The sequence below is a fragment of the Tenacibaculum agarivorans genome (genome assembly GCF_001936575.1).
In the GTDB taxonomy this organism is placed as follows: Bacteria; Bacteroidota; Bacteroidia; order Flavobacteriales; family Flavobacteriaceae; genus Polaribacter; species Polaribacter agarivorans.
Map to the genome: position 1 here is coordinate 173014 of NZ_MSMP01000005.1, position 45932 is coordinate 218945.

General features: G+C 30.6%; 44 protein-coding genes (1 of these 44 running past the window's edge). 20 read left to right on the top strand and 24 right to left on the bottom strand.

All coding sequences use genetic code 11. From position 1 onward, the window contains the following. The 3 genes from BVC87_RS05580 to prfB form a co-directional block, all read right to left on the bottom strand. On the bottom strand, positions 1–1048 hold the 5' portion of the coding sequence (locus BVC87_RS05580) for a YncE family protein (protein ID WP_075341371.1). Its footprint begins 146 nt before the window's first position; 1048 of the gene's 1194 nt are visible here — the first part of the coding sequence; it begins with the start codon at positions 1046–1048; the stop codon falls past the left edge of the window. A gap of 186 nt (positions 1049–1234) precedes the next feature. Further along, positions 1235–1576, bottom strand: a complete 342-nt coding sequence (arsC, locus tag BVC87_RS05585; RefSeq protein WP_075341372.1) for an arsenate reductase (glutaredoxin) — start codon at positions 1574–1576, stop codon at positions 1235–1237. A gap of 146 nt (positions 1577–1722) precedes the next feature. Beyond that, positions 1723–2817 carry a peptide chain release factor 2 gene (gene prfB / locus BVC87_RS05590; protein ID WP_075341373.1) on the bottom strand — a complete coding sequence of 365 codons (1095 nt, stop codon included), beginning with the start codon at positions 2815–2817 and terminating at the stop codon, positions 1723–1725. A gap of 71 nt (positions 2818–2888) precedes the next feature. Between prfB and BVC87_RS05595 the strand changes: the two genes are divergently transcribed. Next, positions 2889–5264 (top strand): zinc-dependent metalloprotease, encoded by a 2376-nt coding sequence (locus BVC87_RS05595; protein ID WP_075341374.1) that lies wholly within the window; start codon positions 2889–2891, stop codon positions 5262–5264. 31 nt (positions 5265–5295) lie between these two features. After that, a complete protein-coding gene (locus BVC87_RS05600) occupies positions 5296–6330 on the top strand; it encodes a threonine aldolase family protein (RefSeq protein WP_075341375.1) in 1035 nt (344 codons plus the stop codon). Here BVC87_RS05600 and BVC87_RS05605 read toward each other — a convergent pair. From BVC87_RS05605 to BVC87_RS05615, 3 genes are read right to left on the bottom strand one after another with little or no spacing between them, the layout of a single operon-like run. Beyond that, a complete protein-coding gene (locus BVC87_RS05605; RefSeq protein ID WP_143569721.1) occupies positions 6327–6818 on the bottom strand; it encodes a hypothetical protein in 492 nt (163 codons plus the stop codon). The two genes, BVC87_RS05600 and BVC87_RS05605, sit on opposite strands and share 4 nt — an antisense overlap. A gap of 13 nt (positions 6819–6831) precedes the next feature. Next, the gene (locus tag BVC87_RS05610; RefSeq protein WP_075341377.1) at positions 6832–7440 is read right to left on the bottom strand and encodes a hypothetical protein; all 609 of its coding nucleotides are present in this window, start codon (positions 7438–7440) and stop codon (positions 6832–6834) included. Positions 7441–7449: 9 nt separating this feature from the next. Further along, positions 7450–7944, bottom strand: a complete 495-nt coding sequence (locus BVC87_RS05615; protein WP_075341378.1) for an RNA polymerase sigma factor — start codon at positions 7942–7944, stop codon at positions 7450–7452. A gap of 122 nt (positions 7945–8066) precedes the next feature. On the opposite strand from BVC87_RS05615, the gene BVC87_RS05620 reads away from it, so the two are divergent. The 4 genes from BVC87_RS05620 to BVC87_RS05635 all read left to right on the top strand — a co-directional run bounded on the left by BVC87_RS05620 (position 8067) and on the right by BVC87_RS05635 (position 11849). After that, complete coding sequence (locus tag BVC87_RS05620; RefSeq protein WP_083629303.1) at positions 8067–8960, top strand: MerR family transcriptional regulator; 894 nt, start codon at positions 8067–8069, stop codon at positions 8958–8960. An 82-nt stretch (positions 8961–9042) separates the two neighbouring features. Further along, on the top strand, positions 9043–10503 hold the full coding sequence (locus tag BVC87_RS05625) for a phytoene desaturase family protein (protein WP_075341380.1): 1461 nt from the start codon (positions 9043–9045) through the stop codon (positions 10501–10503). A gap of 6 nt (positions 10504–10509) precedes the next feature. After that, positions 10510–11352: a phytoene/squalene synthase family protein gene (locus BVC87_RS05630; protein ID WP_075341381.1), complete on the top strand. Its 843-nt coding sequence runs from the start codon at positions 10510–10512 to the stop codon at positions 11350–11352. 44 nt (positions 11353–11396) lie between these two features. Then, positions 11397–11849 (top strand): sterol desaturase family protein, encoded by a 453-nt coding sequence (locus BVC87_RS05635; RefSeq protein ID WP_234974639.1) that lies wholly within the window; start codon positions 11397–11399, stop codon positions 11847–11849. Positions 11850–11851: 2 nt separating this feature from the next. On the opposite strand, the gene BVC87_RS05640 is transcribed toward BVC87_RS05635, so the two are convergent. The 11 genes from BVC87_RS05640 to BVC87_RS05690 all read right to left on the bottom strand — a co-directional run bounded on the left by BVC87_RS05640 (position 11852) and on the right by BVC87_RS05690 (position 22981). After that, positions 11852–12787 (bottom strand): PD40 domain-containing protein, encoded by a 936-nt coding sequence (locus BVC87_RS05640; protein ID WP_075341382.1) that lies wholly within the window; start codon positions 12785–12787, stop codon positions 11852–11854. A gap of 159 nt (positions 12788–12946) precedes the next feature. Beyond that, on the bottom strand, positions 12947–13681 hold the full coding sequence (locus tag BVC87_RS05645) for a hypothetical protein (protein ID WP_143569722.1): 735 nt from the start codon (positions 13679–13681) through the stop codon (positions 12947–12949). A gap of 189 nt (positions 13682–13870) precedes the next feature. Further along, positions 13871–15142 (bottom strand): argininosuccinate lyase, encoded by a 1272-nt coding sequence (gene argH / locus BVC87_RS05650; RefSeq protein ID WP_075341384.1) that lies wholly within the window; start codon positions 15140–15142, stop codon positions 13871–13873. Between the two features lie 32 nt (positions 15143–15174). Further along, complete coding sequence (locus BVC87_RS05655) at positions 15175–16266, bottom strand: M20 family metallo-hydrolase (protein ID WP_234974640.1); 1092 nt, start codon at positions 16264–16266, stop codon at positions 15175–15177. Continuing rightward, a complete protein-coding gene (gene argB / locus BVC87_RS05660; RefSeq protein ID WP_200799163.1) occupies positions 16245–17021 on the bottom strand; it encodes an acetylglutamate kinase in 777 nt (258 codons plus the stop codon). Before argB ends, BVC87_RS05655 begins: the two co-directional genes overlap by 22 nt. An 88-nt stretch (positions 17022–17109) precedes the next feature. Next, entirely contained in the window at positions 17110–18051 is a 942-nt protein-coding gene (locus BVC87_RS05665; RefSeq protein WP_075341387.1) for a Rossmann-fold NAD(P)-binding domain-containing protein, read from the bottom strand. A gap of 100 nt (positions 18052–18151) precedes the next feature. Continuing rightward, entirely contained in the window at positions 18152–19300 is a 1149-nt protein-coding gene (locus BVC87_RS05670; protein ID WP_075341388.1) for an aspartate aminotransferase family protein, read from the bottom strand. Continuing rightward, positions 19297–20097, bottom strand: coding sequence for a pyrroline-5-carboxylate reductase (gene proC / locus BVC87_RS05675; protein ID WP_075341389.1), 801 nt, complete (start codon positions 20095–20097; stop codon positions 19297–19299). The genes BVC87_RS05670 and proC overlap by 4 nt, the downstream gene beginning before the upstream one ends. Positions 20098–20111: 14 nt before the next feature. Continuing rightward, positions 20112–21089, bottom strand: coding sequence for an N-acetyl-gamma-glutamyl-phosphate reductase (gene argC, locus BVC87_RS05680; RefSeq protein WP_075341390.1), 978 nt, complete (start codon positions 21087–21089; stop codon positions 20112–20114). After that, complete coding sequence (gene argG, locus BVC87_RS05685) at positions 21082–22269, bottom strand: argininosuccinate synthase (protein WP_075341391.1); 1188 nt, start codon at positions 22267–22269, stop codon at positions 21082–21084. Before argG ends, argC begins: the two co-directional genes overlap by 8 nt. A 91-nt stretch (positions 22270–22360) precedes the next feature. Continuing rightward, positions 22361–22981, bottom strand: a complete 621-nt coding sequence (locus tag BVC87_RS05690) for a GNAT family N-acetyltransferase (protein WP_075341392.1) — start codon at positions 22979–22981, stop codon at positions 22361–22363. 720 nt (positions 22982–23701) lie between these two features. On the opposite strand from BVC87_RS05690, the gene BVC87_RS05695 reads away from it, so the two are divergent. From BVC87_RS05695 to BVC87_RS05730, 8 genes are read left to right on the top strand one after another with little or no spacing between them, the layout of a single operon-like run. Further along, on the top strand, positions 23702–24118 hold the full coding sequence (locus tag BVC87_RS05695; protein ID WP_075341393.1) for a DUF2141 domain-containing protein: 417 nt from the start codon (positions 23702–23704) through the stop codon (positions 24116–24118). Between the two features lie 47 nt (positions 24119–24165). Next, a complete protein-coding gene (locus BVC87_RS05700; RefSeq protein ID WP_075341394.1) occupies positions 24166–25521 on the top strand; it encodes a 2TM domain-containing protein in 1356 nt (451 codons plus the stop codon). Between the two features lie 5 nt (positions 25522–25526). Beyond that, positions 25527–25823, top strand: coding sequence for a 2TM domain-containing protein (locus tag BVC87_RS05705; RefSeq protein ID WP_075341395.1), 297 nt, complete (start codon positions 25527–25529; stop codon positions 25821–25823). Beyond that, complete coding sequence (locus BVC87_RS05710) at positions 25813–26091, top strand: 2TM domain-containing protein (RefSeq protein WP_075341396.1); 279 nt, start codon at positions 25813–25815, stop codon at positions 26089–26091. The genes BVC87_RS05705 and BVC87_RS05710 overlap by 11 nt, the downstream gene beginning before the upstream one ends. A gap of 5 nt (positions 26092–26096) precedes the next feature. Beyond that, positions 26097–26441, top strand: a complete 345-nt coding sequence (locus BVC87_RS05715) for a 2TM domain-containing protein (RefSeq protein WP_075341397.1) — start codon at positions 26097–26099, stop codon at positions 26439–26441. Positions 26442–26445: 4 nt separating this feature from the next. After that, positions 26446–26796, top strand: a complete 351-nt coding sequence (locus BVC87_RS05720; RefSeq protein WP_075341398.1) for a 2TM domain-containing protein — start codon at positions 26446–26448, stop codon at positions 26794–26796. A gap of 8 nt (positions 26797–26804) precedes the next feature. Then, positions 26805–27161 carry a 2TM domain-containing protein gene (locus tag BVC87_RS05725; protein ID WP_075341399.1) on the top strand — a complete coding sequence of 119 codons (357 nt, stop codon included), beginning with the start codon at positions 26805–26807 and terminating at the stop codon, positions 27159–27161. A 26-nt stretch (positions 27162–27187) separates the two neighbouring features. Next, positions 27188–27943 (top strand): LytR/AlgR family response regulator transcription factor, encoded by a 756-nt coding sequence (locus tag BVC87_RS05730; RefSeq protein WP_075341400.1) that lies wholly within the window; start codon positions 27188–27190, stop codon positions 27941–27943. Here the strand turns inward: BVC87_RS05730 and BVC87_RS05735 are convergent. Next, positions 27924–29102 carry an MFS transporter gene (locus tag BVC87_RS05735; protein WP_075341401.1) on the bottom strand — a complete coding sequence of 393 codons (1179 nt, stop codon included), beginning with the start codon at positions 29100–29102 and terminating at the stop codon, positions 27924–27926. The two genes, BVC87_RS05730 and BVC87_RS05735, sit on opposite strands and share 20 nt — an antisense overlap. Positions 29103–29112: 10 nt before the next feature. Then, a complete protein-coding gene (gene hutI, locus BVC87_RS05740; RefSeq protein ID WP_075341402.1) occupies positions 29113–30357 on the bottom strand; it encodes an imidazolonepropionase in 1245 nt (414 codons plus the stop codon). 45 nt (positions 30358–30402) lie between these two features. Between hutI and BVC87_RS05745 the strand changes: the two genes are divergently transcribed. The 3 genes from BVC87_RS05745 to BVC87_RS05755 all read left to right on the top strand — a co-directional run bounded on the left by BVC87_RS05745 (position 30403) and on the right by BVC87_RS05755 (position 32254). Then, on the top strand, positions 30403–30834 hold the full coding sequence (locus BVC87_RS05745; protein ID WP_075341403.1) for a DUF3995 domain-containing protein: 432 nt from the start codon (positions 30403–30405) through the stop codon (positions 30832–30834). Positions 30835–30867: 33 nt separating this feature from the next. Then, positions 30868–31377, top strand: coding sequence for a DinB family protein (locus BVC87_RS05750; protein WP_075341404.1), 510 nt, complete (start codon positions 30868–30870; stop codon positions 31375–31377). 481 nt (positions 31378–31858) lie between these two features. Continuing rightward, on the top strand, positions 31859–32254 hold the full coding sequence (locus BVC87_RS05755) for a hypothetical protein (RefSeq protein ID WP_075341405.1): 396 nt from the start codon (positions 31859–31861) through the stop codon (positions 32252–32254). A 6-nt stretch (positions 32255–32260) separates the two neighbouring features. Here BVC87_RS05755 and BVC87_RS05760 read toward each other — a convergent pair whose 3' ends face one another. The 3 genes from BVC87_RS05760 to BVC87_RS05770 all read right to left on the bottom strand — a co-directional run bounded on the left by BVC87_RS05760 (position 32261) and on the right by BVC87_RS05770 (position 37296). Next, positions 32261–32734, bottom strand: a complete 474-nt coding sequence (locus BVC87_RS05760) for a nucleoside deaminase (RefSeq protein ID WP_075341406.1) — start codon at positions 32732–32734, stop codon at positions 32261–32263. A 46-nt stretch (positions 32735–32780) separates the two neighbouring features. Continuing rightward, a complete protein-coding gene (locus BVC87_RS05765) occupies positions 32781–33920 on the bottom strand; it encodes a tryptophan 7-halogenase (protein WP_075341407.1) in 1140 nt (379 codons plus the stop codon). A gap of 190 nt (positions 33921–34110) precedes the next feature. Continuing rightward, a complete protein-coding gene (locus BVC87_RS05770; RefSeq protein WP_075341408.1) occupies positions 34111–37296 on the bottom strand; it encodes a LodA/GoxA family CTQ-dependent oxidase in 3186 nt (1061 codons plus the stop codon). 362 nt (positions 37297–37658) lie between these two features. Between BVC87_RS05770 and BVC87_RS05775 the strand changes: the two genes are divergently transcribed. After that, positions 37659–39878: a TonB-dependent receptor gene (locus tag BVC87_RS05775; RefSeq protein ID WP_075341409.1), complete on the top strand. Its 2220-nt coding sequence runs from the start codon at positions 37659–37661 to the stop codon at positions 39876–39878. A gap of 104 nt (positions 39879–39982) precedes the next feature. On the opposite strand, the gene BVC87_RS05780 is transcribed toward BVC87_RS05775, so the two are convergent. Together BVC87_RS05780 and fumC are read right to left on the bottom strand one after the other, a co-directional pair. Continuing rightward, entirely contained in the window at positions 39983–40999 is a 1017-nt protein-coding gene (locus tag BVC87_RS05780; RefSeq protein ID WP_075341410.1) for a DUF4476 domain-containing protein, read from the bottom strand. A gap of 173 nt (positions 41000–41172) precedes the next feature. Beyond that, positions 41173–42570: a class II fumarate hydratase gene (fumC, locus tag BVC87_RS05785; RefSeq protein ID WP_075341411.1), complete on the bottom strand. Its 1398-nt coding sequence runs from the start codon at positions 42568–42570 to the stop codon at positions 41173–41175. A 137-nt stretch (positions 42571–42707) separates the two neighbouring features. On the opposite strand from fumC, the gene BVC87_RS23665 reads away from it, so the two are divergent. Further along, a complete protein-coding gene (locus BVC87_RS23665; RefSeq protein ID WP_200799164.1) occupies positions 42708–42881 on the top strand; it encodes a hypothetical protein in 174 nt (57 codons plus the stop codon). Between the two features lie 162 nt (positions 42882–43043). Next, positions 43044–45932 (top strand): BspA family leucine-rich repeat surface protein (locus BVC87_RS05790; protein WP_143569723.1); only part of this gene is annotated, 2889 nt, incomplete at its 3' end.

Genomic DNA, 45932 nt, shown 5'->3' on the forward strand with positions numbered 1-45932 from the left:
CTAGTGGTTTTTTGATGTTTGAAATTTGAATAAATTCTCGCGATGGATTTGGATATAGTTTAAAATTAGTCCCGATTTTATCATAATCAGTAGTAGATAAAACAGAAGTGTCAAGTTTTGCAACTTTACCTTTTAATGTATCCGTAATATCTATAGTTACTCCATTTTTAAATGTTTTTTTTGTGATGTCATAGTATAAAATATGAATGCCACTTTTATGAGGTATAATAGCATTAATTTCTCTAAATGTTCCTCTATTTATATCGGTTGCTATTACAGTTTTTGTTGTAATATCTGCTTTAGCTATTCTTTCATATTTATCTGAGGCGTCGTCTGTATCAAAACCAATGTATAATTCATTACCCTGAAATGCTAAAGCATTTGGATGTTTTATTCCAGTTAAGACATCAGTTATACTTGGAGTTGCTGCTTTAATATCTACTTTAACTATTCTATTAGATCTAAAAAGTGATACATATACATATGTCCCATCAGATACCATACTTCTTCCTTGATCTCTACTATTTTTAGCTAATTCAATTACATCAGTCAAAACAGGCTTTGTATCAGTAACATTAATTTTAGAAATTACGGTATTTCCTTGTGGATTTCTTAACACGTAAAGTTCATTACCAAAAAACGTAAGTGAATTAGGTCGATTTACGTTCTTTACAACATTTATGAACTGAGGTGTTTTTGCTGTAACATCTATTTTAACTATTTCACTTTTTATATCAAATCTACCATCTGACAAAGACATGTAAAGTTCGTTGCCTTTAAAAGCAAGGGCACTGACTCCGAATTTTATACCAGAAATAACTGTTTTGGGTGGTTGATCTTTTTGTAAAAGATCTATTTTAATAAGGCTATAGGGACTATTAATACTATATACCCCGTTTTTATGCTCTTGTTTTACTAAGTAAAGTTCATTATCCTTTAAAGCACTAACTTCTTGTAGATATTCTATACTATTTATTAATTGGGTATTTTGTGCTGCTATAGCATTAAAAAAGAAACTAAATATTACTATGAGTAGTAAATGCTTCATAATGGAATTTTAATTGTTAGATGTATAGTTAATACAACTCACAATTAAAATTCCCTACTCTCAACAAGTAACTATAGGTAAATGTAACTGACGGTAAAATGTTAGCAAGCTCTAATAATTATGCGGAAATAGTATTATATAAAAAGGTTGAGAATAATTTAAAAAACTATTTAGATGTATATTTTATTACAATACCGTTAAAATATCTTCTGGAGGTCTTCCTATAACTGCTTTTTTACCATTAACTACAATTGGTCTTTCTATCAATTTAGGATTTTCTACCATAGCAGTAATAATTTCAGAATCATTTAAATCTTTTCCTTTATACTGCTCTTTCCAAATTTTTTCATTCTTTCGTACTAAATCTATAGGAGAAATCTGTAATAATGAAATAATTTCAGAAAGCTCAATTTCATTTAAATTTTCATCTAAATATTTAATTACGGTGAACTCTTTTTTACTTTCTTCTAAAATTGCCAATCCTTGTCTAGATTTAGAACATCTTGGATTGTGATATATTTTTATCATATTTTTTAGTCAATTATGAATTGAGAATTACGATTTTTAACTTCGATTTCGACAAGCTCAATCTCCATTTTATTTTTTAAATAAATTAAGAACGTTGTATAGCTTTCGAGTTTTTAATTTTACTTCTAACTTCTAACTTCTAACTTCTAACTCTCTTTCTGTCCCATCATCATTAAATAGGCCTTTAAAAAAGGACTAATATTTCCATCCATTACAGCATCAACATTACCAGTTTCATGAGCAGTTCGTACATCCTTAACTAACTTATACGGATGCATTACATAATTACGAATCTGACTTCCCCATTCATTTTTGAGTTTATTAGCTTCGATATCAGCTCTTGCAGCTTGTCTTTTCTGTAATTCAATTTCATATAACTGAGATTTCAACATTTGCATAGCTGTAGCTCTGTTGTCATGTTGAGAACGTGAATTAGAACACTGAATCTGAATTCCTGTAGGTTTATGGTGTAATTGTACTTTGGTCTCTACTTTATTCACATTTTGCCCACCCGCACCACTAGAACGTGCTGTGGTGATTTCAATATCAGCAGGGTTAATTTCTATTTCAATAGAGTCATCAGCTACAGGATATACATAAACAGATGAAAATGAAGTATGTCGTTTAGCATTACTATCAAAAGGAGAAATACGAACCAGTCTATGTACACCATTTTCACCTTTTAACCAACCAAAAGCATAATCACCATCTACCTCAATAGTAACCGTTTTTACACCTGCTGTATCACCACTTTGATAGTTTAAAGTTTTGAGTTTAAAACCTTGTTTTTCCGCCCACATGGTGTACATGCGTAGTAGCATTTCAGTCCAATCGCAACTTTCAGTACCACCGGCACCAGCAGTAATTTGTATTACAGCACTTAAACTATCTCCTTCCTCAGAAAGCATATTTTTAAATTCAATGTCTTCTAAAAAAGTATTTGTTTTTTCAAACTGTTCGTTAATTTCATTTTCCTCTACATCACCTTCCTTATAAAAATCGTATAGTACATGTAAATCATCACTTAAAGACACGATTTCATTGTAATCATTAACCCATTTCTTCTTTAATCGTAACGATTTCATCAATGTTTCAGCTTCTTTTGGATTGTTCCAAAAATTTGGATCAGCTGTTTTTTCTTCTTCATTAGAAATTTCAATCAATTTCTTATCAATATCCAAATAGCCTTTTAATTTGGTTACGCGTTCTGCAATATCTTTTAGCTGTTCGTATGTAATCATAAGGGCAAAAATAAGGTAAAAAAAAGATTTAGTATTTTTAACAGCCTTTTAAATCTAAACCAAATAATTACATGAAAAAGATCGTATTTTTCCTATGCTATTTTTTTACTATTTCTTCTTTTTCTCAATTCTTTGAAGGAAAAAAAAATATAACAAAATATGAGGGTTTTATTCCTTTTTATTATGATGTAAATTCTGATGAAATTTTTCTTGAAGTCTCAAAATTAAATACAGAATTTTTATACGTAAACGCTTTGTCAGAGGGTATTGGATCTAATGATATTGGTTTAGATAGAGGACAGTTAGGTAATGGAGTAGTAGTTAAGTTTGTAAGAGCAGGAAATAAATTGTTACTGATACAACCGAATCAAAATTACAGAGCGGTAACTGATAATTTTGAAGAACAACAATCTGTAAAAGAGGCTTTTGCAAAATCAGTATTACATGGTTTTAAAATTGAGAAAGAAAATAATAATAAGTTCTTAGTGAATGCGACTAGTTTTTTCATTAGAGACGCGCATGGAGTATCGGAAAGATTAGTCAACAACAAACAAGGAAATTATAAATTAGATAAGACCAAAAGTGCTTTTTATTTAGAAAGAACTAAGGCTTTTCCTAAAAATGTAGAGTTTGATGTAATGCTCACTTTTTCAGGAAAACCTAAAGGTAATACTATTAAAAGTGTAACACCCAATCCTTCTTTAGTTACTGTACATCAACATCATTCTTTTGTTGAATTGCCAGATGATCAATATAAACCCAGAGTTTATGATCCTCGTTGTGGTTCTTGGCAAATGACGTATTTAGATTATGCGACACCTGTAGATCAACCAATTAAAAAACGTTTTATTTATAGACATCGATTGGAAAAGAAGAATCCTATTGCAAAAATTAGTGAAGCCATTGAACCTATTATTTATTATTTGGATAGAGGCACACCAGAACCTATACGTTCTGCATTATTAGAAGGAGGAAGATGGTGGAATCAAGCTTTTGAAGCTATTGGATATAAAAATGCATTTCAATTAAAAATATTGCCTAAAGATGCTGATCCTTTAGATATAAGATATAACGTAATACAATGGGTACACCGTTCAACTCGTGGATGGAGTTATGGAGGTAATATTTCTGACCCAAGAACTGGAGAAATTTTAAAAGGTCATGTAAGTTTAGGATCATTACGAATACGTCAAGATTTTTTGATCGCTCAGGCTTTGCAAGCTCCATATGCAATTGGAAATTCAAATGACAAGTTTGCGTTAGATATGGCTTTAGCTAGAATCAGGCAACTGTCAGCTCATGAAATAGGACATACTTTAGGGTTTGCGCATAATTTTGCAGCTAGTACAAATGATAGATCGTCAGTAATGGATTATCCTCATCCTAAATTGACAATTAAAAATGGAAAGATTGATTTTTCCGATGCTTACGATACTAAAATCGGAGTATGGGATAAAGTTACTGTGGCTTATGCCTACCAAGATTTTCCAAACAATGAGAAAGAAGGTTTACTTAAAATTTTAGAAGAGGCATCTAATCAAGGTTTACGATTCATTTCAGATGCAGATGCTAGACCTAAAGGAAGTGCTCATGCTTATGCACATCTTTGGGATAATGGAGAAGATGCTGCTGAAGAGTTAAAGAATGTATTGGATATTAGAAAAAAAGCAATTGATAATTTTTCAATAGATAATATTAAATCGAACCAACCTTATTCGGTTTTGGAAGATGTATTTGTACCCTTATATTTTTTTCACAGATATCAAACTGATGCAGCTTCTAAGTTGATAGGGGGACTTGATTATACCTATGCAATTAAAGGGCAAAAAGATATTATAATGCAAAGAGTTGATGGAAATACTGAACGAAAAGCTTTACAGCAATTGTTAAGAACTATTGATGTAAAGGAAATAGCGATTCCAAAACGATTATTACGAATTTTTCCGCCTAGAGCATATGGCTATAGTAGAACACGAGAGAGTTTTAAAAGTAAACTAGGAGTAGTTTTTGATTCGTACGGAGCGGTACAAACAAATGTAGAATTTACCTTAAGTTATATATTACATCCTGAACGAGTGAATCGTTTACTACAACAGCATAGCATTGATAATACCCAACTTAGTTTGGTAGAAATGTTAGAGGCAATTATAGCTAAATCATTCAAAAAAGAATTTAAAGATTCTTATTACAGAGGATTACATACAGTAGTAAAAAAAGAAATTTTATCTAATTTATTTTATTTGTATAATAGCCCAATTTATTTTGAAGGAAAGGCGATAGTTAACAAAAAAATAAATAGTATTGCATCGTATTTAAAAAACAGCACGAAGGCAGTTGATGAAGAATTTCTTTTGTTGATTAATGATTTCAAAAAAAATCCTTCAAAGTATAGTAAAAAAACAAAAGCGTTAAAAATTCCTGATGGATCTCCTATAGGAACTAAATAAGGATAATACAATATAAAAAGAATATCTCGGCATGGAAATAAACTTAATAAGTGATACAGTTACAAAACCTACGGAAGGAATGTTAAAAGCTATGATGACAACAAATGTGGGAGATGATGTTTTTAAAGGTGACCCAACTGTAAATTTATTACAAGAAAAAGTAGCAGATATGTTTGGTATGGAGGATGCTTTATTTTTTCCTTCTGGAACTATGGCAAATCAAACTGCTATTAAATTACATACGCAACCTGGAGATAAATTGTTTTGTGATAAGTGGGCTCACGTATATAATTACGAAGGAGGAGGTGCAGCTTTTAATGCGGGAGTATCTTGTAAATTAATAGACGGAGATAGAGGAATGTTTACTGCGGAACAATTACAATATGCTGCTGAGGGGAGATCAGACATTCATGTACCGTATTCTAGATTAGTATGTGTTGAAAATACTACAAATAAAGGAGGTGGAGCATGTTGGGATTTTAGTGAATTAGAAGAAATAAAAAAAGTAGCAGATACGTTTAACTTATCGTATCATTTAGATGGGGCTAGATTGTTTAATGCTTTAGTAGCTAAAGGAGAAACTCCAAAACAATATGGAGCATTATTTGATACAATCTCTATTTGTTTATCTAAAGGATTGGGAGCACCAATCGGTTCAGTTTTAGTTGGAAGTAAAGAACATATTGCTAAAGCACTTCGTATTAGAAAATTATTTGGAGGAGCAATGCGACAAGTTGGATATTTAGCAGCAGCTGGAATTTATGCTTTAGATCATCATATAGAAAGATTAGAAGAGGATCATCAAAAAGCTAAAGAAATAGGAGCAATTTTAGAGAAAGCAAACTATGTGAAAAGAGTAGAGCCTATAGAAACTAATATCATTATTTTTTACGTAACAAATGATTTGAATCCTGCTGATTTTATAGATACGATGAAAGATAAAGGAATCCTGTTAACGCCTATGGGAGAAGGAAAAATTAGAATTGTTACGCATTTAGATTATACAGATAAAATGCATAAAACATTACTAAAAGAATTACAAGCATATCAAATGCTTAAATTTTAAAAGAATACTCGTACAATAGGTGAAATAGCTGATGTGTAAATACTTTGTTCATTATCAAATAAAACATCATATCTAAAACCTAAAGAAACATAGCTACTTACCCTGTATGCAGCACCTAAATATAATGCAGGGTAACTAAAGCTATCTGAAAAGTCATCCAACCTTTGATTTACAAATAATTGTTCAAATTCAGTGGAAATTTGTACTCCTTCGAAAGGATTATAAAGTGATAAAACTCCTGTGCTAAAAACATTAGAAACAAAATCGTTAGCACTGGCATATTGATATCCTAAGCTAACACCTGCCGAAAACTTATCATTGAAATCATAAATAGCAGTAGGGGTAATAGCAAAGTTAGTAGAACTTCCTAAAGCTAGTCCTATTCCGCCTCCAAAACGAACATTATCCCAAAAGTTAGATTCTACAGACTGTTGAGTATGGATTAAAATTGATGAAAGAATAAAGAATAAGAATGAAATTTTTCTCATGCTAAAATTGAAATTATTCATCATCTAATTTAGCTAAATCCTTATAATTTCTATATAATTTTCTTAATAAAATACCATAAATCAATTGATAAAACAACCAAGTTAATCCCAGAATAACAGCAAGAAAAAATACCATTCCAATTATGGCTCCAATAGTTTGCATGTTGCTGAAGTCATCGAATTTTTTAAAAGACATAGTTGTAATCACTGAGAACATGATTGCTAAATAACCTAAATTAATGAATACATAATTCTTAACTGTTCTACGTGTAGTTACAATTTGATTCATTAAACTCTTGGTGTTTTCTGTTACAGAAATACTTCTATAATTAATGTAAAATTTATACAAATAATATATCACAATTGCTCCTAAAACAACTTGAGAATACACTACAAAATTTTTAATTCCTAAATCATCATAAATTTTATTAGATTCTTCAAAATCTATAAATAGATAAGAACAACCTAATAAAATGAATTCTATCATCCCAATAATAAAAATCCACTTCACAATAGATGAGGATTTAGATTTCATCATTTTATAAATTTCAACTTGACTTACTTTTTTAGTATCATTATCTTGGTTATCCCAAGCTTCTTTATATTTTTCTAATACATCCATATCTTATTCTTATGGGTTTAGTATTTTTTTTAGTTTATCCTTAGCTCTATTCATTTTTACACGTGCATTAACATTACTAATACCTAATGTATCAGAAATTTCGTCGTAAGATTTGTCTTCTAAATACAAAAATACTAGAGCTTTATCTATATCATTTAATTGTTGAATAGCGGTATACAAAGATTTCAATTGTCTTTCTTCTGTATCATCATATTCAACAGCCTTTATTTTATAAGTAACATCTGAAATATCTTGCGTCTTTATATTCTTAGTTGATTTTCGATATAAAGAAATAGCTGTATTTAATGCCACTCTGTATAACCATGTACTAAATTTAGCATCACCTCTAAACTTTCCATAGTTTTTCCAGACTTGTATTGTTATTTCTTGAAACAAATCATTATGATCACTTTGGTTTGTAGTATAAATCCTACAAATTTTATGAACAATATTTTGGTTGGCTTCAAAATCGTCTAAAAAATTCTTTTCTAGGTTTTTACGCACAATTATTGTTGGTTAGTTAATCTATTAGTAGGAGTAATATATGAAATGTTACATCTTTATAATTAAAAAATTCACTTTTACTTTTATTATTTGTATCTTTGTTTAATAAAACAAGAGCAAGGTTGAACAATATAAAGACAGTTTTTACTATTAAAGACTTGGAAAATATTTCAGGTATTAAAGCGCATACTATACGTATATGGGAAAAGCGTTATAATTTGCTGCAGCCTAATAGAACTGAAACAAACATAAGGTATTATTCTGCAGAAAGCTTACTTAAGCTATTGAATGTAGCGTTACTAAATAAGCATAGTTTTAAAATTTCTAAAATTGCTCAAATGTCTGAAGAGCAAATTACTACTAGTGCCAGAGAGTTAGCGTTTAAATATGCAGTTAATGATGAGGCTGTGAATGCTTTCAAGATGTCTATGTTTCAATTCGATAAAGTTTTATTTAACAATACTTACAATAAATTACTTCATAAAAAAACATTCAGACAAATCTTTAAAGAAGTATTTATTCCGTTCTTGAATCATATAGGTTTATTATGGCAAACCAATACGTTGATGCCTGCGCATGAGCACTTTATATCAAATCTGATTATTCAAAAAATTCAGTTGAATACAGAAAAGCTAGAGTATGCAGCTACTAATACAGATTATACTTATGTACTTTTCCTACCAGATGGAGAAATACATGAGATTGGCTTGATGTATTTAAATTTTGAGTTAGTACTTAGAGGTTGTCAAACAATTTATTTAGGACAAAGCTTACCGTTAAATAATTTAGATTATTTCTTTGAAGGTGAACTCAAAGTTTGTTTCATTACCTCAATGACTGTTCAACCATATGATGATAAGGTTCTGGAATATTTTAATGAAATAGAGTCTATTTTAAAAGATACAGATCACAAATTAATAGCTATAGGAAAGAAAACTTCAATTGTATCTGAAGAATCATTCAGTTCAAATATCGAATTTTATCCTACACTTATCGAGGTTCTTGATACATTATAAAATTTTTTGTTTAAAATTTAGTTAATTTAATTAAACAAAATGTTTTTTTCCATATCTTTAGGATGTAAATAAGAATAAAACTTTGAAAAAAAATATATCAATTATTGGTTCAGGATTCTCTTCTTTGTCTGCAGCTTGCTATTTAGCAAAAGCAGGTTATGAAGTAATTGTGTACGAGAAAAATAATACTCTTGGTGGAAGAGCCAGACAATATCTAAATAATGGTTTCACTTTTGATATTGGTCCTACTTGGTATTGGATGCCAGATGTTTTTGAAAAATTCTTCGCAGATTTTGGTAAAAAACCTTCAGACTATTATCAATTAGAAAAATTAGATCCTGCATATCAGGTTTATTTTGGAGAGAATGATAGTATAACAATCCCTGGTAACTTTGATGAGATTTGCGATATTTTTGAAGAGGAAGAGCAGGGGAGTTCTGTACATTTGAAGAAATTTATCTCTGCGGCAAAAGAAAATTATGATATTGCAGTAAAAGATATAGTATACAGACCAGGTGTTTCCCCTTTAGAGTTGGTTACTCCAAAAACAGCAGTAAGAGTTGGTCAATTTTTTTCTACTATACGAAAACAAGTCCGTAAGAATATTAAAAGTGATAGATTAATCCAAATATTGGAATTTCCTGTATTGTTTTTAGGAGCGAAACCTAGCAATACCCCAGCATTTTATAACTTTATGAATTATGCCGACTTTGGTTTAGGAACATGGCACCCAAAAGGAGGTATGTATAAAGTAATTGAAGGAATAGTAACTCTAGCAAAGCAGTTAGGGGTAGAGTTTAGAACTAATGCCAATATAGATGAAATAAAAGTAGATGCCAATAATACAGTTTCTACTATAGTTGTAAATAATGAAGAAATTCCTACCAATTTAGTGTTAAGCGGAGCAGATTATCACCATACAGAAACGTTGTTACCATCACATTTGAAACAGTATTCAGATAATTATTGGAATAACAGAACTTTTGCACCATCTTCACTGTTATTTTATGTTGGTTTTGACAAGAAATTAGAAAACGTTGAACACCATACCTTGTTTTTTGATACAAGTTTTGATGTTCATGCAAAAGATATTTACGATACACCTAGTTGGCCGAAAGATCCTCTTTTTTATGCCAGTTTTCCTAGTATTACTGATGATTCTTTTGCACCTACAGGAAAAGAGGCTGGAACTTTTTTAATTCCTTTGGCTCCTGGAATAGAAGATACTGATGAAATTAGAGAGAAATATTTTACTATTATAATCGAAAGATTAGAAAAATTAACGAATCAAAACGTAAAAGAAAGTATTATATTTAAAGAAAGTTATTGTGTAAACGATTTTATTAAAGATTATAATTCTTACAAAGGAAATGCTTATGGTTTAGCCAATATTTTAACCCAAACAGCGTTTTTAAGACCAAAGATTAAAAGTAAAAAAGTTAAGAATTTATATTTCACAGGACAATTAACTGTTCCAGGGCCAGGAGTGCCGCCATCATTAATTTCAGGCAAAATAGCTTCAGATTTAATCCTTAAAAACTAACCTCTTATGAAAACTATTTTTGATGATGTTTCTTACAAGTGTAGTAAAATTGTAACAAACAAATACAGCACATCTTTTTCTTTAGCAACAAAGATGCTATCAAAAAATATCCGTTCACATATTTATAATATTTATGGCTTTGTACGTTTTGCCGATGAAATAGTTGATACCTTTCATGAATATGATAAGGAGGGGTTATTGAATAGATTTGAGAAGGAATATTATTTGTCTAAGCACCTTGGTATTAGTATGAATCCTATATTAAACTCTTTTATTCATACTGTAAATACCTATGGAATAACTGATGATTTAGTACAGGCTTTTTTAAAGAGTATGAGAGCCGATCTACACAAAGAAGAATATAAAACTCAAAAAGAATATGAAGAGTACATATACGGATCTGCAGACGTTGTAGGTTTAATGTGTTTGAAGGTTTTTGTAAAAGGAGATCAAGAAAAATATGAAGCCCTTAAAGATCCAGCAAAACGATTAGGTTCTGCATTTCAAAAGGTGAATTTTTTACGTGATTTAAAAGATGATATTGAATTATTAAATCGTTCGTATTTCCCCAATGTTGATCTAAAGCAGTTAGATGCAACATCTAAAAAAGAAATAATTAAGGAGATAGAAGCCGATTTCGAATATGCATTTAATAATGGTATTTTACAATTACCTGTAGAAGCTAAGTTTGGAGTGTATATGGCTTATCGTTATTATAGAAAGTTACTTAAAAAATTAAAAGCAACTCCTTCTTCTAAAATAATGGATACTAGAATTAGGATTTCTAATCCGATGAAGATAAATTTGTTGGCTAGAAGTTATGTGAAATATAAATTAAACATGATTTAATTTTAATTAAGCTTAGTTACGCTATTTGATCAATAAAATATAATATGATAGTATTCATTTTAGTTACGTTAGGAACTTTTTTAACCATGGAAGGCATTACTTGGTTAACTCATAAGTATGTGATGCATGGATTTGGGTGGTACTTGCATGAAGATCATCACCAGCCAGGATACCCTCATGTTTTTGAAAAAAATGATGCCTTTTTTGTAGTTTTTGCTATTCCAAGTATGCTGTTATTTTTCTTTGGAATTCGTCCATCATTGAATCCTTTATTTTTTATAGGACTAGGTATTTTATTATATGGAATAGCATACTTTTTGGTACATGATGTATTAATACATCGTAGATTCAAATGGTTTGATAAAACAGATAATTGGTATTTAAAGGCACTACGAAAAGCACATAAAATACATCATAAAAATATGGGCAAAGAAGAAAGCCAATGTTTTGGAATGTTATATGTTCCTATGAAATATTTTAAAGAGTATTTAAAATAATTTTATTTGTTTTTTAACGTATTAATATCCATAGTTACTCTGTAAATCCTACTTTGTCCATTTGCATAATTTTCAATCATTTGAGTAAAATCTTTAAGGGTATTTACTTCTGATTGTGGAATTTCGTCGCGTTTACTAGTAAAGTATAATATCTTATTTTTTTGATCATAATATGGACAGTAATCCATAAATTTTGAATTGACAGATTTTCCTAAATTTTTTCTTTTTTCAAATTGACCAGACTCATTTTTAAAACTAATATATAGATCACCACTTCCTAATCCATCTTTAGCTCTGTAAATTGAGTATAATAAGAAATCTTCCTGAGGAGAGATATAAGCATTAAACTCGTATCCGATACCATTTATATTTTCGTCAAACCTTAGTGGTGTGTCATAGTTTTTACCATTCCATTTAGCAAAAAGAATATCATCTTTACTCGTTTTAGCATGTTGGTCTGAAGTATAATAGATATTGTTATTCGTACTTAGAGAAGGGTAGAACTCATTAAAGTCAGTATTTACAGGGGCTCCAATATTTTTAGGTTCTGACCACTTTGAGTTAGTGTTTTTACGTTCTACATACCAAATATCATAATCATTTGTTTTATCACCTTGGTTTGGTCTATTAGAAGAAAAATATAACTTCAGGTTATTAGGACTTAAAAAAGGTTCGATGTCTCTATATACTCCTGAAAATTTTACAATTTCAAAAGAACCCCATTTTTTACCTTTCCTTAGTGTTTTTACAATGATTGATTTATTTTCATTTAAATTTTGAACAGTAAAATACCCTTCATTTCCGTCAGCTGACATTGTGAAGTCTCTACAATTTAAAAATTGCTTAAAAGAGAGGTCTATAGGCATTACTGATTTTAAATTTTGACTGAAACAAACTATGGAGAATAACAATAAAATTGGAGTAAATATAGTTTTCATTTCTAAAGGTTTTCCAGCAAATTACGTTTTATAATCTTATAGCTAATACATTGAAATTAATTTTAACTATTATTTAGGAGCTTAATGTATTCTTGATATTTTCAAGAGACTCAAAAGATTTAATTTAAACTTTACTTGTTAATGTTCTAGATTTAATTATTAGTTATAATAGACATATTTGCGTTCAATAATAGTTTTTGGAAATATACCTTGATCGAATTCGGTTTTTTTTATCCAGTTTCCTTTATCATCAAATTTATATGTATACACCCATTTACTACTTAGTTTTCCGTTCGGTTCATGTATGTTTTCTTCGATTTTATTTCCCTTAGTATCATAAACAAATTCATAATAACTAGTTAAGTTTTTACCAAAAGGGTCATAGGTGTTTATTCGAATATTTTTTCCTGAGGCATCATACTCAAATGTTCTTTTACTAACAGCTTCCTTAGGATTATATGCATATTTTTCAGTACGTTCAATTTTATTTCCTTTTTCATCGTATTTAAAAAAACGCTCCAGTGTTAGTTTATCAGAAGAGTTATAAATTTCATCTTTAGTTTTATTCCCTTTTTCATCATAAAAATATATCCATTTATAAAGTAAACGATCACTATTATTTACATAACAGTACATTTGAGTTTTCTGACCTTCTTCATTATATTCTGGTATAAATTTGTTCCCGGCCCCATCAAACTTATAAAGAAATTCGTTTATAATTTTTCCTTTTCTATCGTAATTTTTTATTATTTTTTGATAATGATTTTCTTGCTTTTTTTCTTCTATAATTTCATAAGATAACTCTGTGAAAGATTTTACTTGTCCTTTTAAATTTTCTAAATCCCAGTCATTTTTCTCTGTGTTATTAACACAGCTACTGTAAGTAATTATCATAAAAAAAACTAAGGTAAATAATATTAACTTACTCTTAGTTTGTTTGAATTTCTCAAATGTATACATAGTTTTATGTTATAGTTATTGAACTCAAACATATATAACTATTTTTCTAAAATAGAATGCGACTTAATATTCGAAAGGATTGACTATATATTAGTGCTTAGTGTATGAAAATACTATAAATAATTAGCTAATTTTCCTTTTGATTTCTTCTAAAGACAGATTATGTATACTTCCAATGTGACTATGTTTTTTGCTAGTATCAGGAATGTAAGTTCCTTGTTCCACTTCACTACTAATTTTCTGGTAAGCTTCTCTAAAAGGCATTCCATCAGTCACCAAAGTATTAATATTATCAACTGTAAAGAGATATTTATATTTTTCATCGTTAATATCTATATCCTTTACAATAATTTGTTGGATAGCATAGGTGAAAATATCTACAATGGTTTTTGTGTTTTCAATAGCTTTTATACTATTTTCTTTTAATAATTGATAATCTCGGTGGTATCCACTAGGTAGATTATTGGTTAATAATAGCATTTCTGTTTGTATAGCTTGAATTTGATTACATTTCCCTCTAATAAGTTCAAAAACATCAGGGTTCTTCTTATGCGGCATTATACTACTTCCTGTAGTTAATTCATCAGGAAAAGAAATGAACCCAAAGTTTTGACTCATATATAAACAGATGTCCATTGAAAATTTACTCAAAGTATTGGCCAAGTTTCCTAAAGAACTTGAAATGATTCGTTCGTTTTTACCTCTAGCCATTTGCGCTGCAACTACATTATACTTCAAGGTTGAAAAATTCAGTTCTTTGGTAGTAAAATCTCTATCAATAGGAAAAGAACTTCCATACCCAGCGGCAGAACCTAAAGGATTTTGATCTACAATTTTTAACGAAGCAGCTAATACGTCAATATCATCAACTAAACTTTCAGCATAGGCGGAAAACCACAAACCAAAAGATGAAGGCATAGCAACTTGTAAATGTGTATATCCAGGCAATAACTGTTCTTTATATTGTTCTGCAAGTGCCATAAGTGTATGAAAAAGTGCTTTCACTTTTTCAATGATAACTTGTAATTCGTTTTTATAATACAATTGTAAAGCCACTAAAACTTGATCATTTCTAGATCTTGCTGTATGAATCTTTTTTCCTGTATCACCTAATTTTTTAGTAAGCTCATATTCTATTTTAGAATGCACATCTTCAAAATCATTTTCAATTTCAAAGTTTCCGGTTATAACATGTTCTAATAATTCATCTAAAGCAGCTACTAAAGTTTCTGCCTCTTTTGTTGAGATGATACCAACTGAAGCCAGCATTTTTGCATGAGCTTTAGAGGCTAATATATCGTATTTGGCAATATGAAGATCAATTTCTCTATCATTTCCAACAGTGAAATTTTCTATGGTTTTATCTAATGTAAAATCTTTTTTCCAGAGTTTCATAATTTCAATTATCAATTATAAATGTTCATTGATCAGTGTTCACTGATCACAGTAGTTAGTATTTTAATATAAATATCGATTCCTTCTTTAATTTCATCAATATAAATGTATTCGTCTGCTGTATGTGAACGTTTACTATCTCCAGGTCCTAGTTTTACAGATTGACAACTCAATACCGATTGATCTGATAAGGTAGGAGAACCATAGGTTTCTCTTCCTAAAGTAATTCCAGCTTTAACAATTTCATGATTCTTATTTATAGATGAAGAATTTAATCGGAGACTTCTTGGTATCATTTCACAAGGCGCTTCTTTTGCTAGAATAGTTGCTATTTCTTGATTGGTGTATTTATCATTTACTCGAACATCAACCACTAAATCAACGGCAGAAGGTACGGCGTTATGTTGTTTTCCTGCGTTAATTTGTGTGACAGTCATTTTTACATCACCCAAAACTTCTGAAGTTTTATTGAACGTATAATTTTTAAACCATTCTAATACTTCTATAGTGTTATAAATTGGATTATCGTCATTTGGATGTGCAGCATGACTAGGTGTTCCTTTTACTTTACCATCGAAAACAATTAAACCTTTTTCGGCTATAGCTAATTGCATTTGTGTAGGTTCACCAACAATAGCCACATCAATTTTAGGTATTATGGAAAGCATACTATTTAAACCATTAGGCCCGCTACTTTCTTCTTCGGCAGAACCTACAAAGACTAAATTATATTTTAAGTTTTTTTGATGATAGAAGTAACTAAACGTAGCTAGTAAAGAAACTAAACAACCTCCAGCATCATTACTTCCTAAGCCATATAATTTTCCATCTTCAACTATGGCTTTATGTGGATCTTTAGTATACCCATTATTAGGATATACAGTATCATGATGAGAGTTCAATAAAATAGTGGGTTTACTTTCGTCAAAATATTTATTTACTGCCCATACATTATTGTTATTTCTTTTATAATCTATATTATGAATTTCACACCAATATGCTAATAAATCTCCTGTTTTGTCTTCTTCGGAAGAAAAAGAAGGAGTTTCAATCAGTTTTTTGAGTAAATCTATAGCACTATACGTAAGTTCTTGTTGTGTCATTATAGTTGAAATGTTGTACATTTTATATGGTTATTAAAAGGCATTTTGTTGTTTCCTATATGAACACTTGTCACGCCTTTTTGAATAGCTTGTAAACAATTATGTATTTTAGGTAGCATGCCTTCATGAATTATATTTTGTTCTTTAAGGTCTTCATAAATTGAAGTATTTATGGTTTCTATTACAGAGTCATCATCTTCAATATGTTTCAATACTCCATTTTTTTCGAAACAATAATAAAGTGATACATTATAATTTTTAGACAAACCAATAGCTAGTTCAGCAGCAATAGTATCTGCATTGGTATTTAATAATTGCCCATTTTCATCATGTGTAATTGCGCAAAAAATAGGTGTAATTTCATGTTGTAGCAAAACATCTATAGCTCTTGTGTTTACTTGAACAATATCACCAGCAAAACCATAATCAATTTCTTTTACAGGACGCTTAACAGCAACAATACTATTACCATCTGCTCCAGAAAAGCCAATTGAATTACAATTTCTCGCTTGTAATTGTGCGACAATATTTTTATTGATTTTACCACTGTATACCATAGTTACAATATCTAGAGTTTGTGCATCTGTAATTCGCCTTCCATTAATCATTTTAGGGGCTATACCCATTTGTTTGGAAAGTTCAGAAGCAGATCTACCACCACCATGGACTAAAATTTTAGGAACTGCTAATTGTGCAAAATCGTCTAAAAACCCATTCAGAAGTTTTTTGTTATTGATTACGTTTCCGCCAATTTTTATGATTTTTAAATTCGTCATTGAAATATATACTATTTGATTACCTTTCGACTGCGCTCAAGGAGACATTTGTCAGGTCGAGTATAGTCGAGACCTTAAATCATATAAGTTAAGAATCTATTTGCTCTAAAATTTGTTTTAATACTATTTGTGCAGCAAAAGTTCTATTATTAGCTTGATCAATAACTAATGAATTTTCTGAATCTAATACAGCATCTTCTACAACTACGTTTCTTCTTACAGGCAAGCAATGCATAAATTTGGCTGTATTCAATTTATCTTGTGTGATCATCCAATCAGCATCTTGATGTAAAATTTCACCATAGTTAGTATATGAACTCCAATTTTTAACATATACAAAGTCTGCATCTTTACAAGCTTCTTCTTGATTATAATTTATGTGAACATCACCAGTAATATCAGTGTTTAATTCATATCCTTTGGGATGTGTAATCGTAAAATCTACAGGTAATTCTTGCATCATAGTCACAAATGAATTGGCTACGGATTGTGGTAATGCTTTAGGGTGTGGTGCCCAAGATAATACTACTTTAGGTTTTTTAGTAGCTGCAAATTCATTAATAGTTATAGCATCTGCTAAGGCTTGTAATGGATGTGCTGTTGAGCTTTCTAAATTTACTACAGGAACATTAGCATACTTTGTAAAGCTATTCATGATGATTTCTGCATAATCTTTTTCTCTATCTTTTAAAGTAGGAAAAGCTCTTACTGCAATAATATCAGCATATTGTGCAATTACTTTTGCAGCTTCTTTAATGTGTTCTGAAGTGGATAGATTCATAATAGTACCATCTTCAAATTCTAAATTCCAAGAGTTACTAATTTGTAGACAAATAACATCCATACCCAAGTTTTTAGCTGCTTTTTCTGTGCTTAACCTAGTTCTTAGACTTGCATTAAAAAACAGCATGACTAAGGTTTTATTAGTTCCTAAAGTTTTATGTTTAAAAGGAGAAGCTTTTAATGCAATAGCTTCTGTTATAGTTTGAGATAAATTTTTAATATCATGTATATCTGTATATTTTTTCATGGTAATACGTTTTGTCAGGTCGAGCAAAGACCTAATTATTAATTTGCTCTTTTACTTCTCGCTTGTTACACAAGATACTTTCAAACAAAAATTTTTGTTTTCAAGTAGTGCTCGAAGTGACATTCTCTAATACTTTTTTCAATGCATCAATAAAAATAGCTACGTGTTCTTTTTGAACGGTAAGAGAAGGGAGAATCCGTAATAGATTTGGATTTTTAGAGCTTCCAGTGAAAATTTTATGATTGTAAATCAATTCTTTTCGTAATTCAGCTATTGGAAAGTCAAACTCTAATCCAAGCATTAATCCACGACCTTTTATGGTTTTAATTTCAGGGATTTCTGCTACTTTATCTATGAAATAAGCAGAAACGTTTTTAGCATTTGTTAATAAATCTTCTTGTGCTATGGTTTCTAAAACAGCTAATGAGGCTGTACAGGCTAAGTGATTTCCTCCAAAAGTGGTTCCAAGTAAGCCAAAAGAAGCTTTAATATTTGGATGAATTAAAATTCCACCTACAGGAAAACCATTTCCCATACCTTTAGCCATAGAAATAATATCTGGTTCAATTCCATGTTTTTGAAAAGCGAAAAAATCACCTGTTCTACCAAATCCTGATTGTACTTCGTCTGCAATAAATAAAGTATTATATTTTTTACACAAGTCGCTTACCTTTTGGTAGAATTCAGTAGTAGCTTCATCTAATCCACCTACACCTTGAATAATTTCTGTAATTACTGCACAAACATCTCCATTAGCTAAGCTTTTTTCAACACTTACCAAATCACCATATTCAATAAAATCAACATCTTGTTGTGCATTTATTGGAGCTACAATTTTTGCATTATCGGTAGCAACTACTGCGGCAGAAGTTCTCCCATGAAAACTATTTTTAAACGCAATAACCTTTGCTTTTCCAGTATGAAACGAAGCTAATTTTAATGCATTTTCATTAGCTTCAGCACCAGAATTACATAAAAACAATTGGTAGTTATTACAATTTGACATTTCGCATAACTTTTCAGCTAATTGTACTTGTAAAGGATTCTGAATAGAATTACTATAGAATCCTATATTAGTCAATTGTTCCTGTAATTTATTGACATAAGTTGGATGCGAATGTCCAATAGAAATTACTGCATGACCTCCGTATAAATCTAAATATCGAGTATTATTTTCATCATATACATAAACATCTTTAGCTTTTACTGGAGTAATGTCGAATAACGGATATACATTAAATAAACTCATATTTGTTCTTTTTTTATCGTATTAATTTTATTGAATGAAGCTACCATACCTTGAATAAGAGAGGAACTTAATCCTTTATGTTCCATTTCATTCAAACCTTCAATAGTGCAGCCTTTAGGAGTTGTTACTCTATCTATTTCTTCTTCTGGATGATTTCCAGATTCAATTAATAAGTTAGCAGCACCTTCACTAGTATACATGGCTAATTCTTGTGCTTCTTTAGCATCAAATCCTAATTGAATAGCGGCTTGTGTAGTTGCCCTAATCAATCGCATCCAAAACGCAATTCCACTAGCACACACTACGGTTGCAGATTGCATTAAATTTTCAGAAATAGCCATGGAATTTCCTAAACGATTAAAAATGGCTTTGGCAACTTCAATACGTTCGTTTCCTTTTGTATTAGCACATAAACAAGTCATCGATTTACCGACAGCAATAGCAGTATTTGGCATGGCTCTTATGATAAATTGATTGGCACCAACAATAGCTTCAATTTTTTCAATAGAAAAACCAGTGATGGTTGAAATTAATATATGCTTGTCTGTTAGTAAGTGCTTTATTTGTTCTAGAATTTGTTCAAAATGTCTAGGTTGAACAGCAAAAATTAGAATATCAGAATTTTGAACTGCTTCAATATTGTCAGTAGTTAGTGTTACTTTACCATATCCTTCGAATTCTTGTATTTCAGAAAGATTTCTTTTCGTAAGATATAATGTAGTAATGGCATTGTTTATAATGAGTCCTTTAGCGATAGACTTACCTAAATTTCCTGTTCCTATAATGGCTATTTTCATGAGAGTGTTTGTTTTTAAAAATAGTTAGCTTTTAATTGAAGACCTTCTGTTTCTTCAAATCCAAACTGTAAATTCATATTCTGAACAGCTTGTCCTGATGCTCCTTTCAATAAGTTGTCAATACAACTTGTAATTAAGAGTTGATTTTCATGTTTATGGATATGAATTAAGCACTTATTTGTGTTTACAACTTGTTTTAAATGTAAGGGTTGATCACTGATAAAAGTAAAGGCAGTATTTTTATAAAAACTTGTATAAATATCTTTAGCTTCTTTTTCAGTTCCTTCAAACTCTGTATATACGGTAGCAAATATTCCTCTAGAGAAGTTTCCTCTATTTGGTAAAAAATGTACATTATGTTCATTTTTTCCTTGAAGTTTATTAATAGTCTGATGTATTTCACCTAAATGTTGGTGTACAAAAGGTTTATAATAAGAAAAGTTATTATCTCTCCAAGTAAAATGTGTAGTTTTAGATAAACTAGTTCCAGCACCTGTAGCTCCGGTTACTGCATTAACATGAATATCATTTTTGATTAACTTATGCTTAGCCAGAGGAATGATAGCCAATTGAATTGCAGTTGCAAAACAACCAGGATTAGCAATATAGCTAGTATTTTGAATTTGTTTTGTATTGATTTCAGGTAAACCATATACAAATTCCTTTCTTTGGAAAACAGCATCATCAGTTAATCGGAATTCATTGCTTAGATCAATGATTTTGGTATGGTTATAGAATTGATGTTCAGAAAGAAATTTACCTGAGTTTCCATGACCTAAACATAAAAATAATACATCTATATTTGGATTCACTGTACTGGTAAAACTTTGTTCTGTAGCGCCTACTAAATCTTGATGTATTGCACTGATTTTATTTCCAGCATTAGAAGTACTATATACAAAATCTATAGTAACTTCTTTGTGATGAAGTAATAATCTAATTAATTCACCAGCAGTATATCCTGCACCACCTATAATTCCAGCTTTAATCATAACCGTTTGTATTTTGATAGATTTTTGTTTGATTTCCGTATATGTTTATAAAACCTTTAGCGTCTTCAGCTGTCCAAGCATTATTCATCTCTCCATAGCTTCCAAATTTTGATTGCAGCAAATCATGCTCAGATTCAATACCATTTAATATGAAATGATAGGGTTTTAAGGTTATAAATACATCGCCACTCACTTTTTTCTGACTACTACTTAACATGGCTTCAAGGTCTCTCATTACAGGATCCAAATACAATCCTTCATGCAAATGGGTACCATACCAATTAGAGATATAATCTTTATGTTGTAGTTGCCATTTAGTTAATGTGTATTTTTCTAATAAATGGTGTGCTTTAATTAGTATTAAGGCTGCCGCAGCTTCAAAACCAACTCTACCTTTAATGCCTAAAATAGTATCACCTACATGAATATCTCTTCCAATAGCGTATTTAGAAGCCATAGTATTCAATTTCTCTATAACAACTTCAGAAGTATATACTGTATCGTTTAGAGCAATAGGTTCTCCATTTTCAAAAGTAATTTTGAGCGTAGACTCTGAGGTTTCTTCTAACTGTGAAGGATAAGCTTCTTCTGGTAAGGCTAGGTGAGAGGTTAGTGTTTCATCTCCACCAACGCTTGTGCCCCATAAACCTTTATTAATAGAATATTTGGCCTTTTCCCAAGCTAAATCTACACCATAACTTTGTAAATATTCAATTTCCGCTTGTCTGCTTAATTTTTGATCTCTAATAGGTGTAATGATTTTAATCTCAGGCGCAAGTGTGTTAAATATCAAATCAAAACGTACTTGATCATTACCAGCACCCGTACTACCATGGGCAATATATTCTGCATCAATTGACTTGGCGTAATTGATAATTTCTATGGCTTGTACAATTCTTTCTGCACTAACAGATAGAGGATAGGTGTTATTTTTTAATACATTACCGAAAATTAAAAACTTAATTACTTTTTGATAGTAATTACTAACAGCATCAATATTTTTGTAAGTTTTTACTCCTAATTGATATGCCTTTTCTTCAATAGATTTTATTTCGTTAGTTGTAAATCCACCAGTGTTTACACTAACAGCGTGTACTTCAAAATTTTTATCTTTTGTTAAATGTACTGCGCAATATGAGGTATCTAACCCGCCACTGTAGGCTAAGACTAATTTTTTCATCTTTTTGTTTTAATTAACTCTATTATGTCACCCTGAATTCATTTCAGGATCTCATTAAGAGATACTGAAACAAGTTCAGCATGACGAACTGTCATTTTTTCTCTTTTTTTAAGAATAAATGTTGCTTTATGCTTTTTAGCCTAGTAAAGGTTTTTTCCCTTATTTTTTTCTTAGGCTGATTGTTTTTCTCCGTTGTTGGGTCGTATAACATTCCAGTGCATAAACACATTTGTTGACTTGTCCTTTGTAAAACATCATAATTCACACAGGTTTTACATCCATTCCAAAAGGTTTGGTCGGTTGTTAATTCAGAGAAAGTAACAGGTTTATAACCTAAATTACTATTCAATTTCATCACCGCTAATCCAGTAGTAATACTGAATATTTTAGCGTTTGGAAATTTTGTTCTTGAATGATCAAAAATTTTCTGTTTTATTTTTTTTGATAATCCTTTACCTCTATAATCTGGATGTACAATTAAACCTGAATTAGCCACAAATTTTCCGTGACTCCACGATTCGATATAACAAAATCCAGCGAATTTTCCATTTTCCAATGCTATTACTGCATTACCTTCTTTCATTTTAGAAATAACATATTCAGGTTTTCTTTTGGCAATACCAGTACCTCTAATTTTAGCGGCATTTTCTATGGTAGTACAAATTTGTTCTGCGTAAATACTATGTGATATATCAGCAATAATGATGTCCATTATTTCTTAGATGTTTTATTATTTTGTTTGTCTTGTTAGTTTGAAAAGAGAACCGGACTCACCTAAGTTCTGTAAAGTATAATAGCCCCTTACGGGCGCGGGAAAAAGCGGCGTACAAAATCTCTTCTATCAGTTTCGATAGACTTTGTTTTAGATAAGAAAGATGTATTGATAGTTTGCATTATGAGTTAAAATAAGATTCAAATTTCATTTCATTCTTGGGTACGTGGACTAGCGACGTCGAATGGGACGCGGTCGTCGTACAGAAATTTGATTTGTCTTATTGTTATGCATGCTGCTAATGTATAAAAAAAATAAAAACAAAAAACATTTCTTTAAAAAATAACTTAGAATTAATATTTGAATCTTACAATACTGAATGGTTAAGTGTTGATTTTCAATCGAAAATTAAGTTTTGAAATGGATATTTAGCTTGTTGAAATCGAATTAGGAAATTCGTGCTTCACTAAATGGAGTTACCCAATTTATCTATTATTTCTCTATGGTAAGAATAATATAAGTATTACTTAATACATCATTTATTTTATATATATAAACTTAATTCGCTAGTATAAATTAGAACTATTTATGAAGTGATAGTTACAGAAGCGGATTAAAATAACAGTTCGTCATACAAATTTTACAGTTCGGTAATTATTAGTTTAAAAAACGAGAATCTAGTCGCAATTTTGACTTGTAATTAATTTTAAAACAAATAAAATGAAAACTTTAGCCACAATTTTAATCTCGATGTTAATAGTAACGAGCATATCAGCTCAAGAAACAAAACAAACTATAACTGTAACTGTTGTCAATGCCACTTCTGATAAGGGTACCATTAAATTTGCGTTGTTTACTAAAGCTACCTTCTTGGTAAAAGAACCACTACAAGCTAAAGAGGGTAAAATAAAGGATGGTAAAACAACTATTGTATTTGAAAATGTACCTACAGGAGAATACGCAGTAACTTGTTACCATGATAAAAATGGAAATAATAAGATGGATTTTGAACCTAATGGTATGCCAATGGAAGCTTACGGAGCTTCTAATAATGTAATGAATTTTGAGCCTCCAAGATATGATGATGCGAAATTTACTATTTTAGATAAAGACGTATCTTTAGATATTAAGTTATAACTAATAGTTTTACTTAACTAAATATTATATAATTCATATCCACTAAAATGAAGTCAAAAGAAAAGCTTTTCTCAGTAAAATATTTTAAAAAAGAATTAACGCATACTTTAAAACTAACCTTTGTTTTTGGTTTCTTCTTTTGGCTAGTAGGTGGACATTATACAGCTAGATTATTATGGATCTCTATAGGAGTGTCTGCTATGTATTCATTTGTATTAGCACTAATTCAAGGAGTTGTAAACGATTACTTAAGTTATAAATGGGATTGGATTAAAGAAACGAATCAAAGAATATGGTCAGGGATTTTATTTACTGTTTTATATACTGTTCCCACAATACTGGCCATAAATTATATCCTTTTTGTAAAAATACAAGGTATGCCTCCAGAGGATTTTTTTAAAAAGGGAATGATATGGACACATTTATTTTGGATCCAGTTTTCTTTTGGGGTGTCAGCTTTTCTACATGCCCGTGATTTTATGTTGAACTGGAAAAAAGCAGCAACTCAAGAGACTAAACAACAACAAATTGTAGCAAAAACAGAAACGGCAAAGTTTGAAACTTTAAAGAGTCAGATAGATCCACATTTTTTATTCAATAGTTTAAATGTATTAACGTCGTTAATAGGGGAGAATCCAAATCAAGCAGAAAAGTTTACAACAAAACTATCTAAGGTATATAGATATGTTTTAGAGCAAAGAAATAAAGAATTAATACCAATTACTGAAGAACTACAATTTGCTAAAACCTATATGGAATTATTGCAAATGCGTTTTGAAGATGCTTTAGAGTTTGAAATACCAACAGAAGTAAGTAATACAGACTTAAAAATAGTACCATTATCATTACAATTACTTTTGGAGAATGCTGTAAAACACAACGTAGTTTCTAGTTCTAGGCCTTTAAAAATTTCAATTTTTGAAGAGAGAGGATTTTTAAAAATTCAAAATAATGTGAATCCAAAAGAGGCAATTGGTAAAAAAAGTACTAAAGTAGGGCTGCAAAATATTGCAGATAGGTATGGACTCATATCTAATGAGGAAGTACTTGTAGAAAATAATAATAAAACATTTACAGTGAGTTTACCACTGTTATCTAAAACAAAAGACATGATGAAAATAACAGATAATTTTGAAAATAATAGCTACATAAAGGCAGTAGAGAAAGTAGAAAAAATGAAAGAGTTTTATCAAAACTTGGTAACATATTTAATTTTTGTTCCTGTATTTATATTTATAAATCTTCGTTTTTCACCACAATTTCACTGGTTTTACTTTCCAATTATAGGTTGGGGTATAGGCGTATTATTTCACGGGTTAGAAGCATATAACTACAATATTTTCTTAGGAAAAGATTGGGAAGAACGTAAGATTAGAGAATTAATGGATAAAGATAAATTTTAAGAACTATGAGAAACGATAGAGAAGAATTGAGGTATTTAAGAGCTCAAAAAAAAGTAAAACAGATAAAAGAATTTTATGGACATTTATTAGTCTATTGTATTGTAGTACCAACATTAATATTTGTAAATCTAAAATTTACACCACAATTTCATTGGTTTTGGTTTTCAATGTTAGGTTGGGGGATAGGTTTAGCCTCTCATGGACTTCAAACTTTTGGAGGATATAAACTTTTCCTAGGAGAAGATTGGGAAGAACGTAAAATTAAAGAACTAATGGAAAAAGAGTATAGAAATGGAAAATAATTATATAGAGGAACAACGTTATCTAAAAGCAAAGAAAAAAGTAAAAGAAATTAAAGGATTTTACATACATCTTGCACTTTACATATTAAATACACCAATTATAGTAGCTACTAATTTAATATTTGTACCACAGTTTCATTGGTTTTGGTTTTCTGTATTAGGTTGGGGAGTAGCTATCGGAATTCATGCATTTGTTACGTTTAGTGACAGACTTTTTGGTAAAGATTGGGAGGAGCGTAAAATCCAAGAATTAATGAGTAAAAAGTAAGTAAGATGGAAAATAATTTTATAGAAGAACAACGATACATAAAGGCAAAAAAAAGAGTTAAAGACATTAAAGGATTTTATTCACACTTTGTAGCATATATATTAGTAAATATCTTTTTAAGTGCAGTGATTATAGTTGGATTAACAGCTGATGAAGGAGATTCATTGGGTGAAGCATTAAGTAATTTTGGAGTGTACTCTACTTGGTTATTTTGGGGAATTGGTGTTTTCTTTCACTGGTTAGGTGTATTTGGGTTTGGTAACTTAATGTCTAAAAATTGGGAAGAACGCAAGATTCAAGAATTAATGCAAAAGGATAAACAAAGAAGTCAAATAAGATTAAATAAATAAGAATATGTTTACAGAAAATTATAATAAAGAACACGCATACGAATACGCTAGAGCAAAGAAAAAAGTAGATGAGTTAAAGCACTTTTATATACATCTAGTCATGTATTTTGTCATTAATATTTTTATTTCTACCATGAAAATAAGAAGGAATATACTAAATGGAGAGTCTTTTGAAGAAGCTTTTTTTGATTTTGGAACTTTTGCTGTTTGGTTTTTCTGGGGAATTGGTTTAGCAATATTAGCTTTACGAATATTCGGACCTAACTTGTTCCTAGGTAAAGATTGGGAAGAAAGACAAACTAAAAAAATCTTAGAAAGCGAGCAAAAAAGGAAAGAATTATTACAGATTAAATAATTACTATTATGACGTTACATTTAGAAGAAAAAAAGAAAAAAAGAATTCAAAATAAGGTAAGTACATTAAAAAAATTTTATGATCATCTAACTGCTTTTATAATAGTGAATATTGTGTTCGCGTTAACGTCTAACATTTCAGAGATAAATATTCATATTTTCAGAGGATATAAAATTAGTAATTTATGGAGTAACTTTGATCATCCTAAAATTTTTCCATTATGGTTAGTTTGGGGAATTTTCTTATTACTTAATGCTATTCATGTATTTTCAGTTCCATTACTTTTTGGTGAGCGATGGGAAAATAAAAAAATTGAGCGTATAATGAAAGAGGATAAAAAACAAGCGAAAAAATATTTGAGTTAACTAATTTTACCAATACAGTATACAAAATGAATGTACTTATTATAGAGGATGAAAAACCAGCAGCTAGACGACTCAATAGGATGTTAGCAGCACTAGATATTGAAGTAAATACAATGTTACATTCGGTAGAAGAAGCGCTAAATTGGTTTCAAGCTAACGAACATCCTGATTTAATCTTTTTAGATATTCAATTATCGGATGGTTTATCCTTTGAAATATTTGAAGAGATTCCTGTAAAGTCAGCTATTATTTTTACTACGGCTTATGATGAGTACGCGCTAAAGGCATTTAAATTGAATTCAATAGATTATCTTTTAAAACCTATTGATGATGAAGAATTAAAAGTTGCAGTTGACAAATACAAAGAGCAACAACCTGAACAGAGTACTTTACAAGTAAATATTGATGAAATTAGAAAACTATTGATTAATCCAATTGATAGGAAGTACAAAAAACGTTTTACAATAAAGATTGGTCAGCATATTAAGATTATACATACAGATAATATAGAATGTTTGTATTCAGAAAATAAAGCGACATATATCCATACAAATGAAAATAGAAATTATTTAATAGATCACTCTTTAGAGCATTGGTTAGATCATTTAAATCCAGAACAATTCTTCAGAGTAAATAGAACTTATATCGTTCATATCAACGCTATTAAAGATATTATTTCATATACCAATTCAAGATTAAAATTGATATTACATTCATATAATGAACAGGAAATCATTGTAAGTAGAGAACGGGTAAAGGATTTTAAGAACTGGATTGATTAGTAAATTTTTTGTGTAAAGCGAGTAATCCTAATATAGGACCAATTGCTAAAAAAATAAATAAATATTGGTGGCTAGTATAATTAGATAGTAAACTAATAGTTTGAATACTTAAAATTGTTAATGAATAGCCTATGCAATTAACTATCGTTAACGCAGTTCCTTTAATTTGAGGATTTGCATTTTTTGCAACTAGAGTAGAGAAGAGGGGTGAGTCCATAATTACTGTACTACCCCATATTAATAAAAAAAGTAGAAAGGTAATTTCATTTAATTGAAAAGCCATAGGAGAAAGTACACAGCATAATCCAGAAATAGATAAAGCCAGTGTTGCTATTTTTTTTTCTGCCCGTCGTAAAGATAAATATCCACCCAAAATACACGCCAAACCTCCAATGGCTATGATAATGAAAGACCAAAGAGAGATGTTTACATCTGATTGATGTGATTCAGTATATAATTTTAGAATAACTGGTACAAATGCCCAAAATGTGTACAATTCCCACATATGTCCAAAGTATCCAAAAGCAACAGAACGAAATTTGTTATTTTTAAAGACATTGACTACAGCTGAAAGTTGCATAGTAGTACTTTTTTTTCTGTACGGTCCATCTGGTACATAAAATAAAATGATGAAGCCACCTAAAATTGCTAGAGTAGAAGTACTGTAGATAACAGATCTCCAAGGAAAAGAAGCAGTAAATATTGAAAGTAAATGAGGAAAAGCAGTACCAAGAACCAATGCGCCTACTAAATAACCTAAGGATTTACCTAACTTTTGATCAAAATGATCCGCAGCAATTTTCATTCCTACAGGATAAATTCCTGCCAAAAAAACACCTGTAAAAAACCTTAGAATTAACAAACTAAAAAAAGTATTACCACTATGACTAATACCTAAATTGAATAGACTTCCTAAAATAGCACTAATACAGAATACTTTTGATGGAGAGAATCGGTCTGCAATATTTAGTAAAGCAAAAAGTAAAGTACCGACAATAAAACCAAATTGAACAGCAGAAGTTAAGTTAGTTAATGAATTTTTATTAAGATTGAAAACTACAATTAAGTCATCAATAACACTATTACCAGCAAACCATAATGATGTACATAAAAATTGTGCGATAATAATGCTAAATAATAAAAATCTAGAAGTTTTCAATACTTAGAAATTACGTTAGCTGCTCATGTTTCCTGCCATTTATATACACGGAATCTATTAAACTTGGTCCAAAACTGTAGGGTATATAGTCATAAGAAGGTATTTTTTTGGTAATAAAAAAATTAGCCTTTTTACCTTTAGTAATTGAACCAACTTCATCCGCTAAATTCATAGCATACGCACCATTTAATGTAGCTGCATTTATTGCTTCTTCAGGTGTCATCTTCATTTTTAAACAAGCATTTGAAATTACAAAATTCATGTTTCCAGAAGGTGTTGAATCTGCATTATAATTTGTAGCTAAAGCTAAAGGCAAATTATTATCAATTATTTCTCTAGCAGGCGTGTAAGAATGATTTAAGAAATAAGAAAAAGAAGGAAGTGCAACTGGCATGGTATTAGAACCTTGTAAAGCATGAATGTCTTCTTTAGTTAGCGTTTCTAGATGATCAACGGATATAGCATTATGTTTTACACTAGCTTGTATACCGCCAATAGATGTATATTGATTTACATGGACTTTAGTTTGTAATCCATTAATTTTAGCCGCAGTCATAATTTTTTCCGTTTCATCAACAGAAAAATGACCTTCTTCACAAACAACATCTACAAATTCAGCTAAATTTTCTTCCACAACTCTAGGAAGCATTTCATTAATTATTTCATCAACATAAGCTTCTCTATTATTTTTATACTCATTAGGTAGTACATTAGCCCCTAAAAATGTAGCTTTTATAGGAATACAATAATTCTCTCTTAATTTTTTAATGACACGTAATATTTTTAATTCAGCTTGTGCATTTAAACCATATCCTGATTTAATTTCAATAGCTCCAGTTCCTAAACCTATTACTTCATCCAATCTATCCTTAGATTGCTCATACAACATATTTTCACAGCAATCTTGAAGTTCATTAGCACAATTTAAAATAATATCACTACGGTTCATATTTTCATTATAAGAACCATTAATTCTATTTACATATTCTTGTGCTCTATGGCCAGCATAAACAATGTGAGTATGACTATCACACCAAGTTGGAAAAACAAATTTATCTTTACAATCTATCAACATGGCAGCAGAATATGAAGGTATATCATCCATAACTCCATAATTTATAATTTCACCATTATCAATAGCTAAAAAAGCATTTTTTAGTGTAGGCAATTTTTGCATTTCTTTGCCTATAACTTTTTTTACACTTTTTTCTCTGACCTGAATTAATTCTTTGATATTTATCAACAAAGTTATCATAAGGGATCTTTATCTTAGACAAACTTAAACAAAAAGAAGATCAAAATGACAATTTTTCTAGGAATCATCTCAGCTAGCATGTTAATTATTATTTCATTTTTTCATTTTTATTGGGCATATGGAGGAACTTATGGGTTAGATAGTGTTATACCTACTAAGGAAAATACGGATAAAATAATAAGACCTAAACCGTTAATAACTAGTTTTGTTGCCGTAATATTATTATGTGTAGGATTGGTTTATTTAGACGCTTTTTTTCATGGTAATTTAATACCAATAGAAAATAATGTTAAAAAATACCTATTGTTAACTTTTTCAAGTGTATTTATATTAAGGAGTATAGGAGAATTCAATTATGTTGGGTTTTTTAAACGTATAAAGAATACAAAATTTGCGCGTAAAGATTCTCAATATTTTTCTCCTTTATGTTTGTTTTTGGGATTATCAGGAATTTTACTTTTAGTCATAGAAAATTAATTACATTTAGATTTGAAAAATAATATTTAAATAATGATACCTACTACTGAATATGTTCCATATTTTAATCCATTTATTGAATTGATAGATTCTAATAAATCGGTAATTGATAATTTACAAGATGTACAAGATGATTTTGAGTCTACATTAAGACAAGTGCCTAAAGAAAAAGAAAACTTTGCTTATGCATCTGGAAAATGGACAATTAAAGAGTTGATACAGCACTTAATAGATTCTGAACGTGTGTTTTGTTATAGAGCATTATGTTTTGCAAGAAACGATAAAACAGATTTGCCTGGTTTTGATCAAGATTTGTTTGTAGAAAATTCTATAGCCCAACAAAGAGAATATTCTGATTTACTAGATGAAATGAATCTGCTTCGTAAAGGAACAATTCAATTATTCAAAAGTTTTAGTCAAGATGATCTCGTAAAAATAGGAGTTGGATCAGGAAATAAGATATCTGTAAGAGCTTTAGGTACAGTAATAGCTGGACATCAAAAGCACCATTTGCAAGTAATAAGAGATAAATATTTATGCTAAAAACTATTAAAACACCCCTGAAGTGTGAAGTGTTTTAATATTAGTAGTTAGAATTTATATAAATAGAACTAACTACTTTAAGTTTAATAAGTTTTCAATTCAAATTTGGCTAATTTTTTTAAAAAAATATAACACAAAAAAAGTTTTTGTTAACACAAAATACACATTGAAATTAAAGTTTAATTGATAATTTTGAATATGTGACACTTTAATTACTAATCAATATCGTAGTGGCTAATTTTTGATTGAAAAGAAAAAATGTACTTAAATGTTGGCCTGATTGTTTTTACGTTTTTGTTGAAAATAATATAAATTAGATTTTTGATTTGTTTTTCGATAGTGTTTTTGTGTTTTAATACAGTTTTTTTTACTTTTTTAAGAATAAGTTTTTGTTTTTGTTAAAAAAGTGTTTTACATTTGATATGTATCGTAATTACTTAGTTTTCCCCTAATTTCCTACCAAAGTTTTTACATACAGCATATGACAAGACAAATACATAAGTCTAAAGCACTTACTGTTACCATGGAAGATAATATCTTAATACATGACTGGCAGTATATGAGTGACTTTACCGTTAGAGATTACCAAACAGTTTTACCAATAGCTCTTTCTTGTATAAAGAAAGAAAAGCCTAAATCTGTGCTATGGAAGCAAACTAATTTTTCTTATCAAATACCTCCAGCAATTTATGAGTGGTTTGAAGAAATAAAAATTAAAGTACATGAAATAGGAGTAAAAAATATAGCTTTTTATGTTTCTCCTAAGCTGTTGGATCAGCTATGTATTATGTTGAGTATAGAGCAAGAAACTGACCCTACTAATTACTTTACAGACCTTCGTTTAGCTACAGATTTTGTAAAAAAACAACGAGATTGAAATTGTTTAGTATTTGATTTTATCGTCTTTTTCAGACCATTTATTAAAAGGTTCTAAGGCTATATCTCTACCTATTTGTTCAAAAGGAATACTTCTTTTATGATAAGGCAACGGGATTTCTTTGTAAATAAATTCATCATCAAAACCAATATTTGCAGCATCACTCTGACTACTACCATAATACACCTTATCAGGACGAGCCCAATAAATTGCTCCTAAACACATTGGGCAAGGTTCACAAGAAGTATAGATAATACACCCTTCTAATTGGAAAGAACCCAAATTTTTACAAGCATCTCTAATAGCAGTAACTTCAGCATGGGCTGTAGGATCATTAGTTGAGGTAACTTTATTATTGCCGCGTCCAACAATTTCTCCATCTTTAACAATAATACATCCAAACGGACCACCTTCATTGTTTTGCATTCCTCTTAAAGCAGCTTTTACTGCTTCACTCATATATTCTTCGTGTGTGCTCATGTTTTTATTTTAAAGATATAAAAAGGAGAGTAAAAATAATAGATTATTACGATAGTATAGCTTTTTGTTGTCTTCTATTCCAAAATGTAGCCTTTTTCCAACGAGATTCTGCACTATAAAATAAGTTCTTGTGTTTTATATAATGCTCCCAAATAGATTCTATTTGTGAAGTATATATATTGGAGAATTTTTCCATCTTTTCACTATTATATGACTTAGCAATATTAAATTTTCGTAATAGCTCACTTACTTGCATAGCATTAGCCATGGCATTAAACATTCCTTGTGAAGATAAAGGATCAAAACTTAAAGCTGCATCACCCAAAGCAATCCATTGTTTTCCTGAAGCTAAATTTAATTTAGTAGAATTAGCGCTAACTACTCCATGAAATTCAATCTGATTTTCTTTGTTATGTACGTATTTTCTTATAGTTGAATTTGTTTCTAGAAGCTTACAAAAAGAATGGTAATTTTTAAAGGTACTTTTATCAAATATATCAGCATCTGTTTGGTATGATATTACTCGTTTCTTATTTGGAATTACCGCACTATACCACCATCCAAATTCATCACTTATGATGGAGCTCATTGTATTTTTATCGGTATTTGGAAGTGTAATCCAGCATGAAATCAATGCATCATGAGTAGTTCTTTTAATCCCAATACTTTTTGCAAAATGAGCATTTCTTCCCGTAGCATCAATTACAAAATTTGTAGAAAAAACTATAGTTTTACGATTCTTTTTATCGTCATTTTTACAAGTTACTTCCCATGTTTTTTCTAAATACGAATTACTATACAAGCGGAAACCCCAAAAACAAGAAATACCTTTTTCCTCAGCTTTTCTTCTTAAATAACATGCTAACTTCTTACGATCAACACTTTTTGACAGTCCATCAGGGTTTCTTAAATGATCTACAATTTGTACCTGTTCACTTCCCCAATACGATTGCATACCTAGATTATCAAGATATATATTATCATATTCTAGATCTTTTAAAGACAAGCCTAAAACATTAAAAATTCGTTGTGTAGCTGGAGCTAATGATTCTCCCACTTTATCAATAGGATGCTCTAGTTTATCTACTAAAGTAACTTTATAAGTATCTGATAAAGCAATGGCGGCAATGCAACCTGCAATGCCACCACCTAAAATTAATATTTCTGTAGTATGTTTTGATATCATTTCTTGGTCTCAAGAATAGTTAAAACTATGTACTTTAATGCATTTGATTTTCAGTTTTTGCAACTATTGTCTAGTGCTATTTGCAATTAGCCCTTAGCTAATAGCCAAGAGCTAAAAGCAAAAATTGATATTAAAAAATGATTTTCAGTCGTAACAAAATTATAGTACTTTTAGTCTATGGTGGTTTATTTTATTTCGGAATGAACCTTGAGAAACGTGTCATTTTCTCTGGAATACCAACCTCTGTCTTTTTCTGAGGTAATGATTGATGAGATTTTGTTTTACTGATATTATGTAGCTTAGAAGCAATTAAATTTACTGTATTTATAACATTTGCTGTTGGAGCAAAATCTTTAGTTATTTCATCTTCAACTAATGTTAATAATTCACCTTTAGCACTTTCTAATAGTAGCTCTTCATTTAATAAATCTTTGTGCGATAACTTATCTACAGCAGTAGTTAAAATGTCTTTAGTTGCATCATTTAAAGTTCCTACATCTAAAATTTCAGCTAAATCTTCTAATGTTGCTTTCAATAAAGCTTCTTCTTGAGCTGGAGTAGGAGTGATACCAACTTGCATTTCTTTTGGGAAATTAGGATCATTTAATACACCAGGGCGTTTTTGAACTACAGCTAATTTATCAAAATACTTGACCATGCTATTAATTTGGTTGGTGTAATTTGGTGCTGCGCCATCTAAAGGAAGATCAGCTAACCAATCTGCTCTATCTGCAAAAGCTTCCATACGTGTTTCTTCTGCTAGATTTTGATCAATAGTTTGATCGTAACGTTTTTCATTTAAAATGTTATTTGGAACTCTTGCAGGCCAAAATGTAGGTAAGTATGGATCGTAAGTAGTAGTGTAACCATCTCTACAACTTGCTGTATCAGTTTGCCAAGGAATAGCCATCCAACGTGTAATTCCACCAGCTACTTGTCCGCCTAAAATAGGACCTTTCGCTAGAGTTAAGGTATCACTATTCATGGTAGGACCGTAGTAGATATTATTTACAGGAGGCGTAGCTTTTGCATGTTTTACCCTAAAAGCTTCCATATACATACCAGAAGATCGCATTGGCCAAGTCATTTCACATCCAGGATGAAAAGCATCTGCTAAACAGAAATCCATAGCAGCTTTAGTTAACATATTTGGTTGCTCATGAATAGGTAAATCATCTATTTTCTTTGGTTCAGCATGAAAAGGACAACCTTCAGTATCCATATAATCAGCATCAAAGTCTCCAGTAACCCATTGATCTAAAAACTCCAATTGTAATTCAGATAAAGTTGCATGCTGACGTACTGAACCTGTTGAGGGAATACTAATGGCATCTCCATATAACCAAGGCCATAATTGAGGCGCTTCTGCACCAGTAACATCAATTCTTCTAAAATTATTTGAAATAGTTCTTCTCATTTCAAGAAAAGCAGGAGATGGATTACCTAATTTTTTAATCCATTCTTTTGATGTATAGTTGAATTGACCACCCCAACCAAAAGCTCCAGCAAATCCAGCATTTACCCATTGTAAATCTGTCATACGTTGGAAAATTGGTAATATATCTTTAGTGAAAGATGGTCTTTGTGGTCTGGTTAACATTCCCGATTTTACAGCTACACTTCGCATTAAATCCCACATTGTTCTTACTGATTTTTGCATTGGTGCATAATCCGGTGGGGCGCATACTACCCAAGCAGGAGCTACTTTTAACTTTGTTCCGTTATATTCAACTTCAGCAGTGATTGGTCCATCAGAAGTGTCATCATACCAACCTTCATTGTTTGCAAAAGTTATGGCAATATCCCCATCTATATTTTCCGATTTTCCATGGCCTCCTAACATAATTAATCTTCCCTTTTCATCAGTTCGCATTTCACCTAAATATACTTTTTTAGATAAAAACTCACCTTCAAAGCCTGGTCCATCCTCTACATTAGTTCCAGAAATAGATTGTGCACCACCATCTATTAATAACGATTCACGATTAGGTACATTAATATTTCTTAAAAATGATGGAGGGGCATCAGCAGCTTCAGGAATATCTAAAGCTAATTGAAATTGATACCAAGAAGCTTTTTGATTTGCTAAGTGACAATGCCAAGTGATATTAGCATTTTCAGCGGTTAATTCTTTTACAGCTCTACCAGCTGCGTTAAACCCGTATATTCTAAATTGTGCAGCTTGTCTTTTTAAAGCACCAACTTCATCTCTGTATGCATAAGGATCTTCGTGTGCAATAGGCTCATCTACTAAAGGACCTACAAAATATTCATTTTGACTATTTCCGACACGCATAATTCCAATAGGTGGGTAAATGCCTGCGGTAACGATACAATCATCATCTTCATCTGTGTTTCCTTCAAACTGTGGATTTCTTTCTTTAGGCTCTTCTAGTAGTTCACCATTAGCTTGATGACGAGCTTCAGCACTAGCCGCATACACTACTTTTCTTACTTCAGCAATAGAACCCAATGGCTCATGTTCTGATAAGGTTCTCCAGATATTAAAGGCTAAATTACTTCCAAATTCTGCCTGACCTATACTTGCCACATTTTGTTGAGGTAAATGTAGTTTTGCAATACATATATACGGACTCTCTTCAGTACTCCAGACTACTTGAGCGTTGTCTATAGGCATAGTTTTTGGATTTGTACGTAACTGGATTTCAAACCTGAAAGTAGCTTCTTCTTTTAACAAACGTCTTTCAAGATCAATTTTTAAATAATCATTTTCATTAAAAGGCGTTCCTTTATACGTCTTTTCAGGGACTAAACGATATTTTACAATTTGCTCGTCTCCTAATTTAAAAGGAAGTATAGCCCAGTAGCTAGCACTTAAAACACTAGCTTCCTCTTTTGTCATAGCTTGTAAAATAGCAGCTAATTCAGGATGTTTTTCTATGTAAGAATCATAATCCCTATCGATAACACCAGCAGTAGTGAAGCTACACATTTGTTGAGCATCTCTAGCAAAAAAACGATCAATGTTTTGCATGATAAAATCAGCATTTGTCCCTCCATCTAAAATATTTTCACCATCTACACCAAAAAGTTTTAATCCAACACCTAAAGTTGAATGTAAATCAGGGGAAGTAGGAGTGGTATCACTAGAAAATCGAACAGCACATTCGTAAGAATCTCCAGCAAATATTCCTAACTTAAATCGCTCTTGAATATCCTTATTGATTACGAAATTACCATAAGCAATTCCATGTTGTTTTCTAAATACAGCTCTTTCTGCAGGTTGTTGTCCTCTTTCAATTCTAGTTTTTTGTCCCATTTCTACAAACATCTCTTTCAGACGGTTTGTAACGATTTCAATATCACCATCACAGTTCCAGCATGGTGATGACTTATCATTTTGAGGTTTTTCCATTGATTTGTTGTTTTATTTTTGAGATTAACTATGTATTAAAAATAAAAATTAACGGGGTATTTTCCTCAGGAATAATCCCCGAACGTAGTATTTTGAGTAATAAATGAGTCTTTTTTAAGTGTAAAGAGAAAATGTTAGTTAACTCTTTTAAATATCTCTTCTTAAGTATATATTATTAAGAAATTTTAACAAATTATATATTATGTAAATACTGCCTGTTTTGTAGCTTCGTCCCAGTAAAATGGCAGTTTCTTCTTTTTTTAATTATATACAAATTATGAAATTTATATTCTGAATCTGTATTGTGATTAGATGAATGAAATGATTGCTGTTTTTTTTGATAATAAGTCAATTTTTTTAACATGAAAGCTACGATATTCACAATCATCTTGTGCTTAGTTTCACTTCAACTAACAGCACAAACTTTAAAAGGAAAGGTGATAAATGGAAAGAAACACCCCCTGCAAGAAGTAAATGTTTTAAATAAAACTACTGATAAGCATACCCATTCTGATGAGTTTGGAAATTTTATCTTAGAGAATGTGTCTAGAGGAGATACTTTATATTTTTCACATATTGGATATGAAGGAATGTCTTTTGTGGTAGAAAATATAGATGAATTAGTAACTATAATTTTAAAGCCTAAATCCATAGCTTTAGAAGAGGTTGTTTTAGCTCCTAAAGTAAATACATTAAATATTATTACTGCTATAGATATTCAAACAGATCCTGTTAATTCTTCTCAAGATATTCTTAAAAAAGTACCAGGACTTTTTATTGGTCAACATGCAGGTGGAGGTAAAGCAGAACAAATATTTTTAAGAGGATTTGATATTGACCATGGTACAGATATTAACCTTATTGTAGATGGATTACCTGTAAATATGGTATCGCATGCGCATGGTCAAGGATACTCTGATTTACACTTTGTAATTCCAGAAACAATAGAGAATATAGATTTTGGTAAAGGAGCATATTATGAAGATAAAGGAAACTTTACTACTGCCGGATATGTAAATTTTGAAACGAAAGAAAGTTTAGACAGGAGTACAATTAAATTAGAAGGTGGACAATTTGATACATTTCGTTTATTAGGAATGTTTAATGTATTAGATGAAGCAAAACATAATGCTTATGTAGCTTCAGAATATATAGCAACAGATGGACCTTTTGAAAGTCCACAAAACTTTAGTAGAATTAATATATTCGGTAAATATTCAGGTTATGTTAATCCAACAGATAAAGTAGGAGTTACTTTTTCTCATTTTACAAGTAAATGGGATGCTTCTGGTCAAATTCCACAGCGTGCAGTAGATAGTGGATTAATTACTCGTTTTGGAGCTATAGATGATACAGAGGGAGGAAATACGTCACGTAGCAATGTTTTAATCAACTACGATAAAATGATTAGTGATAAAGAATCTTTAAAGAGTTCTGCATTCATCAGTAAATATGACTTTGAGTTATTCTCTAATTTTACGTTTTTTTTAGAAGATCCGGTTAATGGAGATCAGATTAAACAAAAGGAAGATCGTACTATTTTTGGTTTCAATAGTGAATATAAAAAACAATTTTACGGAGATAAAGTTGATGGATATTTTACAGCAGGTATTAGTTTACGAAATGATCGTAGTGTAGGTAATGAATTATCACGTACATTAAATCGTAAGCAGACATTACAGCAAATTCAATCAGGAGATATAAATGAAACTGATATAGGTGCATATGTTGGTACTACTTTAGAAGTAGGGAAATGGATGTTTAATCCATCAGTTCGTTTAGATTATTTTAATTTTCAATACAATGACGCGTTATTGACTCAGTATCAAACGCAAAAAGAAACGAATGCTATTGTAAGTCCAAAGTTAAATGTAATTTATAACTCATCAGATAAATTACAGTTATACCTAAAAACAGGTAAAGGATTTCATTCTAATGATACAAGAGGTGTTGTAGCAGAAGAAGGCATAGAAATTTTACCGGCAAGTTATGGTTTTGATGCAGGGTTTGTGTGGAAACCTACTTCTAAAATGCTTTTTAACCTAGCGTATTGGTATTTATATCTTGAGCAAGAGTTTGTATATGTAGGAGATGCAGGTATTGTAGAACCAAGTGGAGAAACTAGACGTCAGGGAATTGATTTAAGCTATCGTTACCAGCCTATGTCTTGGTTGTATTGGAATATAGATGCTAATTATACACATGGCCGTTCTATAAACGATCCAGATGGTCAGAATTTTATTCCATTAGCTCCAGATTTTACTTTAGTGAGTGGATTAAATGTTAATTTAGAATCAGGATTCTATGGAGGAATAAATGTTCGTTATTTAGATGATCGTCCAGCAAATGAAGATAATTCTATTGTTGCAGAAGGATATACTGTTGCGGATTTAAATATGGGATATAGATGGAAGGATGTAAGTTTGGGAGTACAAATTCAAAATTTATTTGATACTGATTGGAACGAAACTCAATTTGCTACTGAGTCTAGATTACAAAGTGAAACTACTCCTGTTGAGGAAATTCATTTTACACCTGGAACTCCATTTTTCTTTAAAGCTTCTATTCAATATAATTTTTAAAATCACAGGCGTTTTTATTCATAAATTTTATATAGAAAATATTAAAAAACAGAACCACAATATTAGTTGTGGTTCTGTTTTTTAATATTTAAAATTATTTAATGTTAATGCTGCAATAGAAACTGATCGAATTCTCTTTTCTCTCTAGAAAAACTTAAAGTTTCCTTTAACTTGTAATATTGATCTTTATTATGACAATATTGAAAGCTAAATTTTAGAAGTTCTAATTTATCTTTACCAAAGTTAAACTCATTTACAATAGCTCTAATTCTAGCTACTGAAAAGCAATTGCGTTCTATATGTTGCTTAGCCAGTTTCATACGCTCTTTAGTAAATCTTACATCTTTTATAGATTGTAAAACATAATCGTATTCATTTTGAGGTAAAGGTCTACAATCATCAAAGTCAGAATGGTTATTGAGTTGAGTTATTTCCTGATCTATAAATCTATGTAACTGTTGTTTTAAGTATTTATCATCAATTAGTTGTTCAGTATAATAAAAGTTCTCAAGATCATAAGAAAATGGGAAAGAGAATTTTAATATTTCAAATCTATCTCTATTCGTTTGTAGTTTTTCAGTCAATTTCATGATTTGCTTAGTACTTAAACAATTATTTGAAATGATATCTTTTAAATTATAAGTGCTCTGATTTCTTCGATTACCAATTTCATTATAAATACTTCTAAACTGATATGCTGGCATAGGTTGATTACAATTGCTAGTTGTAGGACCTCTGTAGTACTCCGCATTCGGGTAATCTATTTGAGAAATAGCATTTTGATTCGCTTGTGTATTATGATACAGTTGCATAGCGAAAGAGAAATTTCTGAAAAGATCGTATACTTGAAAAAAATTTCTTTTATCAATTATATTAGGATAAGCATTAACGCAAATTCTATATTTTCTTCTATCATTTGAGAAAAAACGACAAGCATCTATCAATTCTGAAACGTAAATGTCATTATGAGAAGAATAGTTCAAAGCTTTATCTAAAACAACTTCTGTTGAATATTTTTTTTGATCCAATTCTTTTTTAAAAGTAGCATACTTCGTTTTCTTTTGACTAAAAGAAGAAACGGTAATACAAAGACATAAAAATAGTAGTGTTCTTAATTTCATAAGTTTGTTATTAAATAATACATAGGCTGTTTTCAAACAGCGTGCCAACTATTCGAAAGTGTATAGATTACAAGCATATTTGTTAGTAAATGGTTTAAAGTCAGTTAATTTTATATTAAAAAACCACAACATGAAGTTGTGGCTCTAATATATTTAACTACAAAGAAAGTTTATTACTTCAAACTTCCAGTCATATCTTCAGGTTTTACCCACTCATCATACTCTTCAGCAGTAACATAACCTAAATTAATAGCTTCCTCTTTTAATGTAGTTCCATTAGCATGTGCAGTATTTGCAATTTCTGCAGCTTTGTAATAACCTATTTTAGTGTTTAATGCGGTAACTAACATTAATGAATTATTTAATAACTCAGTAATTCTGGTTCTGTTTGGTTCAATACCAGCAGCACAATTTACATCAAATGAAGTACAAGCATCTCCGATTAATTGAGCAGACTGTAAAACGTTAGCCGCCATCATTGGTTTGAATACATTTAACTCATAGTGTCCTTGTGTTCCTCCAACAGTTACAGCAACATCATTACCCATTACTTGCGCACAAACCATTGTTATAGCTTCAGCTTGTGTAGGGTTTACTTTTCCAGGCATAATAGAAGAACCAGGTTCATTTGCAGGAATAATTAATTCACCAATACCAGAACGAGGTCCTGAAGCCATTAAACGAATATCATTAGCGATCTTATTTAAAGAAACAGCTAATTGTTTTAAAGCTGCGTGTGTTTCTACTAAAGCATCGTGTGCAGCTAATGCCTCAAATTTATTTTCTGCAGTAATAAATGGTAATCCTGTAAAGTCTGCTATATATTTAGCTACTAAAACATCATATCCAGCAGGAGTATTTAAACCAGTACCTACCGCAGTACCTCCTAAAGCTAGTTGGCTTAAATGTGCTAAAGAATTTTTTAATGCTTTTAATCCGAAGTTTAATTGCGCTACATATCCAGAAAATTCTTGGCCTAAGGTTAGGGGAGTAGCATCCATTAAATGCGTACGTCCAATTTTAACCACATCTGCAAATGCTTCTGATTTTGCTTGTAATGTATCTCTTAATTGCTCAACACCAGGAATGGTAACTTCAACAACCTTTTTATAGGCAGCTATATGCATTCCTGTAGGGAAAGTATCATTAGATGACTGCGATTTGTTTACGTCATCATTCGGTTGAATTGTTTTATCACCTTCACCGATTTTCTTTCCAGCTATTTCATGTGCTCTATTTGAAATTACTTCATTTACGTTCATGTTACTTTGAGTACCAGAACCAGTTTGCCAAATGACTAATGGAAATTGATCATCGTGCTTACCTGCTAAAATTTCATCACAAACCTGAGCAATTAAATCACGTTTCTCTTCAGCTAATACACCTAACTCACAATTGGTGTATGCTGCAGCTTTTTTCAAATACGCAAAACCGTATACTACTTCTAAAGGCATAGTTCCAGCTGGACCAATTTTAAAGTTATTTCTTGAGCGTTCTGTTTGCGCACCCCAGTATTTATCTGCGGGTACTTTTACTTCACCCATGGTGTCTTTTTCAATTCTATATTCCATTATTGTATTATTAATTTTAAACAGTGATCAAAGTTAAGAAAACTACAAGAATTGTAATATGAAATATTTATAAGAATAATTAGAAAAATAATAAAATATGTACTAAATTTGCCTTCAGTAATTTTCAAAAAAAACAAATGTTAAATTTTTCAGAGTTTTCAGGATTCGTATTGTTTATGTTCATTTTTACAATTGGTTTTTGGTTGTTAATATTCTTATTAACATTTGTAGTTCCTTATTGGATTGGAGGAACTATCTGGGAAAATTTAAAACTTAAGAAAGAAGCTAAGAAAGCTGCTGAAGGTAAGTAAGCAGTTATCACATAATATTGAAAAGCCCGCATATTGCGGGCTTTTTTGCGTATATAGATTAAACTTATACATATATTCTTGTTTTCTGCACGATTTTATAAACACACAAAATTTATTTAACAGAGGTAATTAATATTGTTATGAAATCTAAAACATGTCATATTGAAAAAGTTTATCATATTTCTTGTATTCTCTGTATTCAGTTTCATTGTTTCTGCTCAAAGACCATTCATTACAACATGGGAAACTACTACTGTTAATGAAAGGATTAGAATTCCGACAATATTAACTATAGGAACTTATAATTATAATGTGGATTGGGGAGATGGTAACATAACTACAGGGGTTATAGGCGATGCAACACATAGTTATGTTACACCAGGAATTTATGTAGTCCGTATTACAGGAGATTTTCCAGCTATATTTTTTAATAATTCGGGAGATAAAGATAAAATATTGACTATAGAACAATGGGGAGATATAGAATGGGAAGAAATGACCCATGCGTTTTATGGTTGCTCTAAATTAGATATAACGAATAGTTTTATCGATACTCCAGATTTAAGAAATGTTAACTCAATGGAAGGGGTATTTAGAGAAGCAACTTCTTTTAATGGTTATCTTCCAGGATGGAGAATTCCAGATGGTCTGAAATCTTTAAGTTCTATGTTTGAAGGAGCAGCCAGCTTTAATAGAAATATTAATGATTGGGATTTCGGTCAGGTTGATGACTGTTCATCAATGTTCAAAAATGCAATTAGTTTTAATCAACCCCTTGATGGATGGTCCTCGAATATTGGAGGAGTAGAAAACTTATCTTCTATGTTTGAAGGAGCTATTAGTTTTAATCAAAATATTGATAATTGGTTTGTTACAATAGCTAAAGATGTATCCTCAATGTTTAAAAATGCAACAAGCTTTAATCAACCATTAAATAGTTGGAGTGTTGTAGGATTTAGAGATACTACTTCTATGTTCGAAGGGGCTGTTAATTTTAATCAAGATCTCTCTTCTTGGAGATTATCCCTTGTTCAAGACACGTCATCGATGTTTAAAAACGCCACAAGTTTTAATGGAGATATTAGTTCTCTTATAAATACATCTTTAATCAACAGTTTTGAAAACGCTATTTCCATGTTTGAAGGAGCGATTAATTTTAATCAAGATATTAGTACTTGGGATACTAGTAATGTAACCAATATATCAAACATGTTTAATGGAGCAGTAGCTTTTGATCAAAATCTGGAGGATTGGGATGTATCTGAGGTTGCCGACGCTACAGGTATGTTTGATGGAGTGACTCTATCTACATCAAATTATGATGCTTTGCTAATTGGTTGGAATAGCCAAAGTCTTGAAACTGGTGTAGTATTCAGTGGAGGAAATAGTAAGTATTGTTTAGGAGAAGCGGCAAGAGAAAATATGATTGTTTCTGATCTATGGGGTATTACAGATGGAGGATCTGTAAAACCTACTGTTGATATGTTATCTGATGTTTCTGAATGTATTAGCTATACCTTACCTAATTTAAGTACAGGTAATTCTTATTACACAGGAAGTGGAGGAACAGGAACATTGCTAAATGCAGGAGATGTTATTACAAGTAGTCAAACAATTTATATTTATACAGGTACAGCTAGTTGTAATAATGAGAGTAGTTTTACGGTAACGCTTAGCGGCTTACCAAGTGTTGATAGGTTATCTGATGTTTCTGAATGTAGTAGCTATACCTTACCTAATTTAAGTACAGGTAATTCTTATTACACAGGAAGTGGTGGGACAGGAACTTTATTAAATGCAGGAGATGTTATTACAAGTAGTCAGACGATTTATATTTACACTGGTACAGCTAGTTGTAATAATGAGAGTAGTTTTATGGTAACACTTAGCGGCTTACCAAGTGTTGACAGTTTATCTGATATTTCAGCATGTAGTAGTTATACTTTACCAATTTTAAGTTCAGGTAATTTTTATTATACAGGAAGCGGTGGAACAGGAACTTTATTAAATGCAGGAGATGTTATTACAAGTAGTCAGACGATTTATATTTATACAGGTACAGCTAGTTGTAATAATGAGAGTAGTTTTACCGTAACACTTAGTGGCTTACCAAGTGTTGACAGTTTATCTGATGTTTCTGAATGTAGTAGCTATACCTTACCAACTTTAAGAACAGGCAATTCTTATTATACAGGAAGCGGTGGAACGGGAACATTGCTAAATGCAGGAGATGTTATTACAAGTAGTCAGATGATTTATATTTATACCGGTACAGCTAGTTGTAATAATGAGAGTAGTTTTACAGTAACACTTAGCGGCTTACCAAGTGTTGACAGTTTATCTGATGTTTCTGAATGTAGTAGCTATACCTTACCAACTTTAAGTTCAGGTAATTTTTATTACACAGGAAGCGGTGGAACAGGAACTTTATTAAATGCCGGAGATGTTATAACAAGTAGTCAAACAATTTACATTTATACAGGTACAGCTAGTTGTAATAATGAGAGTAGTTTTACCGTAACACTTAGTGGCTTACCAAGTGTTGACAGTTTGTCTGATGTTTCTGAATGTAGTAATTATACCTTACCAATTTTAAGTACAGGCAACTTTTATTACACAGGAAGCGGTGGAACAGGAACTTTATTAAATGCCGGAGATGTTATAACAAGTAGTCAAACGATTTATATTTATACTGGTACAGCTAGTTGTAATAATGAGAGTAGTTTTACGGTAATGCTTAGCGGCTTACCAAGTGTTGACAGTTTATCTGATGTTTCAGCATGTAGTAGCTATACCTTACCAACTTTAAGTTCAGGTAATTTTTATTACACAGGAAGAGGAGGAACAGGAACATTATTAAATGCAGGAGATGTTATTACAAGTAGTCAAACGATTTATATTTATACTGGTACAGCTAGTTGTAATAATGAGACTAGTTTTACGGTAACACTTAGTGGCTTACTAAGTGTTGATAGTTTATCCGATGTTTCAGCATGTGGTAGTTATACCTTACCAACTTTAAGTTCAGGTAATTTTTATTATACAGGAAGT

Coding starts and splice junctions, on each gene's coding strand:
- arsC (WP_075341372.1), bottom strand. CDS start 1,576: ATGATAAAAATATATCACAATCCAAGATGTTCTAAATCTAGACAAGGA.
- prfB (WP_075341373.1), bottom strand. CDS start 2,817: ATGATTACATACGAACAGCTAAAAGATATTGCAGAACGCGTAACCAAA.
- BVC87_RS05595 (WP_075341374.1), top strand. CDS start 2,889: ATGAAAAAGATCGTATTTTTCCTATGCTATTTTTTTACTATTTCTTCT.
- BVC87_RS05600 (WP_075341375.1), top strand. CDS start 5,296: ATGGAAATAAACTTAATAAGTGATACAGTTACAAAACCTACGGAAGGA.
- BVC87_RS05605 (WP_143569721.1), bottom strand. CDS start 6,818: ATGAGAAAAATTTCATTCTTATTCTTTATTCTTTCATCAATTTTAATC.
- BVC87_RS05610 (WP_075341377.1), bottom strand. CDS start 7,440: ATGGATGTATTAGAAAAATATAAAGAAGCTTGGGATAACCAAGATAAT.
- BVC87_RS05630 (WP_075341381.1), top strand. CDS start 10,510: ATGAAAACTATTTTTGATGATGTTTCTTACAAGTGTAGTAAAATTGTA.
- BVC87_RS05635 (WP_234974639.1), top strand. CDS start 11,397: ATGATAGTATTCATTTTAGTTACGTTAGGAACTTTTTTAACCATGGAA.
- BVC87_RS05640 (WP_075341382.1), bottom strand. CDS start 12,787: ATGAAAACTATATTTACTCCAATTTTATTGTTATTCTCCATAGTTTGT.
- BVC87_RS05645 (WP_143569722.1), bottom strand. CDS start 13,681: ATGATAATTACTTACAGTAGCTGTGTTAATAACACAGAGAAAAATGAC.
- argH (WP_075341384.1), bottom strand. CDS start 15,142: ATGAAACTCTGGAAAAAAGATTTTACATTAGATAAAACCATAGAAAAT.
- BVC87_RS05655 (WP_234974640.1), bottom strand. CDS start 16,266: ATGTACAACATTTCAACTATAATGACACAACAAGAACTTACGTATAGT.
- argB (WP_200799163.1), bottom strand. CDS start 17,021: ATGACGAATTTAAAAATCATAAAAATTGGCGGAAACGTAATCAATAAC.
- BVC87_RS05665 (WP_075341387.1), bottom strand. CDS start 18,051: ATGAAAAAATATACAGATATACATGATATTAAAAATTTATCTCAAACT.
- BVC87_RS05670 (WP_075341388.1), bottom strand. CDS start 19,300: ATGAGTTTATTTAATGTATATCCGTTATTCGACATTACTCCAGTAAAA.
- proC (WP_075341389.1), bottom strand. CDS start 20,097: ATGAAAATAGCCATTATAGGAACAGGAAATTTAGGTAAGTCTATCGCT.
- argC (WP_075341390.1), bottom strand. CDS start 21,089: ATGATTAAAGCTGGAATTATAGGTGGTGCAGGATATACTGCTGGTGAA.
- argG (WP_075341391.1), bottom strand. CDS start 22,269: ATGAAAAAATTAGTCTTAGCCTACAGTGGCGGGTTAGATACCTCATAT.
- BVC87_RS05690 (WP_075341392.1), bottom strand. CDS start 22,981: ATGGACATCATTATTGCTGATATATCACATAGTATTTACGCAGAACAA.
- BVC87_RS05695 (WP_075341393.1), top strand. CDS start 23,702: ATGAAAACTTTAGCCACAATTTTAATCTCGATGTTAATAGTAACGAGC.
- BVC87_RS05700 (WP_075341394.1), top strand. CDS start 24,166: ATGAAGTCAAAAGAAAAGCTTTTCTCAGTAAAATATTTTAAAAAAGAA.
- BVC87_RS05705 (WP_075341395.1), top strand. CDS start 25,527: ATGAGAAACGATAGAGAAGAATTGAGGTATTTAAGAGCTCAAAAAAAA.
- BVC87_RS05710 (WP_075341396.1), top strand. CDS start 25,813: ATGGAAAATAATTATATAGAGGAACAACGTTATCTAAAAGCAAAGAAA.
- BVC87_RS05715 (WP_075341397.1), top strand. CDS start 26,097: ATGGAAAATAATTTTATAGAAGAACAACGATACATAAAGGCAAAAAAA.
- BVC87_RS05720 (WP_075341398.1), top strand. CDS start 26,446: ATGTTTACAGAAAATTATAATAAAGAACACGCATACGAATACGCTAGA.
- BVC87_RS05725 (WP_075341399.1), top strand. CDS start 26,805: ATGACGTTACATTTAGAAGAAAAAAAGAAAAAAAGAATTCAAAATAAG.
- BVC87_RS05730 (WP_075341400.1), top strand. CDS start 27,188: ATGAATGTACTTATTATAGAGGATGAAAAACCAGCAGCTAGACGACTC.
- hutI (WP_075341402.1), bottom strand. CDS start 30,357: ATGATAACTTTGTTGATAAATATCAAAGAATTAATTCAGGTCAGAGAA.
- BVC87_RS05745 (WP_075341403.1), top strand. CDS start 30,403: ATGACAATTTTTCTAGGAATCATCTCAGCTAGCATGTTAATTATTATT.
- BVC87_RS05750 (WP_075341404.1), top strand. CDS start 30,868: ATGATACCTACTACTGAATATGTTCCATATTTTAATCCATTTATTGAA.
- BVC87_RS05755 (WP_075341405.1), top strand. CDS start 31,859: ATGACAAGACAAATACATAAGTCTAAAGCACTTACTGTTACCATGGAA.
- BVC87_RS05760 (WP_075341406.1), bottom strand. CDS start 32,734: ATGAGCACACACGAAGAATATATGAGTGAAGCAGTAAAAGCTGCTTTA.
- BVC87_RS05765 (WP_075341407.1), bottom strand. CDS start 33,920: ATGATATCAAAACATACTACAGAAATATTAATTTTAGGTGGTGGCATT.
- BVC87_RS05770 (WP_075341408.1), bottom strand. CDS start 37,296: ATGGAAAAACCTCAAAATGATAAGTCATCACCATGCTGGAACTGTGAT.
- BVC87_RS05775 (WP_075341409.1), top strand. CDS start 37,659: ATGAAAGCTACGATATTCACAATCATCTTGTGCTTAGTTTCACTTCAA.
- BVC87_RS05780 (WP_075341410.1), bottom strand. CDS start 40,999: ATGAAATTAAGAACACTACTATTTTTATGTCTTTGTATTACCGTTTCT.
- fumC (WP_075341411.1), bottom strand. CDS start 42,570: ATGGAATATAGAATTGAAAAAGACACCATGGGTGAAGTAAAAGTACCC.
- BVC87_RS23665 (WP_200799164.1), top strand. CDS start 42,708: ATGTTAAATTTTTCAGAGTTTTCAGGATTCGTATTGTTTATGTTCATT.